Below are 56,350 nucleotides of genomic sequence, written 5' to 3'. Positions count from 1 at the left end.
GTCGTGGCAGATCGTGCCGAAGGGGCTGCTGCCGCTGTTGGCCGACCCCGGCCGCGCGCCGCGGGTGATGACGGCGCTCATGGCCATGGGCAAGCTGGATCTCGCCGCGCTGCAGGCGGCGTGAGTCTCAGTCCACGGTCCATTGGCACATGGCGAAGTCGGCCCGGCGCTGGCGCATGTCCAGATGCACATGGTTGGCGTGGGAACTGTCGGCACCGGGGCCGAGCACGGTGCGAAACCGGGCGCAGGCGCTTTTCTGCACCGCGGCGCGGATCTCCCGCGTGGCCGGGTCCGCCTGCCACAGAGCGATCTCCCGCCCGTCGGCGAAGGTGAGGCCCAGCAGATCGAAGGCATTGCCGCTGGCATGCTCGCTGATCTGCGCCCCGGCCTGGCCGTTGCGCGGGCGGCAGGCATGGCCGCCGACGCCGGTGAGCTTGGCCAGCGTGGTGCCGTTGGCGGTGGCGATGGCGGCCAGATCCGCGCCGATCCAGCGGGCCAGTTCCACCGCCAGGGTGCAGCGCACGGTGATGGGGCTCTCCAAAGCGATGTCCGGCCCCTCCGGGCGGCGCAGATGCGAGAAGGTGACGGGACCGGAAATGGCGCAGGCGCCATCGGCCGGCGGGTCCGCGGCCGCATCGTCCAGGATTACGCCGCCCAGATCCGCGAAGGTGGCGCGGCAGGCGGCGATCTCCGCCGCATCGGGGGGCGGGGTCGCGGGGGCGGGTGGCGGCACCGGCGCTTGCGTCGCCACCGGCGGGGCGGCGAGCTCGCGGGGACGCGGCAAAGGCAGGGGCGCGGGGGGCAGCCGGGGCGCGCGGCTCGCCGCCCGATGCGGTCCCGGCTTCGGCATCGGCGCCGCGGCGGCGCCGCGCAAAGGCGCAGGCGGCGTGGGCGCTGCCGTCCCGGGGGCGGCCGCGAGCATCATCCCGGCGGCACAGGCCAGAAGCAGGCGCACCGCCCTCATGCGGCGGGCTTTTCCACGAAGCGCATGCGCACGCCGGGCTTGACCAGCCCGGCCAGATCTTCCGCGTCCCAATTGGTCAGGCGGACGCAGCCGTGCGACGAGGTCTTGCTGATCTGCGCCGGTTCCGGCGTGCCATGGATGCCGAAGGTGGGCTTGGACAGAGCGATCCACACCGTGCCCACCGGATTGTTCGGCCCCGGCGGCAACTCCAGCGGCTTGCTATTGGCGCCCTGCTGGAAATTCTTTTTCGGATCATAGCCATAGGGCGGATTGTGCACCACGCGGGTGATCTCATATTCGCCCTCCGGCGATGCGGTCTCGCGGCTGCCGATGGTGGCCGGATAGCTGGCCAGCACCACATCCCCCGCCCCATAGGCCACCAGCATGCCGGTGGCCTTGATCGCCTCCAGCCGCTCCACGGGGGCGAGCGGCACCGTGCGCTGCGCCGCCACCACGGTGAGGGTCTCGCCGGGCTTCAGCAGGTCGGCGGTGGGGTTGAGCGCCTTGAGCAAGGCCTCGCTCATGTGGAAGCGCTCGGCATACATCTCGGTCGGCGTCTTGTAGCCGAGCTGCTTCAGCGTCGCCTGCTTGGCGTAATCGCGCGGGATCTCGGGCACGAAGGCGGTGGCGGCATCGGGCGCGGTGACGCTGTAGGGCGCGAGGATGTCCCCCGCCGTGGGTCCGCCCAGCGCCTGCCAGGTGGCGGCATCCATCTGGGTGCTGTCGCCGAGCCCGTTCAGCCGGCGGAACTGGGCGATGGCCTTGCGATAATTCTCGCCGTCGCGGCCGTCGATCTCGCCGGGCGAGACATTCTTGCGGCTGAGCAGCACCTGGGTCTTGACGATGAGCGGATCCAGCGCCCCGGCGGCGGCCTTGGGGGGCGTCTTCGCGGGTGTCTTGGCGTTCTTCTTCGTGGGCGGCGGCGGCGCGGTGAAGTTGGCCTGGTTGATGTCCTGCGCGGTGAGCGCGAACACCGGCCCGGTCAGCGCCAGCAGCAGCGCGAGGGTGCAGATCGAGCGGCGGGCAAGGGGCATAAGCGTTCGATCCGGTCACAGGGCCGGAGGTAAACGGCGCCAAGGCCAAGTTGTTCCCAAGGAGAGGTTGTCGCCGGGAGAGGGCGCCTACTCTTCGAGCTTCTGCTTGATCCGCCGCACCGAGGCGATGTCCCGCTTCAGCACCTTGAGCACTTCCTTTTCTTCGCCATTCAGCTTGCCCATGGGCACATGCTTGAGCAGCACTTCCAGCGCCTCCTGGATATGGCCGATCTGGCGGCCATAGGAGCCCACCACCCGCAGGGCTTCCCGCTCCACCTGCGGATTGGAGGTCTCGCCCATGTTGATGCTGAAGAGATTATACTGCGATCCGGCCTGAAAGCCGTTCAACAGATCGATGGGCTGGAACAGATATTGCGGCGCCAGCGACAGGCTTGTGGTCTTGGTCATGGGTGCCCCCGGATGTTCTGGGGCAAGACTAGGACTGAGGCGGGCGGTTGCATAGATGGCGCGGGTGTCCGGGCTTCGGGGCCTTCGCGGGTGCGCGGCCCAGCCCGGGGCGTCCCTGGGCGGAAGAGGGGGGCCTTGGCCACAGCGGGCATGATCGGCGGGCTTTCACCCACCTCCCTGCCTCCCCCGCAAGGGGGGAGGGGGTCTGGCGCGCGGTTGGCGCGGGTCTGAAAGATCCCGTCCCGTCCCACTCCCCAGTTCTCAGGCGCCCTCCTCCACCCGCGCCCGGCAAACCCTCCCCCCTTGCGGGGGAGGGCAGGGAGGGGGGTGAAACGGCCGGGGGAGGGCGCGTTGTTCGACGTGGGCAACACCAGCAACAGATGCGCGCGACGGTCACGCCGCCGCGCCGATAATGGCCGCCAGCGGCGGGCGATGTCGCAGGCCTGATGACGGGTATCGGCGGAATTCATCCCGCCGATACCCGTGGACGGCTTACTTCAGCGACAACGCCAGTCCGCTCAAATCCAGGCTCACGATGGCGCCGGTCTGCTCGCCGGTGAGCTCCAGAACGGCGCCGTTCTGGTTGGTCAGGACGACGACCTGCGCGCCTTTGACGAGGGCGGCGCCAGCACCGCCCTGGGCATAGACGCCAGAAATGTCCGACGCACGTTTGATATTGCGGACCTTGCCATGAAAGCGCGTCTCGGAGGCGCCGAAGGTGAAGCCATAGCTCAGCCCCCCGACCGCGAGCGGATATTGGCGGCCCTGAAACGTCAGCACGCCTTCGCCGGCGGATCCGCCGAACACAAACCCGGCCTTGAAGATGCGGATTTTGACGGTGCCGTCCGCGGCGTTCGCCATGGACATGCCGCCAACCAGCGCTGCCAATGCCAGCAGACCGACCCTGAGTAAGGACAAGATTTTCATCGACGGAACCTCCCAAACGCGAGCGATGCGCCATGTGGCCCATCGTCAGATAATGCGCAGTCTGGCGTTTCGTTCCTCGACAATCAACCGCGAGACGGCCCCGCCGCCGTGCCGGCGACGATGGCCTCCAGATCAAGCGTCAGGTTGTTCAGGTCGTGGGGCGGCGCGTTTGGGTCTGGGCGTAGGCGCCGCGCGGATGTCTCCTCCGCAGCAGGAGCGGAAATTCGCCGCGGTGGCGACCGATGTCTGCTTTGGGAGGGGAAGCCGAATGGCGGATTCTGGGCACAGATGTGGACAAGTGGTCATTCAAGTAGCAGCGCGTATCGAGGGAAGGGTGCACCCATTTTGGTCGTTCATGACGATGTGAGACGAGCTTGTTGTCTAAGGGTTGATGCTCACCCCGTGGTGGAGCTACCCCTAGCTGATTGGAGTGATGTCATTCTCCAGTTGCGCAACTTCTTTGCGCACAATCTTCGCAAATGTGCGATCAATCCGATCTTGCGGCCAAGCCATAACCCCTGCCACCTCATGACCCATCATGTCGGCGATCAGCGACGCCTTCTGCGCCTTGCTGTATTCATCGAAACGAGGAATGTACGTTGTCTTGTCTAAACGATATCGGACTTCGTAGTACGTCTTCACAAACGTTTTGGGTCGGCCAAATCGCTGCATACCCGCGCGTTGCCATGCTCGCTCTACGAATTTATCAAGCCGACGGAGTTGCTTGATGTCTGTCGTCATTGAGAAAAAGAACATCCATCCTCGCCTTTTTTGATCGAAGATGCAGCCCGTAATCTTGATATTTAGGCGTCGGAGGATTCGCTTGTTGTTTTTCGTATGCTTGGCCCCCGTGAGGACACCCATTATGGTCTCCATCATTCGGCGATATGACGACTTTCGCACGGATATAATATTCGGTTTTATGGAATATCCGAGATAGTCGACGCCGGAATTGAGTGGAACGATCTTGCTTTTGCTAAATTCAGCTCGCGGGTGGCACTGCAGGCCGATTTTTTCTAGTTGCTTCGCAATGAAGGCAAACGTCTTCTCTGCGCTATCCGTCTTGCAGACTACCAAAATGTCATCGACGTACCGAAAATACGAGTGACGCGACTGCATCATCTCATCAAACCGAATCATGTAAATCGCCGACAAAATGTTAGAGATACTCAGCCCTTGGGGAATGCCCCTAGGCAATCTCTGCGGTGACGGAGTGCCGGTTGGCGTTTGGATTGCCGTCTCGATCAAGCTGAGTAGTTCATGGGTTCGGACTCGTGACCGAACCCGCTGCATAAGCAGTTCATGGATGATATTTGGGTAGAAATTTTGAACGTCAATTTGCACAAAAGAATAATCGTTACTTAACGGTTTGATCAAACCCGAAATTTCATGAATGTAATGGTGTGGTGCGGCTTGGCGCTTATCTGAGAAACACTCAATAATGACATTATTGATCGCTCGTAAGATAATGCGATCACGCACAGTCGCAATGGAGATCTCTCTCGGGGCTTTCCCCGCACCCTTGAGCACAAGCTTTTGGCGATAAGTTGTAAAACGATAGGTTCCATTTCGAATTCTGGTGAGCGCTTGGGAAAGCTCAGAGTCAATAACTCTCTGAAACGCGTCTGGCGATACTCCGTCCTTTCCGGATGTTGCCGTGTGAGCAATCCGGTCCTTGAAGATTTTCTTTAAATTTTCAAGGGTGAACTGGCGGTCGAAATGCTCGCGCGCAGTCATGCATGCTTAGCCGCAAAGGGCCCTGCCGCGAACGCAAGAGGGATCAGAACGAGCATTGCCATCAGAGCCCAGAAGACGACCCGCCTCCAGACGTAAGCGAACCTCATGTACAAAGTACATTTTAGCTGCTTACCGTTACTCTTTACCTCTTTTCCTTCAAGGACGATGTGCGTGAAAAGGAAGTCATGGTAATCGCCGCTTGAGTGGTTGGGGCAGACCACCAAGATGTCAGCATAGAGTTTTTGTTTTGACCTACAGTCGCCTTCGTCTTCGTAAAGTCGCTGCAACGAAAGATAGCAATCGCGATATAGCGAGGCGGTCCGTTCAAACCGGAACCCGCCGACGACGAGAGAAGCGACCAGCACGGCCACAGAAGCTGTGACCGAGATCCCGTCGAAATAGGTGTAGGTGGACTTGAAGTACTCTGGAAACACAGAAAGCACGACTGTGAACACAGAGTAATATGCCAGTAAAAATAAAGACCAATTGTTGTACCGGAGGAGGCGCTTTTCACCCATCATCCGAGCGCGTGAGGTAATCCATATCTTGTCTTGGACATATTCCCCCTCGGAACCCATTTCGGACATGAAAACTCCATTGAGGGTGCGGACGCAATAATTCAAGATAACTAAGCACTCGTCGCCGAATGCAGCAGAAGCCAAGGCCGAAGCCTTATTTAGTAACAGTGACCCTTCCGAGCCAGCGAGCTTTCACTCGCTCCGTCCGCACCCGCGTGAAATAAGAACGGAAACGGTGAAGAAATGCAAGTTTAACTTCCGTCTAGCATCGAGCCACGAAGCCCCGTGCCTGACAATCTCGCCGCTACGCAGCCAATTCGGCGACGCCCCCGGCCAGTTTTAGATTGCACGCAAATCGTGCTGAACGAACGCAATTGGGTAGTAAACCGACATAACGAGAGAGCGGCCGAATGGCCGCTACCGGTCAACCCCCCTCACCCCATCGCCTCCCGCACCAGCTCCTCCTCCGCTTCCGCCAGCAAAAACTCCGCCGTCTCCGGGCCGCCGACGCTCTCGCGGCCGATCTCCAGCAGCACCGGCACCGAGAGCGGCGAGACCCGCTCCAGCGGCTGGTGCACGATATGGCCCTTGATGCGGGCCAGCATGTCGGAGAGGCGGCGCACGTCCAGAAGGCCGGTGGCGGCGTCGGCGCGGGCGGCGCGCAGCAGCATGTGGTCGGGCTCGTGGCGGCGCAGCACGTCATAGATCAGATCGGTGGAGATGGTCACTTGCCGCCCGGTCTTCTCCTTGCCGGGAAAGCGGCGCTCGATCAGCCCGGCGATCACCGCGCAGGTGCGGAAGGTGCGTTTCATCAGGGCGCTCTCGTCCAGCCAGGCTTCCAGATCATCGCCCAGCATGTCGGCATCGAACAGGCCGGCCAGCGAGAGGCGCCCGTCGGCGATGGCCGCGCCCATGTCGGCGGCGGCATAGATGGCGATGGCATAATCATTGGCCACGAAGCCGAGAGGGGCGAGGCGGGCGCGCTCCAGGCGGCGGGTCAGCAGCATGCCCAGCGTCTGGTGGGCGAGGCGCCCCTCGAAGGCATAGAGCACCATGTAGAAGCGCCCGGAGCGGGCGAAGGTCTCCACCAGGAGATCGTTGCGGCCGGGCAGGCGGGAGCGCTGCTTCTGGAGGTTCAGCCAGTCCTGCACCTGTAGCGGCAGGGCGGCCCAGCGCTTGGGCGCGGCCAAAAGCGCCCGCACGCCCGCCGCCAGAAAGGTGCTGAGCGGAAACTTGCCGCCCGCATAAGAGGGCACGCGCGGCTCGGGCGCCGATGAGCGGGAGACATAGACCTGATCTTCCACCAGCGCGTCATAGCGCAGGATCTCGCCGGCGAAGACGAAGGTGTCGCCCGGCACCAGGGTCTCGATGAAATATTCCTCCACCTCTCCCAGCATGCGGCCGCCGAAGCGCGGGCGCCCGGCGGGGCCGTTCTTGGGCGATCCCTTGGCCGAGACCAGGCGCACCTTGAGCATGGTGCTCTCGACGATGGTGCCCACATTCAGCCGGTAGGTCTGGGCCACCTGGGGATTGGAGACCCGCCACAGCCCCTCCTTGGTGCGGCGGATCTTGGCGAAGCGCTCATAGACCCGCAGCGCGTAGCCGCCGGTGGCGACGAAATCCAGCGTGGCATCGAAATCGGCGCGGGTCAGCGCCCGATAGGGCGCGGCGCTGCGCACCTCGGCATAGAGGGCATCGGCGGCAAAGGGGGCGGCGCAGGCGCTGCCGAGAATGTGCTGGGCCAGCACGTCGAGGGCGCCGGTGCGCTCGGGCGGGGTATCCTGGGCGCCGGCGGCCACCGCTTCTAAGGCCGCCCGGCATTCCAGCACCTCGAACCGATTGGCCGGCACCAGCACCGCATGGGAGCTTTCGTCCAGCCGATGGTTGGCGCGGCCGATGCGCTGCATCAGGCGGGAGGAGCCCTTGGGGGCGCCCACATTGATCACCTGGTCCACATCGCCCCAATCGATGCCCAGATCCAGCGAGGAGGTGCAGACCACGCCCTTGAGCTTGCCCGCCGCCATGGCCGCCTCCACCCGGCGGCGCTGCTCCACATCCAGCGAGCCGTGATGGAGGGCGATGGGCAGGTTCAGCTCGTTGATGCGCCACAGCTCCTGAAACAGCATCTCCGCCTGCCAGCGGGTGTTGACGAAGACCAGCGAGGTGCGGTGGGCGGCGATCAGGCCGTAGATCTCGGCCAGGGCATGGAGCGCGGTGTGGCTGGCCCAGGGCATGCGGGCCTCGCTCTCCAGGATGGAGAGATCCGGCGGCGCGCCGCCCGCCGCCACCACCAGCCCGGCGCGGGGGGCGGTGCGGGCGTCGGCGTCCTGAGGCACCAGATAGCGGCGCAGATCGTCCGGCTCGGCCACGGTGGCGGAGAGGCCCACCGTCTGGAGGCCGGGGGCGAGCGTGCGCAGGCGGGCCAGCGCCAAAGCCAGCAGGTCGCCGCGCTTGGAGGTGACCAGCGAATGCAGTTCGTCCAGCACCACCCGTTTCAGGCCGGAGAACAGCTGGGGCGCCTCCTTGGAGGCCAGCAGCAAGGCGATCTGCTCCGGCGTCGTGAGCAGGATGTCCGGCGGGTCGCGGCGCTGGCGGGCGCGGCGGGAGGCGGGGGTGTCGCCGGTGCGGGTCTCCACCCGGATGGGCAGGCCCATCTCGGTGATGGGCGCCTCCAGATTGCGGGCGATGTCCACCGCCAGGGCCTTCAGCGGCGAGATGTAGAGCGTGTGCAAGGGCGAGGTGCGCGGCGGCGGCGTGCGCCCGGCGGGGGCGGGGGGCTTGCGCTTGGGCGGGGCGGCGCGGGCTTCGGTCAGCTCCACCAGGGTGGGCAGGAAGCCGGCCAGGGTCTTGCCGGCGCCGGTGGGGGCGATCAGCAAGGTGGATTTGCCGGCGCGGGCGGCGGCCAGCAGGTCGAGCTGATGGGTGCGCGGCGCCCAGCCGCGGGCGGCGAACCAGCGGGCGAACACGTCGGGGAGGGGGCGCGCGCGCCGCGGCTTCAGGGTGGACACCGGCTCCATATAGGACGCCGGGGGGCGCGGCGCGAGGCGCGCGCCGGTCTGTCTCAGACAGGGTTTGCGTCACATCCTGTCTGAGACAGGGTGTTCGAACGGGGGAATTGCGGGGAATTGCGGGGCCGGACGCGGGCAGGCCGCGTCCGGCGATGGCATCAGCGGGTGGCGTTGATGGCCAGGCCTTCCACATAGGTGATCTGGCACAGATCGCCCAATTGCACCTGGGCGAGGTTGGCCAGCACCTGCGGGTTCATCGCCTTGACCGTGCGCACCAGGCCGTCGGCGCCCTCGAAGCTGATGGTGCCGTTGGTCTTGTCGATGTTCACCAGCATGGTGGTGATGGTCACCTGGCGGATGCCGAAGCCTTCCGGCCAGCCGGGCAGGCCGTCATTCACCGCCACCTCGGCCATGACCTCGCCGGGCTTGCCCTGCTGGGCCTTTCCGAGCGCGGTGACCTCGCCCGGAACCACCCGGATCAGCAAATGCTCGCTGTTGCGCAGCAAGGCGATGTTGCCGGCCAAAGGCGGCACCAGCACCGACCAGCGCTTGCCGGCGGCGCCTTCCAGCACCACCCGGTTGGTGGCCGGATCGGCGCTCACCACCTGGGCACGGTAGGACAGCACGGTCACCGTCCCGGCGCCCGGCACCACCACGGTGGTGACGGCGCTCGGCGCCGGCTGGGCGGCCGCCGGCAGAGCGACCCCGGCCACCAGCGCGCATCCCACGGACAGGGCCGCAACCCGCATGCGAAGCTTGGACATGACTTTCCCCCTGCAATCCAAGGTGGCGTCCCGGCGAGGCCGGGCGGCCGTCCTGGCGGATGATTTCCCTGTGCCGGGCGCGCCGGATGCCGGCCCGCGCCCGTCGTCCCGAATCGCCATAACCCTTTGTCGGCAAGCGATTTCGTGCCCCGGCGCCCGTCCGAGGGCGCGACGCTGGAGTGCCTCGCCTCTAACATGGTGCCGCTGACCCCCGCAACCATGCCCGCTGCGTCAGCCGCTCGGGAAAGCATTGTCACAATCCCTTCTGAAAACTATGGTGAAGGTGTCGTTCACGAAGGATCCGGCGCGGGTGCGCTGGGGCCCGTGTCGGCGGTCTCGGCGGTGGGCGGTCTCGCAGGAGCCCCCTTCCCCGGCAGGCATGGCCGGCCCGGTCGCCTGTGCACTCGGTTCGTTGCGGCGGCGCGGGGCAAACCTGCAGCCGCCAGCGCCGGTAGGGAGGGGCTGTGCGATGAAGCGCGACATCCAGGACGAGGCGGCCTTCAGTCTGCCGGCGCTGTTCGGCAAGGGCATTGATGTGGCCAAGGAAGGCTTCGCCAAATTCCCCGGTCCGCTGTTCCCGAGCCCGCTGTTTCCCGGCCCGCTGGCGCGGGATGCACGGCCGGACGCCAAGCCGATCTTCCTGCCCGGCACCTTTCCCGCCGCCTCGCAGAAGCTGATGACCGACTTCCGCGCCTATAGCGGCATCCGCCACCGCGAGGCGGTGCCGTTCGGCGAGCCGGTGGTGCTGGGGCGCCTGGGGCCGCTGGAAGTGCGCCTGGCCCGCACCGCCCGCGACGTCCGCCGCGCCCAGCGCTTGCGCTACAAGGTGTTCTACGAGGAAATGTCGGCGCTGCCGGACGCCGCCTCGCGGCTGGCGCGGCGCGATTTCGATGCCTTCGATGCGGTGTGCGAGCATATCCTGGTGCTCGACCACGATGCGGGCAAGATGGTGCTGGGCCGCAAGAAGCCGAAGGTGGTGGGCACCTATCGGCTGCTGCGCCAGGAGGTGGCCAACCGGCACGGCGGCTTCTACACCGCCAATGAATTCGACGTCAGCCACATCATCGACGGCCATCCGACCCTGAAGTTCCTGGAGCTGGGCCGCTCCTGCGTGCTCAAGCCCTATCGCAACAAGCGGACGGTCGAGCTGCTGTGGCACGGGATCTGGGCCTATGTGCTGCGCAACAAGATCGACGCCATGCTCGGCTGCGCCTCGCTGGAAGGCACCAATCCCGACGAACTGGCTCTGCCGCTCTCCTTCCTGCACCACAATGCGCGGGCGCCGGAGGAATGGCGCGCCCGCGCGCTGCCCCACCGCTATGTGGAGATGAACCGCATGCCGGCGGAGGCGATCAATCCCAAGGCGGCGCTGCATTCCTTGCCGCCGCTGGTGAAGGGCTATCTGCGGCTGGGCGGTTTCGTGGGCGACGGCGCGGTGGTGGACCATCAGTTCGGCACCACGGACGTGCTGGTGGTGCTGCCGGTGTCGGTGATCAGCCCGCGCTATGTGGAGCATTTCGGCCCCACCGCAAACCGTCACGCGGTCTGAGCCCCTCTCGCCCGGCTGCGCGGCTTCTGTCATAGAAGGCCGTGCCGCGATCGGTGAGGCGGGAGAGACATGATCGAGATCACGCCCCGCATCGCCATCTCCGAAGACGAGATCAGCCTCACCTTCGTGCGGGCCTCGGGCCCCGGCGGGCAGAATGTCAACAAGGTGTCGACCGCAGTGCAACTGCGCTTCGACCTCATGGGCTCGCCGGCGCTGCCGGAAGGCGTGAAGCGGCGCGCCGCGGTTCTGGCCGGCAGCCGGCTGACCAAGGACGGTGTGGTGGTGCTGCAGGCGCAGCAGTTCCGCACCCAGGAGCGCAACCGCCAGGATGCCATCGACCGGCTGGTGGAAATGCTGCGGGCGGCGACCGTGGTGGCCCCGCCCCGTCGCAAGACCCGGCCCACCTTGGCCTCCAAGGAGCGCCGCCTGACCGCCAAGGGCCATCGCGGCAACGTCAAGAGCCTGCGCCAGGGCAAGCCCGACACGGACTGAGCCGGTTCAGGCCGGTGGCAGCATTTCGATGCCGTTGCGCTGGGCCGCTTGCATCAGGCGCGGCAGGTCCGGCGGTGCCAGCGGCGGGAAGTGGGTGGCATCGGCCACCGGATCGCCGGCCTCCAGGAAGAATTGTTCGTGCTGGAGCCCCGGCGTGTGCAGGATCAGCATGCGGGCGGGCCGGTCGCCGGGATTACTGAAGGCGTGGGGCGTGCCGGTAGGCACGAAATGAAAGCTGCCGGGACCGCTGCGCGTGGTCACCTCGCCCACCATGAACTCATACTCGCCTTCGAGCACCAGGAACGCCTCGGTATCGCTGGCGTGGGTGTGGGGCGGTGTGCCCTGGCCCGGCGCGGTGCAGGTCTCCACCAGGGAAAAGCTGCCCTGCGTCTGGGCGGTGGTGGCGCGGAACGTGACCAGCGACCCCAGCAGATGCAGAGTAGAGCCGATCTGGGGCGGCGGGGCGCATGGAGCAAGGGCGGACGTGGGGGAAGAAGAGGGGCTCATGTTTGCTCGGCTCCGAGTTTATGGTACAACTTTCTCGTTATGAGATTTATGTCTTATAAGGAGAAGACTTGAACCGTCAAGAGACCGCTGGCCGGGTGGCCCAAAAGGCGCGCACCCGCCAGACCCTGCTCGCCGCCACCCGCGATTTGCTGGCTGAGGGACATCACCCCACCGTGGCCGAGGCGGCCGACCGGGCACAGATCTCCCGCGCCACCGCCTATCGCTACTTCTCGGCCCCGGAGCCCATGGCGCAGGAGGCGGTGCTGGATGCCATCGCCAAGGAGTTCGAGGCGGTCTCGTTCGGCAACAGTCCTGCGGGCAGCGACCTTGCCACCCGTGCCGAGGATGTGGTCGCCGCCATCCTGCGCATGGTGCTGGCCCATGAGCCGCTGTTTCGCACCTTCCTGAGCGTGTCCAGCGCCGGCACCGGGACCCCCGGCTGGCGCGGCGGGCGGCGTCTGGGTTGGATTCGGGACGCGCTGGCGCCGATCTCGGTTGATCTCCCCCCGGCCCAGCTTGATCTGCTGGTGACGGGCCTGGCGCTCCTGGCGGGGATCGAGACGGTTATCGTGCTGTCCGACGTCTGCGGCCTGGAGCCGGGCGCCATTGAGCACACCGCGCGCCGTCTCGCGCGCACTCTGGTGCGGGGCGTGCTCGCAGACGCCTGAGCGGGGGAGGACTACTCCGGCCCCACCTTCATGCTGGCCAGATAGCCGACGATGGCGCTCACATCCGCCGGATCCACCGGAGCCTTGTAGGCATTCATCATCTTGGCCACGATCGAAGCCCAGGTCGCTTCCGACAGCTTGGGCTGGTTCAGCACCATGCCGGCGGAATGGCAGGCCAGGCAGTTGTTGGTGACGGCGTCCGCGCCCTTGCCATCGGGAAACATCCGATCCCCCATGGGCAGATCGACGCTCACCGAGGTCAAGGCAAAGGGGGCGGCGGAGAGCGACGCCGGGACGGACGTGGCGCCGATCAGGGCGGCGGCAAGCAAGAAACGGAGCATGGCCACTTCTCCCTAAACCGCGACGATGTCGGTGTGCTCGATGACGTTGCGCATGAAGCCGCTGGCATTCCAGGTGGGGGTTGCCGGCTGCACCGCGCCCTTGCCGTTGGTGCAGCGGACCATCAGCTTCACCGGCCCGGCCGCCTTGGGGGTAAACGGGGCCGTCCACTGGCGGAAGCTATAGGTGCCCTCGTCCTTGCCCAATTGGGCGGCGACCCAGGAAGCGCCACCATCCACCGACACATCCACCGCCGCCACGGCGCTGTCGCCGCCAAAGGCAATACCGCGCAGGGGCGCGGGCCTGCCCACGGGCAAAGAGGTGCCGGAGGCGATATTGGTGATGAAGGAGCGTGGGTTCATTCGGCTGATCGGCACCATGGCCACCCCGGTCTGGCCGGGGGCGATGTTGGCGTTGGGCGTATCGGGGATGGTGTAGGCGCTCTTGGTCCAGAAATTGGTGTCGGGCTGGTCCAGAACCTCGATGTCGCTGAGCATCTTCACCCAATAAGTGGAGTACCAGCCGGGCACCACCAGGCGCAGCGGGAAGCCGTTCAGCAGCGGCAGTTGCTCATTGTTCATGGCGTAGGCGATCATCACCTCGCCATCGCGGGCATGGTCGAGGCTGAGCGACTTCATGAATTGCGGCGCATCGGGCATCACCGCCTCGTCGAGGCCCTTCAGCCGCACCTGCACCGCGCCCGCCTTGACCCCGGCGCGGTCCAGAACGTCCTTCAGGCGCACCCCGCTCCACAAAGCGTTGCCCATGGCGCCATTGGCCCATTGGGCGCCGGGCACCCGCGGCGTGACGAACCCGCGCGAATTGCCGGAACACTGGTTGACCGCCGCCAGATCCACCCGCGGCAGGCCGGTCAACAAATCCTGGAGCGACAGGGAAAGGGCCTGGTTCACATGGCCCCGCACCGTGAGCCGGAACGTCTCCACCTTCACCTCGGCGGGGATCATCGCCCAGTGCCAGCGCACATAGAATTGGTCGTTGGGGGTGAAGACACCCTGGTCGAAGACGGACCAGGGCGTCTCCAGCAGCGGCGGCCGGGTCCGCTGGAGGATCATCGGGCCCTTTTGCGGAAAGGCGGTGGTGATCGGCCGTTCTCCAGGGCCGCCCGGCAGGGGGAGGTTGACCGACGTCTGCGCCAGGGCGCGATGGGACAAGACCGCGAGCCCGCCCAGACTAGCGGCCCCCAACAACCGACGCCGGGTTAACGAGCCATGACGCGGCGGAGCATCATTGAGCATTCCAATCCCTCCCCGTCGCGGCCATCTGCGGCCCTGCGCTGCGGTCGTTGCCGCGCGCTTTTGCCGTAGCATACGACCGTCGATGGCGGGCAGGAAGAACTTTGGTCGAACCGACCGAAAGGGTCGGCGATCCGGTTCGCCGCGCGGATCTATGTCTCCACGAAGGCCTGGAGCCGCGCCAGAGCGTCGTCCCACTGCCGCGACACGCTGTCCAGATAGGCCCTGGCGGTGGCGAAGGTTTCCGGCTGCAGTGCGAATCGGCTTTCCCGGCCAGCTCGCACGCTGCGCACAAGACCTGCGGTTTCCAGAACCCGCAGATGCTTGGTGATGGCCTGGCGCGTCAGGTGGGTGTCGTCCGACAGGCGGGCGATGGAGCGGGCTTGGCCATCACTCAGCCGCCCCACCAGGGCGAGCCGGGTGGGGTCGCCCAGCGCCGCGAAGATCGGCGCTGGGGCGAGCGTTGCCTCAAGGGCACTAGGGTTCGACATGCCGGCGGAGGTTCTCCACTTGATGGGTCCACCCGCTGTCGTTCATGCGCAGGGCATCCGGACGGCGATGCGCGGGCAGGGCGTCAAAGCCGCTCTCAGTCACCACGAGATGGGTGCCTCCCTCCACCGCCGTCAGGCGGAACTCCACCAAGGTCGGCGTTTCGGTGGAATAGTCGACATCGGGGTCGATGGGATAGGGGTGCCACGTGAATGAGAACAGTTCCGGTGCGTCCATGCGCTGGGTCAGGCTTTCCCAGCGCAGATGCTCATAGCCGGGAATGGTCAACCGCCCGGAGGTGGCCGCGCCGGGCACGAACGGCCCGTCGAGGTGCACCCGGAACCAGGTGCCGAACTCCTGATGGTCCGTGAGCGCCCGCCAGACGCGGTCAATGGGCGCCTTCAGCAGAATGGCCTTGGTGATGACGTTGGAATCGATAGTGCTGTCGTTCGTCATATGAGCAACCTCCCGGTTGCCGGATTAGGGCATCGGTGGTGACAATACGCAACTAAAAAGTTGCGTATTGTCTCAGCCCTGCGTGGCCAGCAGGCGATCCGCCGCCGCCCGCGCTTCGGCCGTGACTGTGGCACCCGCCAGCATGCGGGCGATTTCCTCGCGACGATGGTCATCGGTGAGAGGGGCGACGCGGGTGGTGACGGGGGCATCCTTCTTGGCGCCCGCCGCACTGGCCTTGGAGATGAGCAGATGCTGCCCGGCGCGGGCAGCCACCTGCGGCGCGTGGGTGACGGCCAGCACCTGCACCTTGGTGGCCAGGCGCGCCAGCCGCTGGCCGATGGCGTCCGCGACGGCGCCGCCGACGCCGCTGTCGATCTCGTCGAAAATCAGCGTGGGCGCAGAGCCGCGGTCGGCCAGCACCACCTTCAGCGCCAGCAGGAAACGCGCCAGTTCGCCGCCGGAGGCCACCTTCATCATCGGGCCGGGACGGGTGCCGGGATTGGTGCGGACCCAGAATTCCACTCGGTCATAGCCGTCCGGCCCGGCGTTGGCCGGGTCGCTGTCGAGGCGAGTGGAGAAATGCGCCCGCTCCAGCTTCAGCGGCGGCAGTTCCGCATCCACCGCCGCGTCCAGGGCCGCGGCGGCCTTGGTGCGCGCGGTGGACAGCTTGGCGGCGGCGGCGCGATAGGCGCCTTCCGCTTCGGCCACCTTGGTTTCCAGGCTCTTGAGGGTCGCGGCGCTGCGGTCCAGGGCCGTGAGGTCGGCGGAGAATTTGGCGGCGACCTTGGGCAGATCGTCGACGGCCCCGCCATATTTGCGCGCAGCGGCGCGCAGAGCGAACAACCGCTCCTCGATCCGCTCCAATTCCTTGGGATTGAACGCGGTACCGGCCAGCGCCGCTTCCAGATGGCTGCGCGCGGTCTCCAGCGCGTCCAGGGCGAGGTCGATGGCCTCTACGGCCGGCAGGACGAGATCCTGCGCCTCGCCCGCGCGGCGCTCCAGGCGGCGCACGGCCGCGGCCAGGGACGGCACCGGCGAACTGCCACCGCCCACCGCGTCAAGGGCTTCCGCCAGATCGCCGGCGATCTTCTCCGAGCGCATCATGAAGGTGCGGCGTTCGGACAGGCTGGCCTCTTCCCCGGCCTCGGGCCGCAAGGCGGTGAGTTCGTCCACCGCGTGGCGGATGAAGTCCGCCTCCTTGGCGGCGGCTTCCAGGCGGGCGCGCTCCGCATTGGCATCGCCCAGCACCGTGCGCCAGACGCGCCACAGGGCGCTGACCGCCTGGGTCTTGATGGTGAGGCCGCCAAAGGCATCCAGCAGCGCCCGATGGCTCGCCGGATCCACCAAAGCGCGGTCGTCGTGCTGTCCGTGCAGTTCCACCAGCGTGGCGCCCAGCGCCCGCAAGGTCTGCACCGAGACCGGCTGGTCATTGATGGTGGCGCGGGTCCGGCCGTCAGCCATCTGCACCCGCTTGACGATCAGTTCGCCCTCATCGGCGATGTCGGCAGCGGCCAGCACCGCGCGGGCGGGATGGTCGAGGGCGATGTCGAAGACGGCGGTGATCTGGCCCTTGGTTTCGCCATGGCGCACCAGGGCGCCATCGCCGCGGCCCCCCAGGGCCAGCGAGAGGGCGTCGAGCAGGATCGACTTTCCTGCTCCGGTCTCGCCGGTCAGAACGGTCAATCCGTCCGACAGGGCGATGTCCAGCCTCTCGATAAGAACGATGTCCCGGATCGAGAGGGACGAGATCATGTCAGCTCAGCCAAGGCCCATCTTTTTGAACGCCTGGCTGATCCAGGAAGCCTTGTTCTCCTGCGGAACATTGCCCCCGGCCTGCACCAGTTTGTAGGCGTCCTTGTACCACGGGCTGTCGGGATAATTATAGCCCAACACCGCCGCGGCGGTCTGTGCTTCCGAAACGATCCCCAGCGCCATGTAGGCTTCCGTCAGGCGCATGAGCGCCTCTTCGGTCTGGCGGGTGGTCTGATACTGGGTCACCACCACCTTGAAGCGGTTGATGGCACCGGTGTAGTTGCGCTGCTCCAGATAGTAGCGGCCGATCATCATTTCCTTGCCGGCCAGCTGGTCGCGCGCCACTTCGACCTTCCGCTTGGCGCCGGCGGCATATTCGGTGTTCGGATATTTGCGAATCACCTCGTCCAGCGCATCGAGTGCCTGGCGGGTGCGGCGCTGGTCGCGGGTGATGTCGGGAATGCCGTCGAAATAGGCCGAGGCCACCAGATAGGAGGCGTAAGGCGCGTCGGTGGAGCCGGGGTGCAGGGCCAGATAGCGTTTGCCCGCCGCGATCGCCTCGTCGTACCGGCCCGCCTCATAATAGACGTAGGTGTCCATGAGCAGCGCCTTGCGCGCCCATTCGGAATAGGGGTGGGTGCGGTCGAGATCCTCGAAGCGCTTGGCGGCGGCGTCGAGGTCGCCCTTGCGCATGAGGGTGAGGCCCTCGTTATAGATCTTCTCCGCCGGCTCGTCGGGCGGGATCACATCCTTGTCGTTGGCACAGCCGGCGAGGGTGGCCGCGACCAGGACCATTCCCAGCAAAGCCGCGGCACGGGAGGTCCCAGCGCGAAACGGAGCCGCGTCGATGAAAAGGCGCATACGTTCAGGTCCCATTGAAGGCCGGCATGCCCGCGCTCACGCAAAGGAGCTGCCCCTTACGGCGCTAATGGCGCTTTCCGTCGGCATTGTGGCGGGCGGTCGTGAACAGACCGCAAACGATGGTGGTCGGGGATGGAAATAGCCTGCCCGGCCTCCGGCCACAAGCGGTGGCCTCAGTTTGGCACCGGATCATGCGACGAGATGTCCGGCAACGGTTTTGGGCAGAAAGGCTCAGCGCTCGGGGGCGTAGGCCGGCATGGGCTGGCCGAACACCAGTTCGGCGGCGTCGCGGCGGCGCTCTTCCACGGCGTCCACCACCATATAAGCGGAGCGGTCGGCGAGCAGGGCGTCGATGACCTGGAAGTTGAGCTTGTGGCCGCCGCGGAACGAGCTGTAGCGGGCCATCAGCGGCAGGCCGGCCAGAGCCAGATCTCCCACTGCGTCCAAGGCCTTATGGCGGACGAACTCGTCCGGGCAGCGCAGGCCCTCGGGGTTCAGGATGCCGTGGTCGGCCACGCACACGGTGTTGTCCAGCGAGGCGCCGCGGGCATAGCCGGCGCTGCGCAGGCGTTCCACGTCCTTCAGGAAGCCGAAGGTGCGGGCGGGGGCCAGTTCGCGGCGGAACACGGCGGGGCTCAGATTGGCGGCGAAGCGCTGGCGGCCGATGTGCGCGTGATCGAAGTCGATCTCCACTTCCAGACGGAAACCGGCGTCGTAGGGGCGAAGTTCACCGAATGAAACACCCTGTTCCACCCGCACCGTCTTCAGCACCTTGATGTACTTGCGACGGGCCTTCTGGGACACGGTGCCGACCGCATCAATGGCGGAAACAATGGGGGCGGCGCTGCCGTCCAGGATCGGAACTTCCGGTCCGTCGATCTCGATCAGGGCATTGTCGATCCCAAGACCGGACAGTGCGGACAAGACATGTTCCACCGTTGAGACAAGGACGCCGCTCTTGTCGCCGAGAACGGTGGCAAGGTCGGTGGCCTGGACGGACTGGCGGGAGACGGAGATTTTGCGGGGGGCCTGATCGGCGAAGCTGCGCAGGAAGACAATGCCGGTGTCGGGAGAAGCGGGCTTGAGAACCAGGCGGGCTTCAATGCCGCCGTGGACCCCAACCCCTGTCAGCTCGACCGTACCAGCCAGTGTCGTCTGCATGTGTGAAGCCATCCGTCTCGAGGATCGCGGCGCATCGCACGCCCGCCACGCCCTCGCCCTAAAACCATCACTCGGATCGGCCACTTCTGCCGCACTCGCCAGCTACGGCTGACAAGGCGCTGAGTCGCCCCCCGAACTGGCTGCAACTTAGTCGGGCGCGTGCGCCGCGCCAAATCACGCTTGCTTACCGCCTGTTACCAAGTCTGGCGCGCAAATTATTCATCATTATCAAAAAGTTACGCCCGGAGAGGTCTCCGGGCGCGAGGGTATTGTTACAAAGGTGGGGCGTCCCCCGATACCATGGCACGGCGCAGGCTCCGGTCTCCCGCCCCTTCACCTGGGCGGCGACCGCCGATCCGTGTGCATCGCACGCGGATCGGGCCGGCTGGTTCCGGCCGGGTGAACCCCGGCCAGTTCCGATCCTTGGGTCTCAGTTCGCCTGGCGACGCAGGAAGGCGGGGATCTCCAGCTGGTCATCTTCATGACCGCTCTGGGGCGCCGGACGGCTCGGGACTTCGGGCGCCGGCCGGGTGGGCGGGCGCTTGGCGAATTCCGACACCGGCGGCTCGCCGGGGCGGGCGGGGGCCGGAGCCTGACCACGGGCCTCGGGCGCCCGCATGCTGGGCTGCTCGCGGCGGGCGGGCGGGGCTTCCGGCTCGTCATTGTGCCGACCCATGCCCACATTGGCGAGGCGCTGGAGCAGCGTCATGCGCTTCTGTTCCACCGGCTCACCGCGCTGGGCGCGGATCTGGTTCTGCGCCGGCATCGGCAGTTCCTCCATCCGCGGCATGCGCGGCGCGCGGGGGCGCTGGGCCTGCGGCGGGATGTAGGGGGCGAATTCGTCTTCCACCATGGCCTGAGGCGCCTGGGGCTGCTCGGGCTCGGAGAAGAAGGAGGGCTTCGGGGTGGCGGCGCGGATGGTCACTTCATCCACCACCGAGGGCTGCGGCGCGCGCTCGGGGGCGGGAGCGCGCTGCTGCGGGGCCGGCTCACGATACGGAGCCGGCTGGTGCTGCTGGGGGACGGGGATCGCCTCCAGCGACATCAGGTCCTCGGCGGAGATGGAGGCCACCGCGGTGCGGATCTGCGCCTCGCGGGTAGCTTCCACCGCGGCGCGGCCGGCGTTGGACATCTTGCGGCCGTGCATTTCCGGCAGGCGGTCGGCATTGGTGGCGATCTGCTCGGGAACCACCGCCGGGTCGATGCCGGTGGCCACCACCGACACGCGGATGATGCCGTCCAGGGACTGGTCGAAGGTGGCGCCGAGGATGATGTTGGCGTCCGGATCCACTTCCTCGCGGATGCGGGTCGCGGCTTCGTCCACCTCGAACAGCGTCATGTCGTTGCCGCCGGTGATGGAGATCAGCAGGCCGCCGGCGCCGCGCATGGAGATTTCGTCCAGCAGCGGATTGGCGATGGCCGCTTCCGCCGCCTGGATGGCGCGCTTGTCGCCGGAGGCTTCGCCGGTGCCCATCATCGCCTTGCCCATGTCGCGCATCACGGCGCGGACGTCGGCGAAGTCGAGGTTGATGAGGCCTTCCTTGACCATCAGGTCGGTGATGCAGGCGACGCCCGAATAGAGCACCTGATCGGCCATGGCGAAGGCGTCGGCGAAGGTGGTCTTTTCGTTGGCCACCCGGAACAGATTCTGATTCGGGATGACGATCAGCGTATCGACCGTCTTCTGCAATTCGTTGATGCCGTGCTCGGCAACCCGCATGCGGCGCTGGCCCTCGAAGTGGAAGGGCTTGGTCACCACACCCACGGTGAGGATGCCCAGCTCGCGGGCGGCGCGGGCCACGACCGGCGCAGCGCCGGTACCGGTGCCACCGCCCATGCCGGCGGTGATGAACACCATGTGCGACCCCGAGAGGTGGTCGCGGATTTCATCAATGACTTCCTCGGCGGCGGCGCGGCCGACTTCCGGCTGCGACCCGGCCCCGAGGCCCTCGGTCACGGCGACGCCCATCTGCACCAGGCGCTCGGCCTTGGAGAGGGAAAGGGCCTGCGCATCGGTGTTGGCCACCACGAACTCAACGCCGGTCAAGCCAGCATTGATCATGTTGTTCACCGCGTTGCCGCCGGCACCGCCGCAACCAAACACCGTGATCCTGGGCCGCAACTCCCGAATGTCGGGCATCTGAAGGTTGATCGACATGTCCTCACTCCGTTGCGCCCGAAGCGCCGTCCCGCCGGTTCCGAATCCGTGGTGTCCCCCTAGTTAAGGGACACATCGTTAACCATCTCTAAAAGCTGTCCTTCAGCCACTGCCCCACACGGCCAAAATAAGAGCCGTTGTCGGCTCCCACGGCCTGACGGCGGCGCGGCTCGAAGTGCTCGAGCCCTGCCACCTGGGGGTAGACCAGGAGCCCCGCAGCCACCGCGAATGCGGCGCCGCGCGCCGCCTCGGGAAGCCGGGAAACGCCCAGCGGGCGGCCAATCCGAACCTGAGGGCCGATGGTTCTGGCCATCAGATCCGGCAATCCCTGAAGCTGTGCGGCGCCGCCCGTGAGCACCAGCCGCCGCCCCGCATCGCCCACATGCCCGGAGGCGCGCAGGCGATCGCGAATCAATTCAACTATTTCTTCCGCCCGCGGCTTTACGATCGTCACGAGGCGCGATTTGGGCACCATGTTGGGGTGATCGCGCTCGTCGCCGGACAAGGGGGGAATGGTCAGCATGTCGTGGTCGTCGGATGACACCGCGACCACAGCGCCGTGCAGCGCCTTCAGGCGCTCCGCATCGGCCAGGCGCGCGGGCAGGCCGCGGGCCACGTCATTGGTGATGTGCTGGCCGCCCAAGGCGATGCCGTCCACATAAACGCAGTGCCCACCGGCCACCACGGAGAAGGTGGTGGTGCCCGCCCCCATGTCGATGAGGGTGACGCCCAGTTCCATCTCGTCGTCGGTGAGCGAGGACAGAGCGGCCGCATAAGGGGCGGCGACCATGGCCTCGATGCCGAGATGGCAGCGCTCCACGCACAGCACCAGATTCTTCAGCGAGGTGAGGTCGCCGGTGACCACATGCATGTCCACGCCGAGTTCGCGGCCCAGCATGCCGCACGGCTCGCCGATGCCGCGGCGGTTATCCAGCGAATAGCCCACCGGCAGCGCATGCATCACCGCGCGGCCATCGCCCACCGCATAAGTGGAGGCGGCTTCCAGCACGCGGCGGATGTCGAATTCTTCCACCGAGGGCGCGGTGAGGCGCACGGCGGCTTCATAGTGCTGCGACGACAGGCGGGCGCCGGAGACGCCGAGAATCACCGAGGCGATCTGAATGCCCGAGGCCCGTTCGGCCATATCCACCGCCTGGCGGATGGAGGCTTCGGCGCGGGCCATGTCCACCACCGCGCCGCCCTTCACCCCGTGGGCGCGGGTGTGGCCGATGCCGAGCACGTCGATGGAATGGGTGCGCCGGCGCAGCACGTCGGACTGCGGGCGCGGTTTCAGCCGTGCGATCGCGCAGACGATCTTGCTGGTGCCGATGTCCAGCACCCCGATGATGCCGCTCTTCTTCGGCGGCAGCGGGCGCATCTTGGGGGCGAACCCCTGGGCGAGGCGAGATCTCATGCGGCGCCCTTCTTGGCCTTGGCGCGTGCTTTCAGCATCTGCATGCGGGCATCGGCGGCGGTGTCGGACAGGCGGACCACCACCCGATCGGGCAGGCGCAGGTCCACGATGGTGATGTCGCGGGTCAGCAGCTTCTTCTCGCGGTCGAGATCGGCCACTTGCAGCAGTGCGGCGTCCACGCCGGTTTCCGGCAGGCGGATGTCGATGCCGTTGCGCAATTTCAGGGTCCAGCGGCGCTCGGCCACCAGGATGGCGGCCCGCACCCGGTCGCGCACCGCCGGCACCCGGCCCAGCGCATCGACGATTTCCTGCACCTTCTTCTGCGCGCCCTCGCCCACCACGATGGGCAGGTTCACATAGCGCGAATCATCGGAATAGGGCGCGATGGGCATGCCGTCCTTGGCGATGACCCGGATCTCGCCATTGACCTGCCACAGGGCATAGGCCTCGCGCTCCACCACCGCGATCTCGATGCGGTCGGGATAGAGCTTGCGCACCGACGCGCTGGCGATCCAGGGCATCTCCTCCAGCTTCTGCCGAGTGGCGTCCGCATCCACCAGCAGCAGCGAGGTGGTGGACTTGATGCCCGCCGCCGAGAGGATTTCCGCCGGGGTCACATGGTTCTGCCCGGACAGGTCCACCTGGGTGATCTTGAAGCCGGCCACATTGGCGGCGATGTCGCCCATGTCCACGGCGATGCTGCGGGCTTCTTCCACATGGCCGCCCAGCACCACGCCATAGGCCACGAAGCCGCCGATCACCAAAGCCGACAGGATGCCGCCGCCGCGCCGGCCGAAGCGCGAGGCGGACAGGCGGATGGAGGTGCGGTGCAGCAGCAGCACCAAGCGGCTGGGCGCCCGGAAGTCGGACATGGGACGCGGCTTGTGGCGGCTCGCCCGGCCGGGGGCGGGACGGGCGCCGGACGGCGTGCGCCCCTGGGTGCGCCCCTGGGTGCGATCCTGGGTCCGGTCCTGCGCCGTTGCGTGGGCCGTTGCCTGGGGCTGCGGCTGATAAACCGTCTCCTCCAGCGGCGAGGGCGGCAGCGGGCGGGGCACCATCACCTGCGTGCGCTCGTCCTGGGGCGTATAGGCGCGCTGGGTATAGTCCGCGCTCTCATAATCGTGGCGGGCGGGATCGTCCCGGCGCTGGTCGCGGCGGGCCTGCTCCTGGCGGACCTGCTCGGCGCGGCGGATCTGCTCGTTCCGCTGCTGTTCCTGGCGGGCATAATCCTGACGCAGCTTCTCGCGCCGGGCCTGCTCCTGCTCCAGCTTCTCCTGGCGCAACTGTTCCTGCCGGGTCATGTCGCGGCGGGTGACGTCCTGCGGGCTGAAAACCTGACGGTCCCCGCGGACGGTCATGTCCGAACGGGGAGAACCGGTCTGCCGGCCGTAGCCGTCGGGGCGGGGCAGGGGGGTGCCGGACACGCCAGCGGTCCGCGACGCGCGGGGGTCGGTCATGCCGGCCTCGTGCCTCAGCGGTCCAGCGTCGCGTCCTCGACCATCCATTTGACCAGCCCGCCGAAAGATAAGCCCATATGGGCTGCCAGATCGGGCACCAGGGACGTCTCGGTCATGCCGGGTTGCGTGTTGACTTCCAGGCAGATGAGGCCGGTCCCCTCGGGGGCGTTCTCGTCATATCTGAAGTCAGCGCGGGAGACCCCCCGACATCCGAGCGCTTGATGCGCCTTGAGGGACAGCATCCGCACCTGTTGGTAAATTTCGGGTAAAATACGCGCCGGAAGAATGTGTTGAGAGCCCCCTTGGGCATATTTGGATTCGTAATCGTAAAAGGTGTGGCTGGACTCGATCTCGATCACGTCCAAAGCCCGGTCGCCCAATACCGCGCAGGTCAGTTCCAGCCCCGGAATGAAGCGCTCCACCAGCAGTGATTCGCCGTGCGGCCAGTCGGCCCGGTGCAGCTCCTGCGGCGGGTGGGTCTGGTCCTCGCGCACGATCAGCACGCCGACGCTGGAGCCGGCGGCGATGGGTTTCAGCACATAAGGCGGGGCCATCACATGGGCCTGCGCCGCCTCGGCGCGGCTCACCACCCGGCCCGGCGCCACCGGCACGCCCGCCGCCGCCATCACGATGCGGGCCTGGGCCTTGTCCATGGCCAGCGCCGAGGCCAGCACGCCGGAATGGCTGTAGGGAATGCGCAGGATCTCCAGCATGCCCTGGATGGTGCCGTCCTCGCCGGGGCAGCCGTGCAGCACGTTCAGCGCCGCGTCGGGCTTCAGGCGGGCCAGCACCTCGGCCACGTCGCGGCCCACGTCCACGCGTGTGACCCGATAGCCCTCGCCCTCCAGCGCGGCGGCGCAGGCGGCGCCCGAGCGCAGCGACACCTCCCGCTCGGGAGACCAGCCGCCCATCAGCACCGCCACATGTTTCGACATGATCGCTCACAGCTCCTGCAGGACGCGCCGGCGCGCGTCCGGTATGTGGGCCGTCGCCGGCCCGGTGGCGGCAGTAAACACCGGCGCCCGTATGCAATTTGCTAAGCGGGCGCGGAAATTCCGATGCGCTTGATTTCCCACTCCAGGGAAACGCCGCTGGTCTCGCGCACCCGCCGACGCACCTCCTCGCCCAGGCCCTCGATCTCCGCCGCCGTGGCGCCGCCGAGGTTGAGCAGGAAATTGGTGTGCAGTTCCGACACCTGGGCGCGGCCCAGCGTGAGCCCCCGGCAGCCGGCGGCGTCCACCAATTGCCAGGCCTTGTGGCCGTCGGGATTCTTGAAGGTGGAGCCGCCCGTGCGGCTCTTGATCGGCTGGGTGGCCTCACGCGCGGCGGTGATGCGGTCCATCTCCGCCTGGATTTCGGCGGCGATGCCCGGCCGGCCCTGGAAGGTGGCGCGGGTGAAGATCACATCGTCCGCCACCGCGCAGTGGCGATAGGTGAAGCCCATGTCCGCCAGCGTGAAGTCGCGCACCGCGCCGCTGCGGTCGACGCCGCGGGCGGAGACGAAGGCGTCCTTGGTCTCGCCGCCATAGGCGCCGCCATTCATGCGCAGCACCCCGCCGATGGCGCCGGGAATGCCGCGCAGGAAGGCGAGGCCCGCCAATCCCGCGTCGGCGGCGGCGCGGGCCACCTTCACGTCCGGCACTCCGGCGCCGGCGGTGACACGCTCGCCCTCGATGGCAATCTCTGTGAACCCCTTGCCGAGGCGGATCACCACCCCCGGCACGCCGCCGTCGCGCACGATGAGGTTGGAGCCGAGGCCGATCACCATCACCGGCAGATCGGCGGGCATCCCTGCCAGGGCATAGGCCAGATCCGCCTCGTCGGCGGGCTGGAACAGCACTTGCGCCGGTCCGCCGACCCGGAACCAGGTGATGTCGGCCAAAGGCGCATTGGCGGTGAGTTTTCCGCGCAGCGCTGGCAGGGCCGCACGCAGCTCGGGCGTCAGATCGGGGAAGGACGGGGCGGCAGCGCTCATGGCGCGGATGTAGCCCTTACGGACGGCGCTGCCAATGCGGCCCGCTCAGAGCACCACCACGCCAGTGTGCTTGGCCTCGCCTTCAGGCTCCACATGGATGGTGATGACGGTGTCTTCCATCTCCGCCTCCAACGCCTGCTCGATGCGGTCGCAGATGGCGTGGGCATCGGCCACCGTCATGGCGCCGGGCACCACCAGATGGAATTCCACGAAGGTCATGCGGCCCGCATGGCGGGTGCGCAGATCATGCGCTTCCAGGGCGCCCTGGGCGTGGGTGGAGACCAGATCACGGATGCGCGCCACCACGTCGCCGGGCGGGGCGGCGTCCATGAGGCCGCCCACGGATTCGCGCACCAGGCCCCAGCCGGTCCACAGGATGTTGATGGCCACCAGCCCGGCCAGCAGCGGATCCAGCTGCGGCCATCCGGTCACCGGCACCAGCACGAAGCCCACCAGCACCGCCACCGAAGTGACCACGTCGGACAACAGGTGCTTGCCGTCGGCGAGCAGGGCCGGCGAGCGGCGGGCCTTGCCCACCCGCAGCAGCACCGAGCACCAGATGGCGTTGATGACGGTGGCGGCGCCATTGAGCATGAGGCCGTTCAGCGGTTGCTCGGGGAATTTCGGATCGAGAAAGCCGTAATAGGATTCCCGCAGGATGGAGACGGCGGCGATGACGATCAGCACGCCTTCCAGCACGGCGGAGAAATACTCCGCCTTGTGGTGTCCATACTGGTGGTTGTGGTCGGCGGGACGGCCGCTGATCTGCAGCGCCAGGAGGGCCGCCAAGGCGGCGGCCACATTGATGATGCTCTCCAGCGCGTCGGACAACAGGGCGACGGAGCCGGTGACCCAATAGGCGGCGCCCTTCAAGCCCAGCACCACGATGCCGATGCCCACGCTTGCGGCAGCCACCTGAAGGTTGCGGCTCATGTCGTCTCCGGGGCTGGTCACGGTGTGAGCGGGATGCCTAGCGGCTCAGGCCCCCCGGTGCAACACCTGTTCCGACCTTCCCCCGGCCAATTCGTTTCGTTTTGAAGCAACCGGAGTAGTAATTCCGCGTCGGGACCGGCGGGAGACACTGGAGGGTTGAGAGTGAGAATGACTCTCAGCAGTTCTGCATCTTGAGTGGCCTTGCTCAAGTCTGGAGCATTTGCATGGCTCACGACCCGTAGGATCGCTCTAGTGGCTTGCTTTGTCTCGCATTGTCTTCGTCGGCGGTGTGGCGCCGAGTGCGACACACGCCGCCGTAGGCTCGAACGGCGGCACGTGGCGCATCATGCCTCTCGCCCTTTCCGGCTGGCCCGTGGCGATGCCGCCAGCCCGAGGAAGACGATCATCGCCTGATTGAGCCGGACCATGTCCTCGTCATCCAGGCGGCCGACCTGCTGCCCGAACTTGGCCTTCCGCACCGTCGTGATCTTGTCGACCATCAGCCGGCAGGCCGCGCCTCGCCGCGTTTCATTCATAGCCCCACGCGGACACGGCATCGATGAAGGCCTGATCCCCACTGGCCTGCGCGCTTTTGGCTACGGCCAGCGACTGGCGCCGCGCTTCCGCCCGGAAGGCGGGCGAGCGCACGTCCGGCACCCAGATCTGGATCGGCCGCAGCCCCTGGGCGCGCAATCGGGCGCGATGCTCGCCACCCTTCACGCGCGGGGACTTGGGGCCGGATGTGGATGACATGGCAGCCTCCGCATGAGCTGCATGTAACGCATGCGGAGGCCTTTCTGGCCAGTCTTCCGGGTGAATGAGGCCCGATGCGCGCCCACGCCCGCACCAGCCGGTTTCACCCTGCACCGTCGCTTCTACCCCCGTGCGGCCAGTTCGCCCGGCAAAGCATAGGCCCATTGGCTGATGGTGCCGGCGCCGAGGCAGATCACATAGTCGCCGGGCTTGGCGCGCTCGGCCACCAGTGCGGCGAGGGCTTCCGGCCCCGCCATGCCGACCACGCTGCGATGGCCGCGGGCGCGCAGGCCCTGCACCAGATGCTCGGCGTCCGCCCCGGCGATGGGCGCCTCTCCAGCCGCATAGACCGGGGCGACGATCACATGGTCGGCGTCGTTGAAGCAGGTGCAGAAATCGTCGAACAGCGAGGCGAGGCGGGTGTAGCGGTGCGGCTGCACCACGGCGATCACCTGGCCGTCGGTGGCGGCGCGGGCCGCGCGCAGCACGGCGGCGATCTCCACCGGATGGTGGCCGTAATCATCGAAAATGGCGGCGCCGTTCCATTCGCCGGTGCGGGTGAAGCGCCGCTTGACGCCGCCGAACCCGGCCAGGGCCTCGACGATCTTGGCATCGCTCATGCCCAGCTCGCGAGCCACCGCAATGGCGGCGGTGGCATTCAGCGCATTGTGCTTGCCGGGCATGGGCAGCCGGAGCCCGTCGATGCGATGCTCTTTGCCGCTGAGGCGATCGCGGAACACCACGGCGAACTTGGTGATGCCGCCCTTGAGGTCCACATCCACCAGCCGCACGTCCGCCTGCGGATTCTCGCCATAGGTGATGATGCGGCGATCCTCGATGCGGCCCACCAAAGCCTGCACCACCGGATGGTCGGTGCACATCACCGCGAAGCCATAGAACGGCACGTTTTCCACGAAGGCGCGGAACGCCTCCTGCACCTTGTCGAAGGTCTTGAAGTGGTCGAGGTGCTCGGGGTCGATATTGGTGATGATGGCCACTTCCGCCGGCAGCTTCAGGAAGGTGCCGTCGCTTTCGTCCGCCTCCACCACCATCCATTCGCCATCGCCCAGGCGGGCGTTGGTGCCATAGGCATTGATGATGCCGCCATTGATGACCGTGGGGTCGAGCCCGCCCGCATCCAGCAAGGTGGCCACCAGCGAAGTGGTGGTGGTCTTGCCATGGGTGCCGGCGATGGCGACGCAGCTTTTCAGCCGCATCAGTTCGGCCAGCATCTCGGCCCGGCGCACCACCGGCAGGCGCTTGGCGCGGGCGGCCAGCAGTTCGGGATTGTCGCGCTTGATGGCGGAGGACACCACCACCACCTCGGCGCCGTCGATATTCTCGGCCCGATGGCCGATGGCGACCTGAATGCCATTGTCGCGCAGGCGCTTGACGTTGGCGCTCTCGGCCACGTCGGAGCCCTGAACCGTATAGCCGAGATTGTTCAGCACCTCGGCGATGCCGCTCATGCCGATGCCGCCGATGCCGACGAAATGAATGGAGCCGAGCGCCTCGGGAAGCTTCATGCTGAATATCCACCTGGGCGGTTCGGTGCGGGCGGGGCAACCATTGCCGCGCGGCGCACCGAGCTGCCAAATCCTGTTGAGTGGTGGTGCGGCCTTCGCCCCGCTAGGCGGGGATCGGCGCACCACCGGCCAAGCGGGCCACCAGATCGGCCAGTCGCTCGGCGGCGTCCAGTACGCCGGCGCTTCTGGCCGCATCCGCCATGTTCGTCAATTCCTGCGGTGTCGCGGCCAGGCGCGTCAGCTCCTGTGCCACCCGCGCGGGCGTGAAGTCCGCCTGTAGGATGGTAAGTGCGCCACCGCGCTCCGCCAGCGAGCGGGCATTGGCGGCCTGGTCCTGATCCAGCGCGCCGGGCAGCGGCACCAGCAAGGAGGGGCGCCCCAGCGCCGCCAGCTCCGCCACGGTGGAGGCACCGGAGCGCGAGATCACCAATTGGGCGGCGGCCATGCGGACGGGGAGATCCTGGAAGAAGGGCGCCACTTCGGCCACGACCCCGGCACGGGCATAGGTGGCGCGCACCCGCTCCAGGTCTTCCTCGCGCGCCTGCTGCACCACATGCACCCGCGCCCGCAAGGCGGGGTCGAGGGCAGCGATGGCGTCGGGCACGATGTCGGACATGACCCGCGCGCCCTGGCTGCCGCCGAACACCAGCAGGTTCAGCGGGCCGTCGGGCGACACCGGGACGTAAGGAATGCGGGCGGCGTCCAGCACCGCGGGGCGTAGCGGGTTGCCGGTCCACAGGGCCTTGGCGGATAGTACCGGATCACGGTCAAGAATGCCGGGAAAGCCGGTGGCGATGGCGCTGACGCGGGGCGCCAGCAGGCGGTTGGCCCGGCCCATCACCCCATTGGCCTCATGCACCAGGCTGGGCACGCCCAGCACGGTGGCGGCGAACAGTGGCGGCACGGTGGGATAGCCGCCGAACCCCACCACCACGGCGGGCTTCACTTTGCGCAGCAGCATCAGCCCGGCGAGAAAGCCGGTGCCCAGCGCAAAGGCGGTCTTCGCCAGCGCCACCGGCGAGCGCCCGCGCATGGTATCGGCGGGCAGCACATGCAGTTTGCGGGCGGGGAAATGGCCGGCATAGCGCGCGGCGCGGGCATCGGTGGCCAGATCCACGGCGAAGCCGCGCCGGTTCAGCGCCGCGGCCAAAGCCTCAGCGGGAAACAGATGGCCGCCGGTGCCGCCGGCGGCCAGCAGCACCAGCGGCTGCGGTGGTGCGGGAGGGGCTTGGGTCATGCGGCCTCGGCGTGGGGGCCGGCGATGGGCACGGCCAGCACCCCGTCCTTTGGCACCTGCATGGGCTCGCTCAAGGCGGCCATGGCCGATGCGCCGGGATGGCTGCGGGACAAGGCCAGCAGCATGCCCATGCCGAAGGCCAGCGAGATCAGCGAGGAGCCGCCATAGGAGATGAAGGGCAGCGTCATGCCCTTGGCGGGCATCAGGTGCACATTCACCGCCATGTTGATGGAGGCTTGCAAGCCGAACAGCATGGCCAGGCCCGTGGCGGCGAAGCGGGCGAACGGATCCTGCTCCTTCAGCGCCCGGTTGAGGCTGCGCAGGATGATGAAGGCGAACAGCGCCAGCAGCGCGAGGCACAGGATGATGCCGAACTCCTCCGCCGCCACCGCGAACACGAAGTCGGTGTGGCCGTCGGGCAGGATGCGCTTGACCGTGCCTTCGCCCGGCCCCTGTCCCAGCCAGCCGCCATGGCGGAAGCTCTCCAGCGCGGTGTCCACCTGATAGGTGTCGCCGGTGGCCGGATCAAGGAAGCGGTCGATGCGCTTGCGCACATGCGGGACCACATTATAGGCCAGCGTCAGGCCGCCGGCACCGGCGCCCACCAGCCCCACCATCCAGATCCAGCGCAGGCCGGCGAGGAAGAACAGCGCGCCCCAGACCAGGCAGACCAGGGTGGTCTGGCCGAAATCCGGCTGCATGATCAGCGGCAGCAGCACCGCGCCCAGCAGCAGCACGGCAAAGAACTGCGCCGGCATCTCCGGTCGCTTGCCGCTTTCGGCGAACAGCCAGGCGGACAGCACCACGAAAGCGGGCTTGAGGAATTCCGAGGGCTGGACGGTGATGCCGGCCAGGGTCAGCCAGCGCTTGGCGCCCTTCACCTCAGGCCCGATCACCAGGGTGGCGCACAGCAGCACGAAGAACACCGCGAACACCACCACGCAGACCCGCCGGATGGTGCGGGGCTGCAGGAAGGAGGTGCCGAACATCACCACCGTGGCCGGGATGAGAAACAGCACCTGCCGGTCCACGAAATGGAACGGATCGGCAATGCCCAGGCGGGCGGCGACGGGGGGCGAGGCGGCCAGGCACAGGACGATGCCCACCACCATGAGGACCAGCAGGCTGCCCAGCAGCAGGCGGTCCACCGTCCACCACCATTCGCTCAGCACGGTGCGGTCGGCGCGCGACATCATCAGAAGCATACTCCGGCGGGCTATGCCGGACACCATGGGGCAGGCTTGGTTGACGGGGGATTAAGAGCGGGGCGCCGCGATGAGCGCGGCCTCGGGCCGGATCGCGTCTAGTCCCCCTGCAGCTGGGCCCTGTAGCTTTCGAACGCGATGGCGACCCATTTCAGGAACACGGTCTTGTTGGAGCGGTAGTCCCCGCGCACGAGGGCGTCGGTCTCCACCACCGCATGCATCTGCGTTAGCGCAGCGGCGATCAATTGCGCGCGGATGCTGCCATAGCTCTGGCGTTTCAATTCTCTCGGGTTGAAGTCGTAGATACGGGTTTCCCGATCTTGTTTGACGCTGAAGCCCAGATCCAGGGAACCGGGTTCGATGCCCTTGGCAATGCCGGCAGCAAGCTGGATGGTCATCTGCGGAACCGGATCCTTGCAGCGGAACGCCACCGCATGATGGATCAGATCATCGAGCAGGGTCTGAAGCCCACTCAGGCGGACATAGATGACGATCTTGTCGACCCGCGTATGAAATGTAAGGGGGCCGCCGATCTTGAATGAATGGATGCGGTGGGTCCCGGCCAAGTCCCAAAGGTGGTTGATGATATCCGGCGCGGCGGCGGCTTCGAAATTCAAGTAAATGCGCCAGAGCTTTTCGTTTTCTCGTCCATGCCCGGTTGTATAGTAAACAAAATCAGAGCCATAGTCGCCGTTGGTGACCATCTCTCCGCGGCGCGCGACCGGCAGTTCGATGTCGCTGTGCTGGAGGTAGTAGTATCTTGCCCCGGGTTCTCCCATGAGGGCAGGCAGCGCGGCGACCCAGGCCCGCATGTTGGTGATCCGCGGCTCGATATGGCCGCCGTAGAGGCCATAGATCCGGTTGGCCAATTGCGCGTAGGGGCGAACGTTGACGTCGTTCCCCAGGTCCGGGGCTTCCGCGGCGTCCAGCAGCTCGAACAGGGCCGCCCGCTGCTCCCAGACGATGTCCATGAAGGCGCGATCCAGCGGCCCCAGGACCGTGTCCGGGTCCATGTCCCGGTAGCGCGCCCGGGTCTGCTCGATCAGTGCGGACGGGACGAATTGCAGCACGTCCACCAGGGTCGCCTGCAACCGCGCCGATTTGTCCGGCTCGGTATATTGCCGGCGCAGGGACGCCAGGCCCTGGTAGGCGTTGCGCCGGTCCAGGATGGGCATGTTGTGCAAGGCGGCGGCCCGGAAGACGGCGACGATGGGGTCGTGAAAGGTCAGGTCATTGAGGACCGACTGTTTGGCGGCAGAGGAACTGGTCCAATTGTCCAGGGTGCGGAGCAGGGCGCGGGAGCCGAGCGAGAACCGCCCCGTGGTGGCGTTGAACTCTAACTTCACCGTGCCGGTCTGCCCGGTCAGCGACGCGAAAAACGCAATGTTGCGCTGATATTCGTCCGCGGCGGTGGGCATGGGGCGCTCCCTCGGATTCCGTTGGAGGCCCCCATGCCGGAGGTTGCGCCGCTTTGAGGGCCCCGGAGCAGTCTACGGTAAAAAATGCCCCGCCGCGAAGCTTGCGCAAAGAGGTGCGGCCGTAAATCAACGTCTGACAGCCACTTTAATTGTCAGCTATTCAATCCTGCTGCTGCTGTGGCCCGTCCAGACCTTGCCGCCGGCAACAAGAGGTCGCCTCAGCCCTCATAGCGCAGCACATGCAGGCCGGCGTTCCAGTCGCTGAGATAGACGATGCCGTCGCTCTGCACGTTCACGTCGCAGCTCTGCGGTGCCAAGGCATTGCCGGGTCGGGGATCGAGGATGCGGGTGGGGGCGGGCGGCACGAAGCTCGCCACCTCGCGCGGCGCAAAGGCGTTGCGGATGTCGAACACCCGCAGGCCGGCATTGTGATAGGTGGCGAAGATCAGCTCCTCGCTCTGGAAGGTCTCGGGGCGGTTCTCATGCAGATTGTGCGGGCCGAAATTCTCGCCGGGGCGGCAGAATTGCTGGTCGGTGGGGGTGGGCAAGGTGGCGATGGACACCGGATTGGCCGGTGAGCGCACGTCATAGATCCAGGTGTAGCTGAGGCCCTTGGAACAATTGAAGCCGGAGCTTTCATCCAGGATCACCGCCAGCTTGCGCCCCGGCAGGGGCAAAGGCGTGTGGGTGCCGCCGGGAAACGGCGGGGCGGTGTTCACATGGGAGATGAGCTTGGGCTTGGTCTTGTCGGTGAGGTCCAGCAAGGTGGTGCCGCCGTCGCGCCAGGCCGCATAGCCGGTATCGCCCGCCACGATCATATGGTGCAAGGCGACGCGCTTGCCACTCCAGGACGGGGTCTCGCCGCCCTCCTTCCACATGCCCGGGATCCACCATTTGCCGACGATCTCCGGCTTGGCGGGGTCCTGGATGTCGGCGATCACCAGGATATGGTCGGTGAAGCCATCCATATGGGCGGAGAGATAGGCATAGCGCCCGCCCGCATACCACAGGCGGTTGATGCCGATGCCGGGGATATTGAGGAAGCCGATCTCGCGCGGCTCTGCCGGCTTGGAGATGTCGTAGATCTTCAGTCCGGCGGCGAAATCCGCCTTGCCGGCCATGCTGCCGCCGAACGACTGCTGGTAATAGGACAGGCCGGGATTGTACTTGCCGATGGTGGGAATGTCGGCGCCGCAGGCCAGCAGCATCAGGTCGCCGTTGGTTTGCAGATGGTGGGTGCGGGTGTTGGCCGGCGCCGCCACGAACTTGAGCGGCGTCGGCTTAGCGGGATTGGCCACGTCCATGACGGTGAAGCCGTTGGAGAACATGTGCCCCACATAGAGCACGTTGCGGCTGACCATCACCTGCACCCCGTCCGGGCGCCCGCCCTGGTCACTATAGGCCAGATGGGTCAGCTTTCCGGCCATGGGCAAGGTGCCTTTGGGCGTATCCGGCGACGCCGCGCGCGCCAGCGGCGCACGGGCGAGAGACGGAAGGGCAGCACCGGCAAGGCCGGCCAGACAGGCGCGACGGGACAGAAGCATGCAAGATCCCCCTCTTGTGCGCGCCAAACGGCGCGAAACCCCACCGGCGGGGAAGATAGCGGGGTCGGGGGGCGCGACAGAAGTCCCTTTAGGCGTTGTCCCGCGTCCTCGCGCCCGTGCCGCGAATGCCCGAAGCGGGCGCGGGCGGAAAAAAGCGCTGCGGTCGGGGTCCGTCCCGGAGCGATGCAAGCCTCGCTCCTGCAATCTCTGGCTATCTGCCCGCCGGATTTGCGCAACGACAACGGCGGTTCGTGTCCATTCGATCGGGCAACGGGCATGGGAACGGCCGTGAGGGGCGATGCGCGGGGGCCTATGATGCAACATAACCATCTGTTCGTGCTCACCGGCGGCCCCGGCTCGGGCAAGAGCGCGGTCATCGAGACCCTCCACGGGCTCGGCTGTGGCCGCACCCTGGAGGCGGGGCGGGGGGTGATCCAGGATCAGGTGGCCATCGGCGGCACCGCGCTGCCCTGGTCCGACCCCGCCGCCTTCGCGGAGCTGATGCTGAGCTGGGACATGCGCTCGCACCACGCCGCCTGCGCCGCCACCGGCCCGGTGTTCTGCGATCGCGGCGTGCTGGATGTGGTGGGCTATCTGCGGCTGATGGAGCTGCCGGTGCCGGATCACCTCGCCCGCGCCGCCGAGCGATTCCGCTACAACCGCACCGTGTTCATCGCCCCGCCCTGGCTGGATATTTTCCAGCCCGATGCGGAGCGCAAGCAGGATTTTGCCGAGGCGGTGCGCACCTTCAACGCCATGGCCGACACCTATCGCGCCTATGGCTACACCTTACTGGAACTGCCCCGCGCCACCGTCGAGGAACGGGCCAAGTTTATCCTGAACGCGGTGGGGAATTAGCCGGCAAACTTTAGCCGTCTACGCCGCCGCCCGCGGCTTGTCCGCCAGGGCGCGATAGGCGAGGGCTTCGGCCAGATGGCGGCGGCCCAGGGTTTCGGCGCCGTCCAGATCCGCCAAGGTGCGGGCCACCTTCAGCACCCGGTGATAGCCGCGCGCCGACAGCCGCATGGCGTCCGCCGCCTCGCGCAGCAGGGCCTGGCCGGCGGCATCGGGGCGGGCGACCGCATCCAATAATGGCCCGGTGGCCTCCGCATTGGTGGCGATGTCCGGGCGGTCCAGCGCCGCATAGCGCGCCCGTTGCAGATCGCGGGCGGCAGCCACCCGCGCCGCCACTTCGCGCGAGCCCTCGGCGGGGGCGGGCAGCACCAGATCGGCGGCGGTGACGGCAGGCACCTCCAGATGCAGGTCGATGCGGTCCAGGAACGGGCCGGACAGGCGGCCCACATATTCATCGGCGCAGCGCGGCCCGCGCTTGCAGGTGAAGCCCGCCTCCCCGGCCCGGCCGCAGCGGCACGGATTCATGGCGGCGATCAATTGGAAGCGGGCGGGATAGGTGACGCGGTGGTTGGCACGGGCGATCAGCACCTCGCCGCTTTCCAGCGGCTGGCGCAGGCTGTCCAGCACCTGGGGCGAGAATTCCGGCAATTCATCCAGGAACAGCACGCCCAAATGGGCGAGCGAGACCTCGCCGGGCTTGGCCTTCATGCCGCCGCCCACCATGGCGGCCATGGAGGCGGAATGGTGCGGGGCGCGGAACGGGCGGCGATCCACCAGCGCTCCGTCTTCGATGGCCCCGGCCACCGAGGCGATCATCGATACCGCCAGCATTTCCGAGGGCGCCAGCGGCGGCAGGATGGAGGGCAGGCGCTGCGCCAGCATGGATTTGCCCGAGCCGGGCGGCCCCACATAGAGCAAATTATGCCCGCCGGCGGCCGCCACCTCCAGCGCCCGCTTGGCGGTTTCCTGGCCGCGCACGTCGCGCAGATCCAGGCCCCCTTCGCGCGCCGCGCGGATGCGCGGATCGGGCCGCGCCAGCACCTGCCGGCCGGTGACATGATTGGCCAGTTGGATCAGCGAGCAGGGCGCCAGAATTTCCATGTCCGGGCTGGCCCAGGCCGCCTCGGCGCCGCAGGCGGCGGGGCAGATCAGACCATGGCCGCGGGCATTGGCGCCGATGGCGGCGGGGAGAACCCCGGAGACCGCGGCGATGGAGCCGTCGAGGCCCAGTTCCCCCACCACGGTGAAGCCGGCCAAGGCATCGGGCGGAATGGCACCGATGGCCGCCATCAGCCCCAAGGCGATGGGCAGATCATAATGGGAGCCTTCCTTGGGGAGATCGGCGGGGGCGAGATTGACGGTGATGCGCCGCGCCGGCAGGGCGAGGCCCGAGGCGATCAGCGCCGCGCGCACCCGCTCCTTGGCTTCCGTCACCGCCTTGTCCGGCAGGCCGACGATGGTGAAGGCGGGCAGGCCGGCGGCCACGTGCACCTGCACGTCCACGGGGCGGGCATCCACCCCCTCGAAGGCGACCGTTGCCACCCGCTGGATCACGCCCGCGCCCCCACGCCATCCCATCCCGCCTTACGGTACTGGAGGGCGAAAAGACGCACAAGAACGAATTAAGAACAGCGGTTGATGCCGCCTTTATGGGCCGGCCTTGCCTTCCCCATCGTCCCTTGATGCGGGTTGGGCGGATAAGGAGCGCGAAAGGCACGTCCCATGACCTATGTTTCGCCCGCTTCCTTCACCGCTTATCTGTTCCGCCGCGCGGCGCGCGCGGTGCCGCCCGCCGCCGTGCGCGCGCCCGGCCCGGTGGCGCGAATGCTGATCAAGGTGGCGGTGTTTGCGCCGCTGCTGGTGGGCGCCTTCGCGCTGCGCTATGCGGCGATGGTGTTTCAGCCCTGAGCGGCGCGGGGGTTCATGGCCATGGCCCGCCCGGCGAAGTCATCGGCCAGGAACGGGGGCTGCTTGTAGAAGCCGGCCAGCCAGCTGGCCAGCAGGCAGAATTCTTCCAGCTTCACCAGTTCGTCGAGGGAATCGTCCGGGAAGTGGATCTCGAACGCCTCGGCGACGATTTCCATCACCTGTTCGATCTGCTCGGCATCCAGCCCCAGATCCTTGTCGATGGCGGCGTGGCGGGTGAGCTGCTCTTCCGGAATCCCATATTCGTCGCGGATCAGTTTGACGATCCAGCGGAACATGTTCATCCAGTTCTTGACCTCTTCGGAGCCGCGCATTCCGTTCCCCGGGCCTGATCATCTTCGCGTGCCCGACACAGGGCTTGCGGTCAAATATCAGACGAACCTTGACTTCAGCTTGCATCCTCGGCGCCGTCCGCATTTTTTAGCTCGTCCTGGTGGCGGTATCAATATCCTCCTGGGGCGTCAGGACCACCAGCTTCAGGCGGTCGCCGGGCGCGGGCGTGAGGGTGACCTGTTCGAAGCGCCGCACCGCCCCCGCCGCATCCACAAAGCTGCGGCTTCCCCCTTCCCGGCCCAGCACGGCCTGCGCCTCCCAGAATCGCGCGAACAGCGCCGATCCCGCCCTCAGTTCGGCCACGAGGACGGCCAGCGCCGGTTCCGTGATGTGGCGCGAGGTGTCGGCGCGGAACTCCCCCAGAACCCGGCGCGCCCGGTCCTCATGGTCGGGAATGAGGGCGGCGGCGGCGGGATTGAGGAAGATGAAGCGCAGCAGATTGGCATCGTCCGCGCCGTCCAGCCAGCCGCGAAACAGCGCCGCCGCCGGCGGGTTCCAGACGCGGGCATTCCAGGTGCCGTCCAGCAGATAGGCGGGAAACGGCAGCGCTTCGATCATCCGCGTCAGCGGGGCCAGCGCCTCCGGGGTGTCGGCGTCCGGCGGGGTGGGGTCGCGGCGGTCGGCCAGTTCGAACAGATAGGCCCGCTCGGCGGGGGCCAGCGCCAGGGCGCGCGCCAGCCGCCCGATGGCCGCGGCGGACAATGAGACGTCGCGCCCCTGTTCGATCCAGCTGTACCAGGTGACGCTGAGGCCGGCGATCTGCGCCATCTCCTCCCGGCGCAGGCCGGGGGTGCGGCGGCGGCGCAGATCGGTGAAACCGAAGGCGGCGGGGTCCATGCGCTCGCGATGGGCGCGGACGAACGCTGCCAGGGCCTGGCGGCGGGTGGGATCAGGCACGGCGATCATGGGAGAAAATATACCAGGATAAACTTAGCTCTGGCACCGGTTTAACAGGCTTCTAAACCGGAGATCCCGCTGCGGCGGCGCGGCGGGTGCTTCCGGGCCCGGCCGTCCGCCGCGCGACCCGTCTGGACGCCGGTTGCGGACGGGTGCATTGCGGTTCGAACGCCAGCCCGATGGCCGCCCGCTCAGCGGGGCCGGCCCCTTCAAGGAAAATGCCATCATGACCACCCCCACGCCGTCCGCCGCCGTCATCCCCGCCAGCGGGCATGACGGCTTGGTTTCGGCCCAGTTCAGCCCCCGCGCCGAGGCCTATGTCACCAGCATCGTCCACGCCCAGGGCGCGGATCTGGAGGCGCTGGCGGCGGCGCTCACCGGCCAGTCCGCGGCGCGGGTGCTGGATCTGGGCTGCGGCGGCGGGCATGTGAGCTTCACCGCCGCGCCCCATGTGGCCGGCGTGGTGGCCTATGATCTGTCGGAACGCATGCTGGAGGCGGTGCGCCGCGAAGCGGGCGTGCGGGGACTGGGCAATATCGAGACGCTGCAGGGCGTGGCGGAAAAACTGCCATTCCCCGATGCCAGCTTCGATTTCGTGGTCTCGCGCTACAGCGCCCATCATTGGGGCGATCTGGCGGCGGGGGTCGCGGAGGCGCGCCGGGTGCTGAAGCCCGGCGGCCGCGCCATCTTCATGGATGTGGTGGCGCCCAAGGGCGCGCTGCTGGACAGCTTCCTGCAGACCATCGAGATGCTGCGCGATCCGTCCCATGTGCGCGACTATTCAGTGGCGCAATGGACCGAGACCGCACGGGCCGCCGGCTTTGCTCCGGTGGGGCCGGTGGTGGAGCGGCGGCTGCGGCTGGAATACGCCTCCTGGATCGCCCGGATCAACACGCCGGAGGTGCTGTCCGCGGCGATCCGCGCGCTTCAGCTGGGCGCCTCGCAGGATGTGCTGGCGCATTTCGAGGTGCAGCCCGACGGCACCTTCACCCTCGATACCGCGGACATGACCTTCGTGCCGGTCTGACCGCGCGGGCCTGATCCCATCAGGCCCTCTTACCGGCAGAGACCGCTCTACTTCTTCTCCAGGAGCAGGTTGCCCTGCTTCTGGATCATGTCCTTGATCTTGGTGGCGGCGATGTGGAGCAGATAGGGCAGCTCCACCGCCAGGTGCACCGCGTCTTCGGCCACGTCGATCTGGCCGGAGGCCTGCTGGCCCATGGTGGCGATGCGGAATTCCAGCCGCTCGTTGATCCAGGTCTCTTCCATGATGGTGACCTGGCCGGAGAACTTCTCCCGCAGCATGCCGGCGCCGCCCTGGATGCGGCGCACCGCCTCCTCCTTGCCGAGCTTGTGGGGGATGGAGACGGTCAAGGGCGCTGGCGCCATGGTTCTCATTCCTGCTTGCGTGCGCTGAGGCGCGATCATCGTGGGGGTATAACCCGGTGCGGCGCCGTTGGGTCCGCGGCGCCGCGCCGGCTCAGGCGCGCTTGGCCTCGATGCTGTCCCAGATCTGGGCGGCGATGTCCGGGCCGCCCAGGCGCTTGATGGCGCGCAGGCCGGTGGGCGAGGTGACGTTGATCTCGGTGAGATTGCCGTCGATCACGTCGATGCCCACGAACAGCAGGCCGCGCTCGCGCAGGGCCGGGCCGATGCGGAAGCAGATTTCCTTCTCGCGGTCGGTGAGGTCGGTGGGCTTGGCGGCGCCGCCGCGCACCATGTTGGAGCGCAGATCGCCCTCGCTGGGCACCCGGTTCACCGCGCCGGCGGCTTCGCCATCCACCAGGATGATGCGCTTGTCGCCATGCTTCACCGCAGGCAGGAAGCGCTGGATCATCCAGGGTTCGCGGAAGGTGACGGAGAACAAATCGAACAGCGAGCCGAAATTGAGATCGCCCTCCGCCAGCCGGAACACCGCCGCGCCGCCATTGCCGTACAGCGGCTTCATGACCACGTCCTTGAACTCGGCGCGGAACGCCTTGATCTCGTCCAGGTCGCGGGAGATCAGCGTGGGCGGCATCAGATCGGGGAAGTCGGTGACGAAGATCTTCTCCGGCGCGTTGCGCACATGGCCGGGGTCGTTCACCACCAGGGTGTGGGGGTGGATGCGCTCCAGCAGATGGGTGCTGGTGACATAGGCCATGTCGAACGGCGGATCCTGGCGCAGCAGGACCACGTCATAGTCCTTCAGCGCCACCCGGCGCTTTTCCCCCAGGTGGAAATGCTTGCCGGCCTCGTCCGCCACGGTGAGCGGCTCGACGGTGGCGAACACCTGGCCGTCGCGCATGGCGAGGCGGTCGGGGGTGTAATGCACCAAGGTGTGGCCGCGCCGCTGGGCTTCCAGCAGCAAGGCGAAGGTGGAGTCACCCGCAATATTGATGTGGGCGATGTGGTCCATCTGGACCGCGACCTGAAGGCTCATGGCAAGCTCCGGCGATCGCCCGGACAGGCGAGGTTCCCGTGATGATAGGGGCATATCTATAGGCGCGCGCGCCGCACCGCCAGACCGCCGCGCCGGGGGCGCGCGTCACGCCTCCAGTTCGAACGCGCCTTCCAGATGCTCGCACGCCCCGTCCAGGGTCAGCAGGATGGCGTCGAACCGCATGTCCAGGGCCATTAGCTCCGGCCGCGTGGCCAGATAGGCTTCGGCGGCGGCGGCGATGCGGCGGCGCTGGCGCGGCAGCAGGCTTTCCGCCGCCTGCGCCAAGTCGCCGCGCAATTTCACCTCGCAGAACACCAGCAGATCGCCGCGGCGCGCCACCAGATCCAGTTCGCCCGCTTTGGTGCGCAGGCGGCGCTCCAGGATGGTGAAGCCCTTCGCCTCCAGCTCAGCCGCGGCCCGCTGCTCCGCCACCACGCCGCGGGCATGGGCCGCCTGCTTGCGGCGGCGGGCGGGGGTGTCGGCGGGCGGGGGCCGGGCCATGCGCGCTTCTTCAGCGCTAGTCGGTTTCCCCCGCGTCGCGGGGCGGGGCGCCGTCGCCCTGGGTCAGGGCCAAGGCACGGGCATAGACCTCGCGCTTGGGGCGGCCGGTGGCGGCGGTGACGGCGGCCACCGCATCCTTCAGCGAATGATCGCCCAGCACGCGGGCCAGCGCCGCGTCCACATCATCGTCGGCGGCGGGGGCCTCCAGCGGCGGGCCGATCACCAGCACGATCTCGCCGCGCGGGGCGCCGGCCTGCTCATAATGCGCCGCCAGCTCCGGCAGGAGGCCGCGCCGCACCTCCTCATGGGCCTTGGTCAGTTCGCGGCACACCGCCGCCGGGCGCGGCCCGAGGCCGGCGGCCAGATCCTTGAGGCTGTCTGCCAGCCGCGGCCCGGTCTCATACAGCACCAAGGTGGAGGGCAGGCGGGACAGTTCGGCGATGCGGTTGCGGCGCTGGCCGGGCTTGGGCGGCAGGAAGCCGTCGAACAGGAAGCGGTCGGTGGGCAGGCCGGCGGTGACCAGCGCCGCCAGCAGCGCCGAGGCGCCGGGCACCGGATGGATGCGGATGCCGGCGGCGGCGGCTTCCACCACCAATTTGTAGCCGGGATCGGAGACCAAAGGCGTGCCGGCGTCGGACACCAGAGCGATGGCCTCGCCCAGCGCCAGCTTGGCCAGCAATTTGGGGCGCATGGAGGCGCCGTTATGGTCGTGATAGGCCACCAGATGGGTGGTGATGCCGTAGCGCTCGGTCAGCCGCCGGCTCATGCGGGTGTCTTCGCAGGCGATGATGGTGGCGCCCGCCAGGGTTTCCAGCGCCCGCACCGTGATGTCGCCCAGATTGCCGATGGGGGTGGCCACCACATGCAGGCCCGCTTCCAGCCGCCGGGCCGGTACGCGCACGCCGGCCAGGGTGAAGGCCGGCGTTCCCGGCGCGGCGGGGCCGTCCGGCAGCGCGCCGTCCAGCTCCTCCACGGGGAGATCCTCCATGGGAAGGTCCTCCAGGGGGAGGTCCTCCATGGGCAGGTCTTGGGCGTCGCTGGGGGCGGGGGCGAGGGTGTCTCGGATCATGCCGCCAGCATAAAGCGGGACGGGCCGCGATGACAGTCGCCGCCGTGCGAACGCATCCCGCAGCGTTTTCCCGCCGGCTGCTACCGATATCGTGAGGAGGCGTAAAGCGCGGTCGCGCGTTATCCAATTGCGCACATCGGTGCGGAACGGGGTGACAGGACGCGCGATTGTGGAGATAGAGTGGCATTTCCGCACCGGGAAGCGGCCTCCGCCCGTTGACCGTGCGTCGCAAAGTCTGTCCTGGGCGTCCCCGGCCGGGGCGTGGGGTTCGAGGAGATAGTGGTGATCGATCGCGTTCTGCCTCCGGGTGTCTCCCGTCGCGCCCTCTTGACCTCGGGTCTGAAGCTGGCCGGTTCGGTCTCCGCCGCCTCTGTGCTGGCAGCTTGTGCCGGCGGCGACGCGCCCATGGTCACGAACAATCCGCAGGCGGCGCCCACGCCGCCGGTCACCGGCGGGCCGCTGCCCAATGGCGGAGCGGTGGTGGCGCTGATCCTGCCGCTGGGCGCGCAGGGCAATGCCGCGCTGGCCGGCCAGGCGATGAAGAATGCCGCCGAACTGGCCATGAGCGAAATGGGCCAGCCGCCGATCCAGCTCCTCATCAAGGACGATGCCGGCACCACCCAGGGCGCCCGCACCGCCGCGGAGGCCGCCATCAACGAAGGCGCCCGGATCATTCTCGGGCCGCTGTTCGCCCATGCGGTGGGCGCCGCGGCGCAGGTGGCCCGGCCGCGCGGCGTGCCCATCGTCGCGTTTTCCACAGATACCAATGTGGCCGGCAACGGGGTCTATCTGCTGAGCTTCCTGCCGCAGACCGACGTGGAGCGGATCATCCGCTTCACCGCCAGCCAGGGCAAACGCTCGTTCGCGGCGCTGCTGCCGGAAAATGCCTATGGCACCGTGGTGCAGGGGGCGTTCCAGCAGACCGTCTCGGAAGTGGGCGGCCGGGTGACGGCCCTGGAGCGCTACACCCCGGCGCGGCTGGCGGATTCGGTGAAAAGGGTGGCGGATGTGGCGGCGCAGACCGACGCCATCTTCATTCCCGACACCGCCGACAGCGTCGCCAATGTGGTGCAGCAACTGACCACCGCCGGCGTCGACCTCAAGCGCATCCGCCTGCTGGGCACCGGCCTGTGGGACGAGCAGCGCCTGTTCAGCGTGCCGCAGATGGAGGGCGCGCAGTTCGCCGCCCCTGATTCGGCCGGCTGGCGGTCCTTCACCGCCCGCTACAAGGCCCGCTATGGCACCGATCCGGTGCGGACCGCGACGCTGGCCTTCGACGCGGTCTCGCTGGTGGGCGCCATCGTGCGCACCCAGGGCGCGGAAGGGCTGAGCGCCACCACTTTGACCAATCCCTCGGGCTTTACCGGCGTGGATGGCGCCTTCCGCCTGAAGATGGACGGCACCAATGAACGGGCCCTGGCGGTGATGGAGATCCGCGGGGGGACCACAACGGTGGTGAGCCCGCCGCCGCGCAGCTTCTCCAGCGTCTCGCTCTGAGGCGATCGATCCGGCGGAGGCAAAGCTTGGTTTGGCGGCAAAATCCGCTATAGGGTCGCGCGCAGCCACGGCGCCGGACGAGGGCGAGGGTGCGAACCGTTCGCGGTTTCACCCACGCGCCGATGCGGCTCGATGGTGTGATGCGGGTCAGAAGAAGGAAGATCGGTCCATGAAAGTGATTGCACCTTTGGCGGGCCTGATCCTGGCCGCGTCCGGCTTCGCGGCCCTCGCGCAGACGGCGACCCCGGCCCCGAGCACGGCTCCCACCATGCAGGCGCCCGCCGCCGCAGAGGCCAAGCCCGAGATCCACATCGCCCGTCCGGTGGAGATGATGCTGACGCAGCAGGCGGCGTCCCTGAGCTTCGACGGCAAGGTGCTGACCCTCACCGGCGTCTCGCCCACTGCCGCTTTCGCCATTGATCGCCCCGAGCGCATCAACGGCACCATGAATACCGAGCAGTTCGTGAAGATGTGGAACGCCACGGTCTCGTTGATGAAGAACGATCCGCCGAACGTCTCGGTCACCACGCTGGGCCCGGTGCCCACCCAGGCGATCGTCGAACTGGGCGCGGCCACCCTTTCCGGCACCACGCTGTCGTTCAATGCCGTGGTGCTGGACGGCCTGCTGCCGCCCAATGGCCAGCTGGTGGGCCTGACCACCGCCCCCACCGTGTTCCGCCCCATGCGCGAGGTGAAGGGTTTCCTGAAGTGCTGGTGGAGCCCCTATTGGACCCAGCGGGTGTGCCGCGCCGATTGGTGAGCCCCCTCTGACCGCAATCCAGACGAAACGGCGCCGCTTCGGCGCCGTTTCCACATGCGCAAAGCTGTGCATGGCGCCGCACCCCTCGCAATCCGGCCCTTGCGGTGCCATTTTGTTCTCACAACAGAATCGCGTAGGCGAGAACGAGACGGCGATTGCCCCACTCCCATGACCAGAACGGTGCCGACCCGCACGACGATCCCTTCGGCGGGGAGCGCCGCGATGTGACCGCGCGGGACAGCCACGGGCGCGACAGCGGTGTGGAGCGTCCGGCCCTGCGCCCCGGCGGCATCGCCGAGCGGGCGCGGGCGGGCGGGGCACCGGCGCGGCCGGCCTCCTATCTCAACGGGCTGAACCCCGAGCAGCGCGATGCGGTGGAAAGCATCGACGGGCCGCTGCTGGTGCTGGCCGGCGCCGGCACCGGCAAGACCCGCGTGCTCACCGCCCGCGTGGCTCATATCCTGTCCCAAGGCCGGGCTTACCCGTCACAGATCCTGGTGGTGACCTTCACCAACAAGGCGGCGCGGGAGATGAAGGAACGCATCCATTCCATGGTGGGGGATGCGGTGGAGGGCATGCCGTGGCTGGGCACCTTCCATTCCATCGGCGTGCGCATTCTGCGCCGGCATTATGAACTGGTGGGCCTGCGCAGCGGCTTCACCATTCTCGACACTGACGACCAGATCCGCCTGCTCAAGCAATTGATCGCGGCAGAGAATATCGACGAGAAGCGCTGGCCGGCGCGGATGCTGGCCTCCGCCATCGACGGCTGGAAGAATCGCGGCCTGTCGCCCGAGAACGTCTCGCCCGGCGAGGGCGCCGCCTTCGCCCATGGCCGCGGCCAGATGCTCTATGCCGCCTATCAGGCGCGGTTGAAGGCGCTGAATGCGGTGGATTTCGGCGATCTGCTGCTGGAGGGCATCCGCCTGTTCCGCGAGCATCCCGACGTGCTGGCGGACTATCACAAGCGCTTCAAATATCTGCTGGTGGACGAGTATCAGGACACCAATGTCGCGCAATATCTGTGGCTGCGGCTGCTGGCGCAGGGCTCCAAGAATGTCTGCTGCGTGGGCGATGACGACCAGTCCATCTATGGCTGGCGCGGCGCCGAAGTGGACAACATCCTGCGCTTCGAGAGCGATTTCCCCGGCGCCAAGGTGATCCGCCTGGAGCGCAATTACCGCTCCACCGGCCATATCCTGGCGGCGGCCTCGCACATCATCGCCTTTAATGAGGGGCGGTTGGGCAAGACGCTGTTCTCCGATGGCGAGACCGGCGAGAAGGTCGCCGTCACCGGCTCCTGGGACAGCGGCGAGGAAGCCCGCGCCATCGGCGATGAGATAGAGGCGCTGCAGCGCTCCGGCCATGCGTTGTCGCAAGTGGCGATCCTGGTGCGGGCCTCGTTCCAGATGCGCGAGTTCGAGGATCGCTTCGTCACTTTGGGGCTGAACTACCGGGTGATCGGCGGCCCGCGCTTCTATGAGCGGGCAGAAATCCGCGATGCCCTGGCCTATCTGCGCTGCGTCATGTCCACCGCCGATGACCTGGCGTTCGAGCGCATCGTCAATGTGCCCAAACGGGGCCTCGGCGATGTGGCGGTCAAGCAGATCCGCGACGTGGCCCGCGCGTCGGGCGTGCCGTTGCAGGAGGCGGCCCGGCTGTTGGCGGAAAGCGAGGAACTGAAGCCCAAGTTGCGCGCCACCTTGCGCGGCCTGGTGCAGTCGTTCGACCGCTGGCGCGAGCAGGCCGGCCATACCAAGCATTCCGAACTGGCCGAGATCGTGCTCGACGAGAGCGGCTATACGGACATGTGGCAGAAGGACCGCTCCGCCGAGGCCACCGGCCGGCTGGAAAACCTCAAGGAACTGGTCCGCTCCATGGAGCAGTTCGAGAATTTGCAGGGCTTCCTGGAGCACATTTCCCTGGTGATGGACGTGGACAATGGCGCCGCCGAGGACGCGGTGCAGATCATGACCCTGCATTCCGCCAAGGGGCTGGAGTTCGACACCGTGTTCCTGCCCGGCTGGGAGGAGGGACTGTTTCCCCACCAGCGCGCCCTGGACGAGCAGGGCAAGGCGGGCCTGGAGGAAGAGCGGCGCCTCGCTTATGTGGGCATCACCCGCGCCCGGCTGAGCGCGCGGATCTATTTCGCCTCCAACCGGCGCATCCACGGCATGTGGAATTCCACCGTGCCGAGCCGCTTCCTGGACGAACTGCCCGACGCCCATGTGGAGGTGCAGGAATCCAAGGGCGGTTTTGGCTGGGGCGGGTCCGGTGGCGGGGCGTATGGCGCCAGCCGGTTCGAGAAGACCGAGCCTTTCACCTCCACTTACGCAACGCCAGGCTGGCAGCGGGCGCAGACGGCGCGGGCTGCCAGCAGCGACCCGTCGTCGCGGGGCGGATATGGTGCCGGCAAAGGATCGGGGCGCGGTGGCCCGCTGGTGATCGAGGGCACGTTGCTGGCCTCATCCATCGGCGGCGAATCGGCGTTCACTGCGGGTGAACGGATTTTCCATATCAAGTTCGGATATGGCGAGATCACGGGCATCGACGGCAACAAGCTGACGGTCCAGTTCGACAAGGCCGGCGAGAAGCGCGTGCTGGAAAGCTTCGTCGAAAAGGTGTGAGCGGTCCGCCTGCTACCTGCCGGTGCGGACGCCTCAGGGATTGCACGCACACCTGTTGCGCGCCGCAGCAAGTCGGTATCATGGCCGCAGGCCGTCGCTTCCTGCGCCGGTGTTCTCTGCGCTCAGCGCCAGACTGCTCCCGCTTCCATGTATTTGAATAATTTTCTGCTGATCCTCGGTGAGATGGCGATCTATTTCGGCGCCATGCTCGCCTTGTTCCGGGCACGTCACCTGATCGGCATCGGGGCGTTTTTCTGCGCGCTGGGCGCCACCCATTTTCTGGAAGCCTATCTCTCGGTGGCCTTTTATGTGCGGCTGCCGTTCGGGCTGGCGCTGTCGCCCGGTTCGGCGGTGCTGTTCTCCGGCAAGCTCGCCTTGCTGCTGCTCACCTATATCCGCGAGGATGCCCCGATGGCGCGGCAGCCCCTGTACGGCATGCTGCTGGGCAATTTCATCATCATCCTGCTGGTGGCGCTGTTGGCCATGGACCATGTGCGGCTGCCGCTGCCGCGAACCCTGGACGTGGCTTTCCTCGGCAAGTTCGCCGCGCTGATGGTGTGGGGCAGCTTGCTGCTGTTTCTGGAATGCCTGGTGATGTTCGCGCTCTATGAGCGGCTGTCGCGGCGGTTTCACTGCGGCTTATGGTTGTCGGTGTCACTGACGCTGCTGCTGGGACTGACCATCGACCAGATCGCCTATTTCACCGCGTTGCATCTGACCTTCGGCATCCCCTTTTCGGCGGGCATCGGCGGATGGGTTGGAAAGCTGCTGGCCGCGGTGATCTATGGCGGGGTCATCACCTGGTATCTCACCCGCGTCGAGGCGCTGCCGGCGGGCCGGGGGCGCAGCCTGCGCGAGGTCTGGAATGCCATGCGCCTGCACCGCGCGCCCGCGGCGCCCAAGGTTGCGGGCCGCTATGACCCCATGACCGGCGCCCTGCATGCCGACCAGTTCGCGCCGGTGTGCGCGCACCTCCTGTCCATCACCGCGCTGACCGGCCGGCCCATGAGCTTGCTGCTGATGCGGGTCGATGGGATCGAAGCCATGCGCGTCGGCCCCCCGCCCTTGGGCAATGGCCATCTGATGCGGCTGATCGGCGAGGCGATCGGCGAGGGCCTGCGCACCGGCGACTATGTGGTGCGCACCAACGACCATACCTTCGCGGTGCTGACTCCGGGCGCCGCCCACCAGGCCGGCATGCAGGTGGCGTCGATGTTGCGGGCGCGGGTGGAGGCATTGGGCCTGGCCCGGGACGGGGTGTCCCACACCTTGTGCATCGGGGTGGCGACCACGCCGCAGGATGCGCAGAGCGTGCCGGACCTGGTCCAGATCGCCGAACAGCGCCTGAGCAGCGCGCGGCAAGCGGGGGCCAACCGGGTGGTGGGCATGTTCGCGGGCTGATCGCGCGTTGCCGGAATACGTCGCCCACGCCGCCAGAGACCGGCAAAAGCGCCTTTCCCCTCCCGGTGCTCGTGATCGCGCTGGCACTTGCGCGCCTAGTCTGGCACTCCAGGCGCCTGTGGATTGCATTGTGATCGAGGACCGAATGCTGGAAGGACTGCCGCCCAACGACGCCACCCATGTGATGCGTCTCAGCGCCCCCGAGCGGGAGGCGCGCCGCGTGGCGGACTTCCTGGGCGAGAATTTCGATCCCGCCGAAGTGGCGGTGGCCAATTTCGAGCAGCCGGACGGCAGCTGGGCCATCGAGCTTTATGCCGGCGAAGCCTTCGACCCCGATCGCCTGCGCGAACTGGTGCGGATTGCCGCCGGCGACGAAATGGCGGACCAGATCAGCTTCCATTCCATCGACAAGACCGATTGGGTGGCCGCCAGCCTGGAGGGACTTGCCCCGGTGCGGGTCGGCCCGTTCGTGGTCCATGGCAGCCATGACCGCGCCCGCGTGCCGGTCAATGCCATCGGCATCGAGATCGAGGCGGCGCTGGCGTTCGGCACCGGCCATCACGGCACCACGCAAGGGTGCCTCGCCGCCATTGCCGACATGGCCAAGATCGGCCGCCCGCGGCGGATCCTGGATGTGGGGACGGGGACCGGCGTCCTGGCCATTGCGGCGGCGCGGCAGTTCCGCCGCCCGGTGGTGGCCAGCGATCTGGATGGGGTGGCGGTGCGCACGGCGCTGGAGAATGCCGCGGCGAACAAGGCAAAGGGCTTCGTCACCATGCATCTGGCCGCCGGCGTGGATGCGGCGGTGATCCGGGCCTCGGCGCCCTATGATCTGATCCTGGCCAATATCCTGCTGCCGCCGCTGAAGCGGCTGGCGCGCCCAGTGCGCCCGTTGCTGGCGCCGGGGGGATGGCTGGTGCTGTCGGGATTGCTGCCGTCGCACGCCAATGCGGCTTTGGCCGCCTATCGGGCGCAGGGGCTGAAGCTGGTGCGTCGCCGGGACATCGAAGGCTGGACCAGCCTGATTCTCTCGGACAAGACCGCTTAGGGGTTAGGGCTTAGGGAGGACTGCCGACGCCGCGCGGGTGCGGGCCCGTCGGCGGCTCGGGACTGCATCTGCGGGGATGCGGTTCCAGTGTCGCCCCCGCCCGGTGCCGAAAGGCGGGGCGGGGTTCGCGACCGGCAGTCTATGACAAGTGTCGGGCCCTGAGGCCGCGCATCCGCTTGCCGTTGCAGCGCGCCTGTGCGGACGCTCAGAGCAGCGGATAGCGACCGGTGCGCTGCACATACTTGAGCACTTCGCGCTCGGCCTGCTCGGTGCGGGCGGCGATGATGGCGTCCAGAACGCGGGCGAAGAAGCCCTTCTTCGGCTCGGCAGTGGCCGAGGACATCGGCGAAAACTTCGGGGACGTATAGCTTACGGCGCTCATGACGAGGCCCTCTCGCAGTAGCGACGTCCAGAACGGGCGTCTGATGCACTGCAAGGTACGCCTTGTTGCGCCGCAGCAGAATTGATAGGTCAGCATGCCTGACCTGCACCAAACGCAGACATGCCCGCCGGTTAGGCAGGCATGTGGTTAGCGAAGCATGAACAAGGCTTCGCGCGCCGCCCGCCGTCAGCAGCGGCTCATCATCCCGACGCTGCGCCCCATTCCGTCCGGTGAGGGCAGTGCAGCATGAACCGAGCGCATGACCGCGATCCGCTCCAGCACGTCGTCCGGAATGGGGCTGGCGCGGCGGCTGGCCAGGTCCACGTGCAGGGCGATCTGTTCCGACGTGGCGGCAACCCAGCCCTCGGTGCCGTGATGCAGCGTCTCGAACAGATGCAAGCGCTTGTCGTCATAATCCACCAGCCGCAGCGTCACCCGGACCGGTGCGCCGAGGGGCAGTTCGCGCACATAACGGGTGTGGGTCTCGACGGTGAAGAAGGAGGAGCCGCGGTGCGGCGCGGCCAGTGGTCCCAGCCCCAGCAACGACAGGGCCTCATCGAAGGCCCGGTCAAACATCAAGCCGTAGGAGGCCACATTCAGGTGGCCATTATAGTCGGTCCAGTCCCGCTCCACCGCCATCGCCGAAGAGACGAAGGGGGCAAAGAACACGGGTTCATAGTCCATTCGGTCCAGCATGGAGACCTCCTGTTCCGGAAGGTGCTCGTCCGACAATCAGTGTGCCGATGCGAACGGCATTGGTCACTGCCGAAATGGCGTAAGATTGTCTCCAATGCGGATTTGAAGTGCAGCAATGAGGGTTGCAGAACAATATCCGCGAGGCGTTTGCAGGAGCCGTGCGGCTAGCTACACTCGCCCCCGACAGCGATCTTTCTGAGATGTTAAGGAATTCTAAATGCTTGGTGCAGTTGCGACGCCGCCATTTGCCAGCGTCGAAGGTCGGGCAGATGCCCTTGCGGAACTCACCGCCCATTTTGGTAACAAGGTCGTGATGTCGTTGGCCGTGCGGGAGCAGCACGCCAATGTGACTACCTTCTTACCGAACGAGCCGCCGGATGCGGTGGTCTTCGTGGACAGCATTGCCGACGTGCAGGCCGCGGTGCGGATTTGTGCCGCCCATAAGGTGCCGGTGATCGCCTGGGGCGCGGGTACGTCCCTGGAGGGCCATGTGAATGCGCCCTACGGCGGAGTGTGCATCGATCTGTCCGGCATGAACCGCATTCTGGCGGTGCATGCGGAAGACCTGGACTGCGTGATCGAGCCGGGCGTGACCCGCAAGCGCCTGAATGAGGAATTGCGCGACCAGGGCCTGTTCTTCCCCATCGATCCCGGCGCCGACGCCTCGTTGGGCGGCATGGCCTCCACCCGCGCCTCCGGCACCAATGCGGTGCGCTACGGCACCATGAAGGACAATGTGCTGGCGCTGAAGGTGGTGATGCCCGACGGCAAGCTCATCACCACCTCGCGGCGGGCGCGCAAATCCTCCGCCGGCTATGACCTCACCCGTCTGTTCGTGGGCGCCGAGGGCACGCTGGGCATCATCGTCGAGATCACGCTGAAGCTCTATGGCATTCCCGAATCCATCGTCGCCGGGGTCTGCCCGTTCCCGACCATTTCGGACGCCTGCAATGCGGTGATCGCCACCATCCAGTCCGGCATTCCGGTGGCCCGCATCGAACTGCTGGACGAGGTGCAGGTCCGCGCCTCCAACGCTTATGCCAAGCTGGATCTGCCCGAGACGCCGCATTTGTTCCTGGAATTCCACGGCACGCCCGCCGGCGCCGCCGAGCAGGCGGAGCGGTTCGGTGAGATCGCCACCGACAATGGCGGCGGGCCGTTCACCTGGGCCGGCAAGGCCGAGGACCGCACCAAGCTGTGGCAGGCGCGGCATGATGCCTATTGGTCGGCCCTGCCCCTGCGCCCCGGCGCCAAGGCGGTGGCGACCGATGTGTGCGTGCCGATCTCGCGGCTGGCGGAATGCGTGGAGGCCACCAAGGCCGACATCGTGGAGATGGGACTCGTCGCCCCCATCGTCGGCCATGTGGGCGACGGGAACTTCCACACCACCTTGATGGTGGACGTGGCCGACGCAGCCGACGTGGCCAAGGCCGAACTGTTCATGAAGCGCCTGGTGGAGCGGGCGCTGGCCATGGAAGGCACCTGCACCGGCGAGCACGGGGTGGGGGAAGGCAAGAAGAAATATCTGCTGGCGGAGCATGGAGCCGGTACGCTGGAGGCCATGCGCGCCCTGAAGCAGGCGTTCGATCCCGATAACATCATGAATCCGGGCAAGATCGTTTAAGGATGCGCGGGAGGCGCGGGTTCCCTAGCGGGAGTTCGCGCCGCCCAGCCGCGCGGAAGCCGTTGTCACAGTCCGGACGCTTCCGCCGGGCATATGCGAACATGAAATGAGGGCAGGCGCGTGCAAGCCATTTTGATCGGCCTTGCCACAGCGGTCATTCTCACCATCAGCGCCGCGTTCGCCGCGCCGTTCGTGGTGGATTGGACCGCCTGGCGGGGCGTGTTCGAGGCGCAGGCCAGCCGCGTCCTCGGCGCGCCGGTGCTGATCCGCGGCCGCATCGACGCGGAACTCCTGCCGGTGCCCCGGGTGGTGCTGCGCACCGTCTTGCTGGGCAGTGACGACGTGGCCAGCGGCGGCGCCGTGCGCGAGCTGCGCGCCGACCTGTCCTTGGGCGCGCTGGTGCGCGGCGAGGTGGAGGCCACCAGCCTCACCTTGTCCTGGCCGCAGCTGCGGCTGGTGCTGGATAGCACCGGGCGCATGGTCACCCCCACCGGCGCCGGGGCGACCGCTGGTTTCAGCATCGGCCAGATCAGTATCGAGCACGGCGAGCTGGCCATTCTCGACCGGGGGGCCGACCGCACGGTGCAACTCACCGACCTGACCCTCAAGGGCGAGGCCCGCTCCAGCCTGGGGCCGTTCCGGCTCGATGGCGAAGTCACCACCGGCGGCGAGCGCTATGCGGTGCGCACCAGCCTCGGCCGCCTGGGCGAGGATGGCGGGAAGCTGCGGGTGATCGCCGACGGCCGCACCCGGCCGTTCGGCATCGACCTGGACGGCCTCCTGCGGCTGTCCAACGGTACGCCGCGGTTTGACGGCAAGGGTACCTTCGTGCGCAAGGGCGAAGCCCTCGGCACCGAGGCCTGGCGCCTGTCCGCCGCCATCCGCGCCTCTCCCGAGGCGGTGGTGGCGGAATCCCTCGACCTGACCATGGGCGAGGATACCCGCCCGGTGCAATTGTCGGGCTCGGCGCGGCTGTCGCTGGGGCGGGCGGTGGGGCTCGACGCGGTGCTCAATGCCCGCAGCCTGGATCTGGATGCCCTGCGCCCCGCCGGCCCCGGCGGGCCGCAATCGCCCACCGAGGCCCTGGCCGGGCTGGTGGCCACCTTCGCCGCCCTGCCGGCCCCCGACGTCACCTCGCGCATCGGCATCGCCGTGGATCAGTTGACCGTGGGCGGCACCGTGATCCGCGACGCCCGCGCCGACCTCACCGGCACCGCCCAGGGTTGGCGCATGGACACCGCCGAGGCCAAGCTCCCCGGCCAGACCGGGGTCCGCCTGTCCGGCGTGCCGGCCCGCAGCAGCGACGGCGGCGGCTTCGGCGGCGACCTTTTGTTCACCTCCGACGAGCCCGCCACCTTCCTGCGCTGGGCTGTGCCCCGGCTGGCCCCGGACTATGTGGCCGCGGTGAAGGGGCCGGTGCGCATTTCCGCGCGCATTTCCGCCAGTGCCAGCCGCTATGCCGCCAGTGCGCTCGACGCCACCTTCGGCCGGGCCCGCCTGCGCGGCAGCGCGGCGCTGGCCCTGCCGGTGATCGGCGTGCCGCGCATCGATCTGCAACTGGCGCTGGACGGGGTGGACCTCGATCCGCTGGTGGCGGCGGGCCGCCGTGGCCTGCTGGGCGCCGCGACCCCATTTGACGGCGCCATCACCCTGGACGGGCAGAACCTCACCTTGTCGGGCCTGCCGTTGCGCGGCCTCGCCGTGACGGCGCAGGCCAGCGGCCAGGCCTGGACCCTGTCGCGGTTCGGCCTGGATGATCTGGCCGGGCTGAAGATCACCGGCTCTGGCGCGTTCGACACCCGCACCACCACTCCCACCGGCCGGCTCGACCTGACGGTGGCCGGTGCCAAGGCGGATGGCCTGGTGCCCATGGCCCGGCTGGTGGCGGGCCCGGAGACCGCCGACGCCATCACCCGCCTGCTGCCGGTGGCCTCGCCGGTGCAACTCACCAGTTCCGCCACCTGGGGCGAGACTGGGGCGCACAGCCTCACCGCCGAGGGTACGCTGGGGCAGATTTCCGGCCGCGCCGCCTTTGCCCGCACCGATGGTGCCGCCCCGAGCCGGGTCGCCCTGGCCCTGGTGGCCAGCGATGGCGCGCGGGCGCTGGAGGCCGCCGGCCTGCCGGGGCTGCGCGCCGGGCTCGGCCCCGCCAAGCTCGATCTCACCATCGATCCCCGCAGCGACGGCACCGCCGCCTTCGATGGCCGTCTGGCCCTGGGCGACGCGGTGGCCAGCGGCACCGGCACCGTGCGCCTGTCCACCGACGGCACGGTGCTGCCCAGTCTCGACATGCGCCTGGAGGGCACCGATCTGCCGCGGCTGCTGGCCGCCTCCGGCGCCACCGACGGCGCGGTGTCCGGCGCCTTGACCTTCACCTTGTCGCGCAACGCCGGCCTGTGGCGGTTCGAGAAGCTGGCCGGCGCCCTGGCCGGCGCGCCGGTGGCGGGCGCCCTGGATCTCGATCCCGGCACCCCGCCGAAAGTCAGCGGCCGGCTGGAACTGGACAGCCTCTCGCTGCCGCGGCTGATCGGCCTGTGGGGCGCGCGCAGCACCGGGGCGGATGTGGGCGCGGGCCCCTGGTCCGGTGCCCGGTTTGCGGTGGCGCTGCCGGTTCCTGCCGCCTTCACGGTGGATCTGGCGGCCAAGAAGGTGGATCTGGGCGGGCCTTATGCGGTGACGGACGGTCGTGCCCGCGTGGTCGCCGACAGCAACAGCCTGGAGGTGCGCGATCTCGCCGGCACGCTGGGCACCGGCCATCTGGGGGGCAATCTGGCCCTGCGGCGCCGGGGCGACGGGCTTCAGGCCGATGGCCGGCTTACGCTGGAGGCGGTGGACAGCGCCCTGCTGCTGGCGCCATTGGCGCCCCGCATGCCGCCGCGCGGCCGCGTCACCCTGGCCCTCGATCTGGTGGGCAGCGGGCGCACGCCCTTGGCCATCCTTCAGGCCATGTCCGGCCAGGGGACATTGGCGGTGCGCGATCTGGAGATTCCCGCCGCCGATCCCAAGGCCATCGAGACCGTCTTGGCGGACACCATCACCGGCGCGCCGCCCGATGAGCGCCGCACCGCAGCTTTGCTGGACCGGGCGTTTTCGCGGGGGCCGCTGCGGCTGGAGAGCGCGGAGACCACGTTCGGCGTGGTCAATGGCGTGGCGCGGCTGTCACCGGCGCGGGTGTCCGCGTCCGGGGTGCGGGTGGCGCTGACCGGCAATCTGGATCTGGCCCGCCTGATGGTGGAAGCCGGGCTGGACATGGACGGCGCGGATGTGGCCGGCGCCGTTCCCGGTGGCAGCATCAACTGGCGCGGGCCGCTGGCCGCCCCGGACCGCCGGGTGACGGCGGCGGCCCTGACCAGCGTGATCGCCATGCGGGCCATCGAGCGGGAGACCAAGCGGCTGGAAGAGCGCCAGGGCCTGGGGGCGGTCCCTGCGGCGACGCCAGCGGCTCCGGCCAGCGTGGCGACACCTCCGGTCGCGCCGGTCGGTTCGCCGCCGCCACCGGCCGCGGCGCCAGTCGCACCGAGCGGGGCGCCGAATCCAACGGTTGCCCCGGCTCCGGCTCCCACTGCGGCTCCCGCATCCACCGTGCCCTCGGTTCCAAGCGCGCCGCCAACCGCAAGCCCGCCGACCGTCGCCAGCCCGGCGCCGGCCGCCAATCCCGCGCTCGGCTCCGGCGGCGCGGTTGCGCCCGTGGCGCCGGTTCCGGCGGCACAGACCCCGGCCACCATGCCGGCGGTGCCTTTGCCGCAGCCGGCCCCGCCCGGCCCACGGGAGCCCCGTTCCGCCGAGCCGCGTCCTCAAGAGCCCC

General features: G+C 67.8%; 52 protein-coding genes (1 of these 52 cut by a window edge). 14 read left to right on the top strand and 38 right to left on the bottom strand.

Going from position 1 to position 56,350, the window contains the following annotated elements; all coding sequences use genetic code 11:
• Positions 1-124, top strand: partial view of a VOC family protein gene (locus AAG816_RS19610; protein WP_341991360.1) — the end only. Its footprint begins 338 nt before the window's first position; 124 of the gene's 462 nt are visible here — the last part of the coding sequence; its start codon lies off the left edge, out of view; it ends in the stop codon at positions 122-124.
• 3 nt (positions 125-127) lie between these two features.
• On the opposite strand, the gene AAG816_RS19605 is transcribed toward AAG816_RS19610, so the two are convergent.
• The 8 genes from AAG816_RS19605 to AAG816_RS19570 form a co-directional block, all read right to left on the bottom strand.
• Entirely contained in the window at positions 128-964 is an 837-nt protein-coding gene (locus AAG816_RS19605) for an extensin family protein (RefSeq protein WP_341991359.1), read from the bottom strand.
• Positions 961-1,998 (bottom strand): L,D-transpeptidase, encoded by a 1,038-nt coding sequence (locus AAG816_RS19600; RefSeq protein ID WP_341991358.1) that lies wholly within the window; start codon positions 1,996-1,998, stop codon positions 961-963. The genes AAG816_RS19605 and AAG816_RS19600 overlap by 4 nt, the downstream gene beginning before the upstream one ends.
• Before the next feature lie 87 nt (positions 1,999-2,085).
• Positions 2,086-2,406: a hypothetical protein gene (locus tag AAG816_RS19595; RefSeq protein ID WP_341991357.1), complete on the bottom strand. Its 321-nt coding sequence runs from the start codon at positions 2,404-2,406 to the stop codon at positions 2,086-2,088.
• Positions 2,407-2,898: 492 nt separating this feature from the next.
• Positions 2,899-3,333 (bottom strand): hypothetical protein, encoded by a 435-nt coding sequence (locus AAG816_RS19590; protein WP_341991356.1) that lies wholly within the window; start codon positions 3,331-3,333, stop codon positions 2,899-2,901.
• Positions 3,334-3,750: 417 nt separating this feature from the next.
• Positions 3,751-5,070: a reverse transcriptase domain-containing protein gene (locus AAG816_RS19585; RefSeq protein WP_341991355.1), complete on the bottom strand. Its 1,320-nt coding sequence runs from the start codon at positions 5,068-5,070 to the stop codon at positions 3,751-3,753.
• Positions 5,067-5,657 carry an SLATT domain-containing protein gene (locus AAG816_RS19580; RefSeq protein WP_341991354.1) on the bottom strand — a complete coding sequence of 197 codons (591 nt, stop codon included), beginning with the start codon at positions 5,655-5,657 and terminating at the stop codon, positions 5,067-5,069. The genes AAG816_RS19585 and AAG816_RS19580 overlap by 4 nt, the downstream gene beginning before the upstream one ends.
• 365 nt (positions 5,658-6,022) lie before the next feature.
• Positions 6,023-8,605, bottom strand: a complete 2,583-nt coding sequence (locus AAG816_RS19575) for a ligase-associated DNA damage response DEXH box helicase (RefSeq protein ID WP_341991353.1) — start codon at positions 8,603-8,605, stop codon at positions 6,023-6,025.
• Positions 8,606-8,754: 149 nt separating this feature from the next.
• Positions 8,755-9,360: a hypothetical protein gene (locus tag AAG816_RS19570; protein WP_341991352.1), complete on the bottom strand. Its 606-nt coding sequence runs from the start codon at positions 9,358-9,360 to the stop codon at positions 8,755-8,757.
• A gap of 469 nt (positions 9,361-9,829) precedes the next feature.
• Between AAG816_RS19570 and AAG816_RS19565 the strand changes: the two genes are divergently transcribed.
• Together AAG816_RS19565 and arfB are read left to right on the top strand one after the other, a co-directional pair.
• Positions 9,830-10,909: a GNAT family N-acetyltransferase gene (locus AAG816_RS19565; protein ID WP_341991351.1), complete on the top strand. Its 1,080-nt coding sequence runs from the start codon at positions 9,830-9,832 to the stop codon at positions 10,907-10,909.
• 69 nt (positions 10,910-10,978) lie between these two features.
• Positions 10,979-11,401, top strand: a complete 423-nt coding sequence (arfB, locus tag AAG816_RS19560; protein WP_341991350.1) for an alternative ribosome rescue aminoacyl-tRNA hydrolase ArfB — start codon at positions 10,979-10,981, stop codon at positions 11,399-11,401.
• Positions 11,402-11,407: 6 nt separating this feature from the next.
• On the opposite strand, the gene AAG816_RS19555 is transcribed toward arfB, so the two are convergent.
• Positions 11,408-11,908 (bottom strand): cupin domain-containing protein, encoded by a 501-nt coding sequence (locus AAG816_RS19555; RefSeq protein ID WP_341991349.1) that lies wholly within the window; start codon positions 11,906-11,908, stop codon positions 11,408-11,410.
• 68 nt (positions 11,909-11,976) lie between these two features.
• On the opposite strand from AAG816_RS19555, the gene AAG816_RS19550 reads away from it, so the two are divergent.
• Positions 11,977-12,576 carry a TetR/AcrR family transcriptional regulator gene (locus AAG816_RS19550; RefSeq protein WP_341991348.1) on the top strand — a complete coding sequence of 200 codons (600 nt, stop codon included), beginning with the start codon at positions 11,977-11,979 and terminating at the stop codon, positions 12,574-12,576.
• Between the two features lie 11 nt (positions 12,577-12,587).
• Here AAG816_RS19550 and AAG816_RS19545 read toward each other — a convergent pair whose 3' ends face one another.
• From AAG816_RS19545 to AAG816_RS19450, 20 genes are all read right to left on the bottom strand, one after another.
• Positions 12,588-12,917 carry a cytochrome c gene (locus AAG816_RS19545; RefSeq protein ID WP_341991347.1) on the bottom strand — a complete coding sequence of 110 codons (330 nt, stop codon included), beginning with the start codon at positions 12,915-12,917 and terminating at the stop codon, positions 12,588-12,590.
• A 12-nt stretch (positions 12,918-12,929) separates the two neighbouring features.
• Positions 12,930-14,171 carry a molybdopterin-dependent oxidoreductase gene (locus AAG816_RS19540; RefSeq protein WP_341991346.1) on the bottom strand — a complete coding sequence of 414 codons (1,242 nt, stop codon included), beginning with the start codon at positions 14,169-14,171 and terminating at the stop codon, positions 12,930-12,932.
• A gap of 149 nt (positions 14,172-14,320) precedes the next feature.
• Positions 14,321-14,659, bottom strand: coding sequence for a metalloregulator ArsR/SmtB family transcription factor (locus AAG816_RS19535; protein WP_341991345.1), 339 nt, complete (start codon positions 14,657-14,659; stop codon positions 14,321-14,323).
• The gene (locus tag AAG816_RS19530) at positions 14,646-15,113 is read right to left on the bottom strand and encodes an SRPBCC family protein (RefSeq protein WP_341991344.1); all 468 of its coding nucleotides are present in this window, start codon (positions 15,111-15,113) and stop codon (positions 14,646-14,648) included. Before AAG816_RS19530 ends, AAG816_RS19535 begins: the two co-directional genes overlap by 14 nt.
• A 72-nt stretch (positions 15,114-15,185) precedes the next feature.
• Positions 15,186-16,865, bottom strand: a complete 1,680-nt coding sequence (gene recN, locus AAG816_RS19525; protein WP_341991343.1) for a DNA repair protein RecN — start codon at positions 16,863-16,865, stop codon at positions 15,186-15,188.
• 6 nt (positions 16,866-16,871) lie between these two features.
• Positions 16,872-17,660 carry an outer membrane protein assembly factor BamD gene (locus AAG816_RS19520; RefSeq protein ID WP_341991342.1) on the bottom strand — a complete coding sequence of 263 codons (789 nt, stop codon included), beginning with the start codon at positions 17,658-17,660 and terminating at the stop codon, positions 16,872-16,874.
• 297 nt (positions 17,661-17,957) lie between these two features.
• The gene (gene lpxC, locus AAG816_RS19515) at positions 17,958-18,887 is read right to left on the bottom strand and encodes a UDP-3-O-acyl-N-acetylglucosamine deacetylase (protein WP_341991341.1); all 930 of its coding nucleotides are present in this window, start codon (positions 18,885-18,887) and stop codon (positions 17,958-17,960) included.
• Positions 18,888-19,317: 430 nt separating this feature from the next.
• A complete protein-coding gene (ftsZ, locus tag AAG816_RS19510; protein ID WP_341991340.1) occupies positions 19,318-21,045 on the bottom strand; it encodes a cell division protein FtsZ in 1,728 nt (575 codons plus the stop codon).
• 88 nt (positions 21,046-21,133) lie between these two features.
• Positions 21,134-22,459 carry a cell division protein FtsA gene (gene ftsA / locus AAG816_RS19505; RefSeq protein WP_341991339.1) on the bottom strand — a complete coding sequence of 442 codons (1,326 nt, stop codon included), beginning with the start codon at positions 22,457-22,459 and terminating at the stop codon, positions 21,134-21,136.
• On the bottom strand, positions 22,456-23,916 hold the full coding sequence (locus AAG816_RS19500; RefSeq protein WP_341991338.1) for an FtsQ-type POTRA domain-containing protein: 1,461 nt from the start codon (positions 23,914-23,916) through the stop codon (positions 22,456-22,458). The genes ftsA and AAG816_RS19500 overlap by 4 nt, the downstream gene beginning before the upstream one ends.
• Before the next feature lie 14 nt (positions 23,917-23,930).
• The gene (locus tag AAG816_RS19495) at positions 23,931-24,851 is read right to left on the bottom strand and encodes a D-alanine--D-alanine ligase (RefSeq protein ID WP_341991337.1); all 921 of its coding nucleotides are present in this window, start codon (positions 24,849-24,851) and stop codon (positions 23,931-23,933) included.
• 101 nt (positions 24,852-24,952) lie between these two features.
• Complete coding sequence (gene murB, locus AAG816_RS19490; RefSeq protein WP_341991336.1) at positions 24,953-25,891, bottom strand: UDP-N-acetylmuramate dehydrogenase; 939 nt, start codon at positions 25,889-25,891, stop codon at positions 24,953-24,955.
• Positions 25,892-25,936: 45 nt separating this feature from the next.
• Positions 25,937-26,824 carry a cation diffusion facilitator family transporter gene (locus AAG816_RS19485; protein ID WP_341991335.1) on the bottom strand — a complete coding sequence of 296 codons (888 nt, stop codon included), beginning with the start codon at positions 26,822-26,824 and terminating at the stop codon, positions 25,937-25,939.
• Positions 26,825-27,168: 344 nt separating this feature from the next.
• Positions 27,169-27,324: a type II toxin-antitoxin system PemK/MazF family toxin gene (locus AAG816_RS19480; RefSeq protein ID WP_341991334.1), complete on the bottom strand. Its 156-nt coding sequence runs from the start codon at positions 27,322-27,324 to the stop codon at positions 27,169-27,171.
• A 28-nt stretch (positions 27,325-27,352) separates the two neighbouring features.
• Positions 27,353-27,577 carry an antitoxin MazE family protein gene (locus AAG816_RS19475; protein WP_341991333.1) on the bottom strand — a complete coding sequence of 75 codons (225 nt, stop codon included), beginning with the start codon at positions 27,575-27,577 and terminating at the stop codon, positions 27,353-27,355.
• 122 nt (positions 27,578-27,699) lie between these two features.
• Positions 27,700-29,103: a UDP-N-acetylmuramate--L-alanine ligase gene (murC, locus tag AAG816_RS19470; protein ID WP_341991332.1), complete on the bottom strand. Its 1,404-nt coding sequence runs from the start codon at positions 29,101-29,103 to the stop codon at positions 27,700-27,702.
• A 103-nt stretch (positions 29,104-29,206) separates the two neighbouring features.
• A complete protein-coding gene (gene murG, locus AAG816_RS19465) occupies positions 29,207-30,340 on the bottom strand; it encodes an undecaprenyldiphospho-muramoylpentapeptide beta-N-acetylglucosaminyltransferase (protein WP_341991331.1) in 1,134 nt (377 codons plus the stop codon).
• Positions 30,337-31,536: a putative lipid II flippase FtsW gene (gene ftsW, locus AAG816_RS19460; protein WP_341991330.1), complete on the bottom strand. Its 1,200-nt coding sequence runs from the start codon at positions 31,534-31,536 to the stop codon at positions 30,337-30,339. The genes murG and ftsW overlap by 4 nt, the downstream gene beginning before the upstream one ends.
• Before the next feature lie 107 nt (positions 31,537-31,643).
• Entirely contained in the window at positions 31,644-32,963 is a 1,320-nt protein-coding gene (locus AAG816_RS19455; protein ID WP_341991329.1) for a T3SS effector HopA1 family protein, read from the bottom strand.
• A 218-nt stretch (positions 32,964-33,181) separates the two neighbouring features.
• Positions 33,182-34,507, bottom strand: coding sequence for a hypothetical protein (locus AAG816_RS19450; RefSeq protein WP_341991328.1), 1,326 nt, complete (start codon positions 34,505-34,507; stop codon positions 33,182-33,184).
• A 315-nt stretch (positions 34,508-34,822) separates the two neighbouring features.
• Here AAG816_RS19450 and AAG816_RS19445 point away from each other — a divergent pair, with 315 nt between their 5' ends.
• On the top strand, positions 34,823-35,365 hold the full coding sequence (locus AAG816_RS19445) for an AAA family ATPase (protein ID WP_341991365.1): 543 nt from the start codon (positions 34,823-34,825) through the stop codon (positions 35,363-35,365).
• Between the two features lie 18 nt (positions 35,366-35,383).
• Here the strand turns inward: AAG816_RS19445 and AAG816_RS19440 are convergent, their stop codons facing one another.
• A complete protein-coding gene (locus tag AAG816_RS19440; protein WP_341991327.1) occupies positions 35,384-36,916 on the bottom strand; it encodes a YifB family Mg chelatase-like AAA ATPase in 1,533 nt (510 codons plus the stop codon).
• Between the two features lie 168 nt (positions 36,917-37,084).
• On the opposite strand from AAG816_RS19440, the gene AAG816_RS19435 reads away from it, so the two are divergent.
• Positions 37,085-37,270: a hypothetical protein gene (locus tag AAG816_RS19435; RefSeq protein WP_341991326.1), complete on the top strand. Its 186-nt coding sequence runs from the start codon at positions 37,085-37,087 to the stop codon at positions 37,268-37,270.
• Here the strand turns inward: AAG816_RS19435 and AAG816_RS19430 are convergent.
• Together AAG816_RS19430 and AAG816_RS19425 are read right to left on the bottom strand one after the other, a co-directional pair.
• Complete coding sequence (locus AAG816_RS19430; RefSeq protein ID WP_341991325.1) at positions 37,261-37,602, bottom strand: hypothetical protein; 342 nt, start codon at positions 37,600-37,602, stop codon at positions 37,261-37,263. The two genes, AAG816_RS19435 and AAG816_RS19430, sit on opposite strands and share 10 nt — an antisense overlap.
• Positions 37,603-37,708: 106 nt before the next feature.
• Entirely contained in the window at positions 37,709-38,527 is an 819-nt protein-coding gene (locus AAG816_RS19425; RefSeq protein ID WP_341991324.1) for a helix-turn-helix domain-containing protein, read from the bottom strand.
• Between the two features lie 217 nt (positions 38,528-38,744).
• Between AAG816_RS19425 and AAG816_RS19420 the strand changes: the two genes are divergently transcribed.
• Positions 38,745-39,545 (top strand): class I SAM-dependent methyltransferase, encoded by an 801-nt coding sequence (locus AAG816_RS19420; protein ID WP_341991323.1) that lies wholly within the window; start codon positions 38,745-38,747, stop codon positions 39,543-39,545.
• 47 nt (positions 39,546-39,592) lie between these two features.
• Here AAG816_RS19420 and AAG816_RS19415 read toward each other — a convergent pair whose 3' ends face one another.
• The 4 genes from AAG816_RS19415 to rsmI form a co-directional block, all read right to left on the bottom strand.
• On the bottom strand, positions 39,593-39,907 hold the full coding sequence (locus AAG816_RS19415; RefSeq protein ID WP_341991322.1) for a polyhydroxyalkanoic acid system family protein: 315 nt from the start codon (positions 39,905-39,907) through the stop codon (positions 39,593-39,595).
• Positions 39,908-39,998: 91 nt separating this feature from the next.
• Positions 39,999-40,940 carry a glutathione synthase gene (gene gshB / locus AAG816_RS19410; RefSeq protein ID WP_341991321.1) on the bottom strand — a complete coding sequence of 314 codons (942 nt, stop codon included), beginning with the start codon at positions 40,938-40,940 and terminating at the stop codon, positions 39,999-40,001.
• 105 nt (positions 40,941-41,045) lie between these two features.
• The gene (locus AAG816_RS19405; protein ID WP_341991320.1) at positions 41,046-41,441 is read right to left on the bottom strand and encodes a YraN family protein; all 396 of its coding nucleotides are present in this window, start codon (positions 41,439-41,441) and stop codon (positions 41,046-41,048) included.
• A 16-nt stretch (positions 41,442-41,457) separates the two neighbouring features.
• Positions 41,458-42,510, bottom strand: coding sequence for a 16S rRNA (cytidine(1402)-2'-O)-methyltransferase (gene rsmI, locus AAG816_RS19400; protein WP_341991319.1), 1,053 nt, complete (start codon positions 42,508-42,510; stop codon positions 41,458-41,460).
• Between the two features lie 282 nt (positions 42,511-42,792).
• Between rsmI and AAG816_RS19395 the strand changes: the two genes are divergently transcribed.
• The 5 genes from AAG816_RS19395 (at position 42,793) to AAG816_RS19375 (ending at position 49,843) form a co-directional block, all read left to right on the top strand.
• Complete coding sequence (locus AAG816_RS19395; RefSeq protein ID WP_341991318.1) at positions 42,793-44,007, top strand: penicillin-binding protein activator; 1,215 nt, start codon at positions 42,793-42,795, stop codon at positions 44,005-44,007.
• 169 nt (positions 44,008-44,176) lie between these two features.
• The gene (locus tag AAG816_RS19390; protein ID WP_341991317.1) at positions 44,177-44,767 is read left to right on the top strand and encodes a hypothetical protein; all 591 of its coding nucleotides are present in this window, start codon (positions 44,177-44,179) and stop codon (positions 44,765-44,767) included.
• 290 nt (positions 44,768-45,057) lie between these two features.
• On the top strand, positions 45,058-47,394 hold the full coding sequence (locus tag AAG816_RS19385) for a UvrD-helicase domain-containing protein (RefSeq protein ID WP_341991364.1): 2,337 nt from the start codon (positions 45,058-45,060) through the stop codon (positions 47,392-47,394).
• Positions 47,395-47,541: 147 nt separating this feature from the next.
• Positions 47,542-48,795, top strand: a complete 1,254-nt coding sequence (locus AAG816_RS19380; protein WP_341991316.1) for a diguanylate cyclase — start codon at positions 47,542-47,544, stop codon at positions 48,793-48,795.
• Between the two features lie 130 nt (positions 48,796-48,925).
• A complete protein-coding gene (locus AAG816_RS19375) occupies positions 48,926-49,843 on the top strand; it encodes a 50S ribosomal protein L11 methyltransferase (RefSeq protein WP_341991315.1) in 918 nt (305 codons plus the stop codon).
• 205 nt (positions 49,844-50,048) lie between these two features.
• On the opposite strand, the gene AAG816_RS19370 is transcribed toward AAG816_RS19375, so the two are convergent.
• Both AAG816_RS19370 and AAG816_RS19365 read right to left on the bottom strand, forming a co-directional pair.
• Positions 50,049-50,225: a hypothetical protein gene (locus AAG816_RS19370; RefSeq protein WP_341991314.1), complete on the bottom strand. Its 177-nt coding sequence runs from the start codon at positions 50,223-50,225 to the stop codon at positions 50,049-50,051.
• A 186-nt stretch (positions 50,226-50,411) separates the two neighbouring features.
• The gene (locus AAG816_RS19365; RefSeq protein WP_341991313.1) at positions 50,412-50,921 is read right to left on the bottom strand and encodes a thioesterase family protein; all 510 of its coding nucleotides are present in this window, start codon (positions 50,919-50,921) and stop codon (positions 50,412-50,414) included.
• Positions 50,922-51,138: 217 nt separating this feature from the next.
• Here AAG816_RS19365 and AAG816_RS19360 point away from each other — a divergent pair, with 217 nt between their 5' ends.
• Positions 51,139-52,545 (top strand): FAD-linked oxidase C-terminal domain-containing protein, encoded by a 1,407-nt coding sequence (locus AAG816_RS19360; RefSeq protein ID WP_341991312.1) that lies wholly within the window; start codon positions 51,139-51,141, stop codon positions 52,543-52,545.
• Positions 52,546-52,665: 120 nt separating this feature from the next.
• Positions 52,666-56,350: AsmA-like C-terminal region-containing protein (locus tag AAG816_RS19355; RefSeq protein ID WP_341991311.1), on the top strand; the 3,685-nt coding region annotated here is incomplete at its 3' end.

Origin of the sequence: Azorhizobium sp. AG788 (genome assembly GCF_943371865.1) — a bacterium.
Lineage (GTDB): Bacteria > Pseudomonadota > Alphaproteobacteria > Rhizobiales > Xanthobacteraceae > Azorhizobium.
Note: the sequence above shows the minus strand (reverse complement) of the source record. Positions and strands in the feature narration are given on the sequence as shown.

Coding starts and splice junctions, on each gene's coding strand:
- AAG816_RS19555 (WP_341991349.1), bottom strand. CDS start 11,908: ATGAGCCCCTCTTCTTCCCCCACGTCCGCCCTTGCTCCATGCGCCCCG.
- rsmI (WP_341991319.1), bottom strand. CDS start 42,510: ATGATCCGAGACACCCTCGCCCCCGCCCCCAGCGACGCCCAAGACCTG.
- AAG816_RS19540 (WP_341991346.1), bottom strand. CDS start 14,171: ATGCTCAATGATGCTCCGCCGCGTCATGGCTCGTTAACCCGGCGTCGG.
- arfB (WP_341991350.1), top strand. CDS start 10,979: ATGATCGAGATCACGCCCCGCATCGCCATCTCCGAAGACGAGATCAGC.
- AAG816_RS19475 (WP_341991333.1), bottom strand. CDS start 27,577: ATGTCATCCACATCCGGCCCCAAGTCCCCGCGCGTGAAGGGTGGCGAG.
- AAG816_RS19455 (WP_341991329.1), bottom strand. CDS start 32,963: ATGCCCACCGCCGCGGACGAATATCAGCGCAACATTGCGTTTTTCGCG.
- AAG816_RS19520 (WP_341991342.1), bottom strand. CDS start 17,660: ATGGTCCTGGTCGCGGCCACCCTCGCCGGCTGTGCCAACGACAAGGAT.
- AAG816_RS19605 (WP_341991359.1), bottom strand. CDS start 964: ATGAGGGCGGTGCGCCTGCTTCTGGCCTGTGCCGCCGGGATGATGCTC.
- AAG816_RS19535 (WP_341991345.1), bottom strand. CDS start 14,659: ATGTCGAACCCTAGTGCCCTTGAGGCAACGCTCGCCCCAGCGCCGATC.
- AAG816_RS19580 (WP_341991354.1), bottom strand. CDS start 5,657: ATGTCCGAAATGGGTTCCGAGGGGGAATATGTCCAAGACAAGATATGG.
- AAG816_RS19450 (WP_341991328.1), bottom strand. CDS start 34,507: ATGCTTCTGTCCCGTCGCGCCTGTCTGGCCGGCCTTGCCGGTGCTGCC.
- murC (WP_341991332.1), bottom strand. CDS start 29,103: ATGAAGCTTCCCGAGGCGCTCGGCTCCATTCATTTCGTCGGCATCGGC.
- AAG816_RS19575 (WP_341991353.1), bottom strand. CDS start 8,605: ATGGAGCCGGTGTCCACCCTGAAGCCGCGGCGCGCGCGCCCCCTCCCC.
- AAG816_RS19415 (WP_341991322.1), bottom strand. CDS start 39,907: ATGGCGCCAGCGCCCTTGACCGTCTCCATCCCCCACAAGCTCGGCAAG.
- AAG816_RS19485 (WP_341991335.1), bottom strand. CDS start 26,824: ATGAGCCGCAACCTTCAGGTGGCTGCCGCAAGCGTGGGCATCGGCATC.
- AAG816_RS19565 (WP_341991351.1), top strand. CDS start 9,830: ATGAAGCGCGACATCCAGGACGAGGCGGCCTTCAGTCTGCCGGCGCTG.
- ftsW (WP_341991330.1), bottom strand. CDS start 31,536: ATGATGTCGCGCGCCGACCGCACCGTGCTGAGCGAATGGTGGTGGACG.
- AAG816_RS19360 (WP_341991312.1), top strand. CDS start 51,139: ATGCTTGGTGCAGTTGCGACGCCGCCATTTGCCAGCGTCGAAGGTCGG.
- AAG816_RS19365 (WP_341991313.1), bottom strand. CDS start 50,921: ATGCTGGACCGAATGGACTATGAACCCGTGTTCTTTGCCCCCTTCGTC.
- AAG816_RS19420 (WP_341991323.1), top strand. CDS start 38,745: ATGACCACCCCCACGCCGTCCGCCGCCGTCATCCCCGCCAGCGGGCAT.
- AAG816_RS19600 (WP_341991358.1), bottom strand. CDS start 1,998: ATGCCCCTTGCCCGCCGCTCGATCTGCACCCTCGCGCTGCTGCTGGCG.
- AAG816_RS19405 (WP_341991320.1), bottom strand. CDS start 41,441: ATGGCCCGGCCCCCGCCCGCCGACACCCCCGCCCGCCGCCGCAAGCAG.
- ftsZ (WP_341991340.1), bottom strand. CDS start 21,045: ATGTCGATCAACCTTCAGATGCCCGACATTCGGGAGTTGCGGCCCAGG.
- AAG816_RS19570 (WP_341991352.1), bottom strand. CDS start 9,360: ATGTCCAAGCTTCGCATGCGGGTTGCGGCCCTGTCCGTGGGATGCGCG.
- AAG816_RS19380 (WP_341991316.1), top strand. CDS start 47,542: ATGTATTTGAATAATTTTCTGCTGATCCTCGGTGAGATGGCGATCTAT.
- AAG816_RS19390 (WP_341991317.1), top strand. CDS start 44,177: ATGAAAGTGATTGCACCTTTGGCGGGCCTGATCCTGGCCGCGTCCGGC.
- AAG816_RS19445 (WP_341991365.1), top strand. CDS start 34,823: ATGCAACATAACCATCTGTTCGTGCTCACCGGCGGCCCCGGCTCGGGC.
- AAG816_RS19545 (WP_341991347.1), bottom strand. CDS start 12,917: ATGCTCCGTTTCTTGCTTGCCGCCGCCCTGATCGGCGCCACGTCCGTC.
- AAG816_RS19425 (WP_341991324.1), bottom strand. CDS start 38,527: ATGATCGCCGTGCCTGATCCCACCCGCCGCCAGGCCCTGGCAGCGTTC.
- AAG816_RS19595 (WP_341991357.1), bottom strand. CDS start 2,406: ATGACCAAGACCACAAGCCTGTCGCTGGCGCCGCAATATCTGTTCCAG.
- AAG816_RS19530 (WP_341991344.1), bottom strand. CDS start 15,113: ATGACGAACGACAGCACTATCGATTCCAACGTCATCACCAAGGCCATT.
- recN (WP_341991343.1), bottom strand. CDS start 16,865: ATGATCTCGTCCCTCTCGATCCGGGACATCGTTCTTATCGAGAGGCTG.
- AAG816_RS19585 (WP_341991355.1), bottom strand. CDS start 5,070: ATGACTGCGCGCGAGCATTTCGACCGCCAGTTCACCCTTGAAAATTTA.
- AAG816_RS19370 (WP_341991314.1), bottom strand. CDS start 50,225: ATGAGCGCCGTAAGCTATACGTCCCCGAAGTTTTCGCCGATGTCCTCG.
- AAG816_RS19500 (WP_341991338.1), bottom strand. CDS start 23,916: ATGACCGACCCCCGCGCGTCGCGGACCGCTGGCGTGTCCGGCACCCCC.
- AAG816_RS19480 (WP_341991334.1), bottom strand. CDS start 27,324: ATGGTCGACAAGATCACGACGGTGCGGAAGGCCAAGTTCGGGCAGCAG.
- AAG816_RS19430 (WP_341991325.1), bottom strand. CDS start 37,602: ATGCGCGGCTCCGAAGAGGTCAAGAACTGGATGAACATGTTCCGCTGG.
- lpxC (WP_341991341.1), bottom strand. CDS start 18,887: ATGCAGACGACACTGGCTGGTACGGTCGAGCTGACAGGGGTTGGGGTC.
- ftsA (WP_341991339.1), bottom strand. CDS start 22,459: ATGAGATCTCGCCTCGCCCAGGGGTTCGCCCCCAAGATGCGCCCGCTG.
- gshB (WP_341991321.1), bottom strand. CDS start 40,940: ATGAGCCTTCAGGTCGCGGTCCAGATGGACCACATCGCCCACATCAAT.
- murG (WP_341991331.1), bottom strand. CDS start 30,340: ATGACCCAAGCCCCTCCCGCACCACCGCAGCCGCTGGTGCTGCTGGCC.
- AAG816_RS19435 (WP_341991326.1), top strand. CDS start 37,085: ATGACCTATGTTTCGCCCGCTTCCTTCACCGCTTATCTGTTCCGCCGC.
- AAG816_RS19495 (WP_341991337.1), bottom strand. CDS start 24,851: ATGTCGAAACATGTGGCGGTGCTGATGGGCGGCTGGTCTCCCGAGCGG.
- murB (WP_341991336.1), bottom strand. CDS start 25,891: ATGAGCGCTGCCGCCCCGTCCTTCCCCGATCTGACGCCCGAGCTGCGT.
- AAG816_RS19590 (WP_341991356.1), bottom strand. CDS start 3,333: ATGAAAATCTTGTCCTTACTCAGGGTCGGTCTGCTGGCATTGGCAGCG.